This window comes from Streptomyces sp. NPDC045956, assembly GCF_056430705.1.
In genome coordinates this window covers 789-57,469 of record NZ_JBWKKZ010000008.1, presented here as the reverse complement: position 1 = coordinate 57,469, position 56,681 = coordinate 789, and the positions used below count along the sequence as shown (strand labels likewise).

At 73.0% G+C, this 56,681-nt stretch carries 54 protein-coding genes (1 of these 54 only partly in view); 14 read left to right on the top strand and 40 right to left on the bottom strand.

Annotated elements, in window-relative coordinates; genetic code table 11:
- On the top strand, positions 1-423 hold the 3' portion of the coding sequence (locus AC07FV_RS21690; RefSeq protein WP_479088989.1) for an ABC-2 transporter permease. 636 nt of this gene lie to the left of the window's left edge; only the last 423 of its 1,059 coding nucleotides appear in the window; its start codon lies beyond the left edge, outside the window; the stop codon is at positions 421-423.
- A 139-nt stretch (positions 424-562) separates the two neighbouring features.
- Here AC07FV_RS21690 and AC07FV_RS21685 read toward each other — a convergent pair whose 3' ends face one another.
- The 4 genes from AC07FV_RS21685 to AC07FV_RS21670 form a co-directional block, all read right to left on the bottom strand.
- The gene (locus AC07FV_RS21685; protein ID WP_479088988.1) at positions 563-1,645 is read right to left on the bottom strand and encodes a S1 family peptidase; all 1,083 of its coding nucleotides are present in this window, start codon (positions 1,643-1,645) and stop codon (positions 563-565) included.
- A gap of 443 nt (positions 1,646-2,088) precedes the next feature.
- Positions 2,089-2,988, bottom strand: a complete 900-nt coding sequence (locus AC07FV_RS21680) for a S1 family peptidase (protein ID WP_479088987.1) — start codon at positions 2,986-2,988, stop codon at positions 2,089-2,091.
- Between the two features lie 213 nt (positions 2,989-3,201).
- The gene (locus tag AC07FV_RS21675; protein WP_479088986.1) at positions 3,202-3,984 is read right to left on the bottom strand and encodes a DUF1684 domain-containing protein; all 783 of its coding nucleotides are present in this window, start codon (positions 3,982-3,984) and stop codon (positions 3,202-3,204) included.
- Positions 3,985-4,011: 27 nt separating this feature from the next.
- A complete protein-coding gene (locus tag AC07FV_RS21670; RefSeq protein WP_479088985.1) occupies positions 4,012-5,184 on the bottom strand; it encodes a DUF5685 family protein in 1,173 nt (390 codons plus the stop codon).
- 289 nt (positions 5,185-5,473) lie between these two features.
- On the opposite strand from AC07FV_RS21670, the gene AC07FV_RS21665 reads away from it, so the two are divergent.
- Positions 5,474-5,911 carry a cell division protein SepF gene (locus AC07FV_RS21665; protein ID WP_356606114.1) on the top strand — a complete coding sequence of 146 codons (438 nt, stop codon included), beginning with the start codon at positions 5,474-5,476 and terminating at the stop codon, positions 5,909-5,911.
- A 40-nt stretch (positions 5,912-5,951) separates the two neighbouring features.
- Here AC07FV_RS21665 and AC07FV_RS21660 read toward each other — a convergent pair whose 3' ends face one another.
- A complete protein-coding gene (locus tag AC07FV_RS21660) occupies positions 5,952-7,142 on the bottom strand; it encodes an acyl-CoA dehydrogenase family protein (RefSeq protein WP_479088984.1) in 1,191 nt (396 codons plus the stop codon).
- A 101-nt stretch (positions 7,143-7,243) separates the two neighbouring features.
- Positions 7,244-8,848 carry an MFS transporter gene (locus AC07FV_RS21655; protein ID WP_479088983.1) on the bottom strand — a complete coding sequence of 535 codons (1,605 nt, stop codon included), beginning with the start codon at positions 8,846-8,848 and terminating at the stop codon, positions 7,244-7,246.
- Positions 8,849-9,109: 261 nt separating this feature from the next.
- On the opposite strand from AC07FV_RS21655, the gene AC07FV_RS21650 reads away from it, so the two are divergent.
- Together AC07FV_RS21650 and AC07FV_RS21645 are read left to right on the top strand one after the other, a co-directional pair.
- Complete coding sequence (locus AC07FV_RS21650) at positions 9,110-10,276, top strand: glycosyltransferase family 39 protein (RefSeq protein WP_479088982.1); 1,167 nt, start codon at positions 9,110-9,112, stop codon at positions 10,274-10,276.
- Positions 10,277-10,514: 238 nt separating this feature from the next.
- Entirely contained in the window at positions 10,515-11,525 is a 1,011-nt protein-coding gene (locus tag AC07FV_RS21645) for a phosphatase PAP2 family protein (RefSeq protein ID WP_479088981.1), read from the top strand.
- 18 nt (positions 11,526-11,543) lie between these two features.
- On the opposite strand, the gene AC07FV_RS21640 is transcribed toward AC07FV_RS21645, so the two are convergent.
- The 3 genes from AC07FV_RS21640 to AC07FV_RS21630 form a co-directional block, all read right to left on the bottom strand.
- Positions 11,544-11,759 carry an I78 family peptidase inhibitor gene (locus AC07FV_RS21640; RefSeq protein WP_479088980.1) on the bottom strand — a complete coding sequence of 72 codons (216 nt, stop codon included), beginning with the start codon at positions 11,757-11,759 and terminating at the stop codon, positions 11,544-11,546.
- Between the two features lie 355 nt (positions 11,760-12,114).
- Positions 12,115-13,110 carry a helix-turn-helix transcriptional regulator gene (locus AC07FV_RS21635; RefSeq protein WP_479088979.1) on the bottom strand — a complete coding sequence of 332 codons (996 nt, stop codon included), beginning with the start codon at positions 13,108-13,110 and terminating at the stop codon, positions 12,115-12,117.
- Between the two features lie 46 nt (positions 13,111-13,156).
- Positions 13,157-13,984, bottom strand: coding sequence for a hypothetical protein (locus AC07FV_RS21630; RefSeq protein WP_479089248.1), 828 nt, complete (start codon positions 13,982-13,984; stop codon positions 13,157-13,159).
- Between the two features lie 389 nt (positions 13,985-14,373).
- Here AC07FV_RS21630 and AC07FV_RS21625 point away from each other — a divergent pair, with 389 nt between their 5' ends.
- On the top strand, positions 14,374-15,186 hold the full coding sequence (locus AC07FV_RS21625) for a hypothetical protein (protein WP_479088978.1): 813 nt from the start codon (positions 14,374-14,376) through the stop codon (positions 15,184-15,186).
- A 73-nt stretch (positions 15,187-15,259) separates the two neighbouring features.
- Positions 15,260-15,547, top strand: coding sequence for a hypothetical protein (locus AC07FV_RS21620; protein WP_479088977.1), 288 nt, complete (start codon positions 15,260-15,262; stop codon positions 15,545-15,547).
- Between the two features lie 69 nt (positions 15,548-15,616).
- Here AC07FV_RS21620 and der read toward each other — a convergent pair whose 3' ends face one another.
- The 5 genes from der to aroH form a co-directional block, all read right to left on the bottom strand.
- Positions 15,617-17,095 (bottom strand): ribosome biogenesis GTPase Der, encoded by a 1,479-nt coding sequence (gene der / locus AC07FV_RS21615; RefSeq protein WP_479088976.1) that lies wholly within the window; start codon positions 17,093-17,095, stop codon positions 15,617-15,619.
- A gap of 75 nt (positions 17,096-17,170) precedes the next feature.
- Positions 17,171-17,758 carry a lysophospholipid acyltransferase family protein gene (locus tag AC07FV_RS21610; RefSeq protein ID WP_383648649.1) on the bottom strand — a complete coding sequence of 196 codons (588 nt, stop codon included), beginning with the start codon at positions 17,756-17,758 and terminating at the stop codon, positions 17,171-17,173.
- 62 nt (positions 17,759-17,820) lie between these two features.
- Positions 17,821-18,516: a (d)CMP kinase gene (gene cmk / locus AC07FV_RS21605; protein ID WP_479088975.1), complete on the bottom strand. Its 696-nt coding sequence runs from the start codon at positions 18,514-18,516 to the stop codon at positions 17,821-17,823.
- 112 nt (positions 18,517-18,628) lie between these two features.
- Entirely contained in the window at positions 18,629-19,714 is a 1,086-nt protein-coding gene (locus AC07FV_RS21600) for a prephenate dehydrogenase (protein WP_479088974.1), read from the bottom strand.
- On the bottom strand, positions 19,711-20,073 hold the full coding sequence (aroH, locus tag AC07FV_RS21595) for a chorismate mutase (protein WP_479088973.1): 363 nt from the start codon (positions 20,071-20,073) through the stop codon (positions 19,711-19,713). The genes AC07FV_RS21600 and aroH overlap by 4 nt, the downstream gene beginning before the upstream one ends.
- 152 nt (positions 20,074-20,225) lie before the next feature.
- Between aroH and AC07FV_RS21590 the strand changes: the two genes are divergently transcribed.
- Both AC07FV_RS21590 and AC07FV_RS21585 read left to right on the top strand, forming a co-directional pair.
- On the top strand, positions 20,226-20,618 hold the full coding sequence (locus AC07FV_RS21590; RefSeq protein ID WP_479088972.1) for a Rieske (2Fe-2S) protein: 393 nt from the start codon (positions 20,226-20,228) through the stop codon (positions 20,616-20,618).
- Between the two features lie 23 nt (positions 20,619-20,641).
- The gene (locus AC07FV_RS21585; protein WP_479088971.1) at positions 20,642-21,385 is read left to right on the top strand and encodes a nucleotidyltransferase domain-containing protein; all 744 of its coding nucleotides are present in this window, start codon (positions 20,642-20,644) and stop codon (positions 21,383-21,385) included.
- Here the strand turns inward: AC07FV_RS21585 and AC07FV_RS21580 are convergent.
- The 12 genes from AC07FV_RS21580 to AC07FV_RS21525 form a co-directional block, all read right to left on the bottom strand.
- Complete coding sequence (locus AC07FV_RS21580) at positions 21,311-22,063, bottom strand: nucleotidyltransferase domain-containing protein (protein ID WP_479088970.1); 753 nt, start codon at positions 22,061-22,063, stop codon at positions 21,311-21,313. The genes AC07FV_RS21585 and AC07FV_RS21580 overlap by 75 nt on opposite strands.
- A 4-nt stretch (positions 22,064-22,067) precedes the next feature.
- The gene (locus AC07FV_RS21575; protein WP_479088969.1) at positions 22,068-23,090 is read right to left on the bottom strand and encodes an ADP-ribosylglycohydrolase family protein; all 1,023 of its coding nucleotides are present in this window, start codon (positions 23,088-23,090) and stop codon (positions 22,068-22,070) included.
- Positions 23,087-23,806 carry an NUDIX hydrolase gene (locus AC07FV_RS21570; RefSeq protein WP_479088968.1) on the bottom strand — a complete coding sequence of 240 codons (720 nt, stop codon included), beginning with the start codon at positions 23,804-23,806 and terminating at the stop codon, positions 23,087-23,089. Before AC07FV_RS21570 ends, AC07FV_RS21575 begins: the two co-directional genes overlap by 4 nt.
- Positions 23,807-23,867: 61 nt before the next feature.
- Complete coding sequence (locus tag AC07FV_RS21565) at positions 23,868-24,983, bottom strand: pseudouridine synthase (protein WP_479088967.1); 1,116 nt, start codon at positions 24,981-24,983, stop codon at positions 23,868-23,870.
- Positions 24,983-25,636, bottom strand: a complete 654-nt coding sequence (scpB, locus tag AC07FV_RS21560; protein WP_479088966.1) for an SMC-Scp complex subunit ScpB — start codon at positions 25,634-25,636, stop codon at positions 24,983-24,985. Before scpB ends, AC07FV_RS21565 begins: the two co-directional genes overlap by 1 nt.
- Positions 25,633-26,820, bottom strand: coding sequence for a segregation and condensation protein A (locus AC07FV_RS21555; protein WP_479088965.1), 1,188 nt, complete (start codon positions 26,818-26,820; stop codon positions 25,633-25,635). Before AC07FV_RS21555 ends, scpB begins: the two co-directional genes overlap by 4 nt.
- An 18-nt stretch (positions 26,821-26,838) precedes the next feature.
- The gene (locus AC07FV_RS21550; protein ID WP_383648516.1) at positions 26,839-27,405 is read right to left on the bottom strand and encodes a hypothetical protein; all 567 of its coding nucleotides are present in this window, start codon (positions 27,403-27,405) and stop codon (positions 26,839-26,841) included.
- On the bottom strand, positions 27,390-28,517 hold the full coding sequence (locus AC07FV_RS21545) for a ParA family protein (protein WP_479088964.1): 1,128 nt from the start codon (positions 28,515-28,517) through the stop codon (positions 27,390-27,392). Before AC07FV_RS21545 ends, AC07FV_RS21550 begins: the two co-directional genes overlap by 16 nt.
- A gap of 424 nt (positions 28,518-28,941) precedes the next feature.
- Complete coding sequence (gene ald / locus AC07FV_RS21540) at positions 28,942-30,066, bottom strand: alanine dehydrogenase (RefSeq protein ID WP_479088963.1); 1,125 nt, start codon at positions 30,064-30,066, stop codon at positions 28,942-28,944.
- A 132-nt stretch (positions 30,067-30,198) separates the two neighbouring features.
- On the bottom strand, positions 30,199-32,226 hold the full coding sequence (locus tag AC07FV_RS21535) for a tetratricopeptide repeat protein (RefSeq protein WP_479088962.1): 2,028 nt from the start codon (positions 32,224-32,226) through the stop codon (positions 30,199-30,201).
- Positions 32,227-32,523: 297 nt separating this feature from the next.
- Positions 32,524-33,159: an NUDIX domain-containing protein gene (locus tag AC07FV_RS21530; RefSeq protein ID WP_479088961.1), complete on the bottom strand. Its 636-nt coding sequence runs from the start codon at positions 33,157-33,159 to the stop codon at positions 32,524-32,526.
- 86 nt (positions 33,160-33,245) lie between these two features.
- Positions 33,246-34,895 carry a CTP synthase gene (locus tag AC07FV_RS21525; RefSeq protein ID WP_458417435.1) on the bottom strand — a complete coding sequence of 550 codons (1,650 nt, stop codon included), beginning with the start codon at positions 34,893-34,895 and terminating at the stop codon, positions 33,246-33,248.
- Between the two features lie 543 nt (positions 34,896-35,438).
- Here AC07FV_RS21525 and AC07FV_RS21520 point away from each other — a divergent pair.
- Both AC07FV_RS21520 and AC07FV_RS21515 read left to right on the top strand, forming a co-directional pair.
- On the top strand, positions 35,439-37,241 hold the full coding sequence (locus AC07FV_RS21520; RefSeq protein ID WP_356606227.1) for a glycoside hydrolase family 15 protein: 1,803 nt from the start codon (positions 35,439-35,441) through the stop codon (positions 37,239-37,241).
- A 172-nt stretch (positions 37,242-37,413) separates the two neighbouring features.
- Entirely contained in the window at positions 37,414-39,048 is a 1,635-nt protein-coding gene (locus AC07FV_RS21515; RefSeq protein ID WP_479088960.1) for a PucR family transcriptional regulator, read from the top strand.
- Positions 39,049-39,076: 28 nt separating this feature from the next.
- Here the strand turns inward: AC07FV_RS21515 and AC07FV_RS21510 are convergent, their stop codons facing one another.
- The 4 genes from AC07FV_RS21510 to AC07FV_RS21495 form a co-directional block, all read right to left on the bottom strand.
- Positions 39,077-40,222, bottom strand: coding sequence for a glycosyltransferase family 4 protein (locus AC07FV_RS21510; protein ID WP_479088959.1), 1,146 nt, complete (start codon positions 40,220-40,222; stop codon positions 39,077-39,079).
- A gap of 245 nt (positions 40,223-40,467) precedes the next feature.
- Positions 40,468-40,893 (bottom strand): STAS domain-containing protein, encoded by a 426-nt coding sequence (locus AC07FV_RS21505; RefSeq protein WP_479088958.1) that lies wholly within the window; start codon positions 40,891-40,893, stop codon positions 40,468-40,470.
- Entirely contained in the window at positions 40,890-42,128 is a 1,239-nt protein-coding gene (locus tag AC07FV_RS21500; protein ID WP_479088957.1) for a cobalamin B12-binding domain-containing protein, read from the bottom strand. Before AC07FV_RS21500 ends, AC07FV_RS21505 begins: the two co-directional genes overlap by 4 nt.
- The gene (locus tag AC07FV_RS21495; protein ID WP_479088956.1) at positions 42,125-43,786 is read right to left on the bottom strand and encodes a SpoIIE family protein phosphatase; all 1,662 of its coding nucleotides are present in this window, start codon (positions 43,784-43,786) and stop codon (positions 42,125-42,127) included. The genes AC07FV_RS21500 and AC07FV_RS21495 overlap by 4 nt, the downstream gene beginning before the upstream one ends.
- A 169-nt stretch (positions 43,787-43,955) precedes the next feature.
- Between AC07FV_RS21495 and AC07FV_RS21490 the strand changes: the two genes are divergently transcribed.
- Together AC07FV_RS21490 and AC07FV_RS21485 are read left to right on the top strand one after the other, a co-directional pair.
- Positions 43,956-44,330 carry an STAS domain-containing protein gene (locus AC07FV_RS21490; RefSeq protein WP_479088955.1) on the top strand — a complete coding sequence of 125 codons (375 nt, stop codon included), beginning with the start codon at positions 43,956-43,958 and terminating at the stop codon, positions 44,328-44,330.
- Between the two features lie 46 nt (positions 44,331-44,376).
- Positions 44,377-44,805, top strand: a complete 429-nt coding sequence (locus AC07FV_RS21485; protein WP_479088954.1) for an ATP-binding protein — start codon at positions 44,377-44,379, stop codon at positions 44,803-44,805.
- Positions 44,806-44,943: 138 nt separating this feature from the next.
- Here AC07FV_RS21485 and recN read toward each other — a convergent pair whose 3' ends face one another.
- The 4 genes from recN to AC07FV_RS21465 form a co-directional block, all read right to left on the bottom strand.
- Positions 44,944-46,662, bottom strand: coding sequence for a DNA repair protein RecN (gene recN, locus AC07FV_RS21480; protein ID WP_479089247.1), 1,719 nt, complete (start codon positions 46,660-46,662; stop codon positions 44,944-44,946).
- A gap of 222 nt (positions 46,663-46,884) precedes the next feature.
- A complete protein-coding gene (locus tag AC07FV_RS21475; RefSeq protein ID WP_383648493.1) occupies positions 46,885-47,790 on the bottom strand; it encodes an NAD kinase in 906 nt (301 codons plus the stop codon).
- Positions 47,787-48,602, bottom strand: a complete 816-nt coding sequence (locus AC07FV_RS21470) for a hemolysin (protein WP_479088953.1) — start codon at positions 48,600-48,602, stop codon at positions 47,787-47,789. The genes AC07FV_RS21475 and AC07FV_RS21470 overlap by 4 nt, the downstream gene beginning before the upstream one ends.
- Before the next feature lie 7 nt (positions 48,603-48,609).
- A complete protein-coding gene (locus AC07FV_RS21465; protein WP_479088952.1) occupies positions 48,610-48,960 on the bottom strand; it encodes a hypothetical protein in 351 nt (116 codons plus the stop codon).
- Positions 48,961-49,002: 42 nt separating this feature from the next.
- Between AC07FV_RS21465 and AC07FV_RS21460 the strand changes: the two genes are divergently transcribed.
- Positions 49,003-49,350 carry a sterol-binding protein gene (locus tag AC07FV_RS21460; RefSeq protein ID WP_356606183.1) on the top strand — a complete coding sequence of 116 codons (348 nt, stop codon included), beginning with the start codon at positions 49,003-49,005 and terminating at the stop codon, positions 49,348-49,350.
- 96 nt (positions 49,351-49,446) lie between these two features.
- Here AC07FV_RS21460 and AC07FV_RS21455 read toward each other — a convergent pair whose 3' ends face one another.
- From AC07FV_RS21455 to AC07FV_RS21440, 4 genes are all read right to left on the bottom strand, one after another.
- A complete protein-coding gene (locus AC07FV_RS21455; RefSeq protein ID WP_479088951.1) occupies positions 49,447-50,334 on the bottom strand; it encodes an ABC transporter ATP-binding protein in 888 nt (295 codons plus the stop codon).
- Positions 50,331-51,368, bottom strand: coding sequence for a FecCD family ABC transporter permease (locus AC07FV_RS21450; protein ID WP_479089246.1), 1,038 nt, complete (start codon positions 51,366-51,368; stop codon positions 50,331-50,333). The genes AC07FV_RS21455 and AC07FV_RS21450 overlap by 4 nt, the downstream gene beginning before the upstream one ends.
- 5 nt (positions 51,369-51,373) lie before the next feature.
- Entirely contained in the window at positions 51,374-52,420 is a 1,047-nt protein-coding gene (locus tag AC07FV_RS21445; RefSeq protein WP_356606187.1) for a FecCD family ABC transporter permease, read from the bottom strand.
- Between the two features lie 102 nt (positions 52,421-52,522).
- A complete protein-coding gene (locus AC07FV_RS21440; protein WP_479088950.1) occupies positions 52,523-53,560 on the bottom strand; it encodes an HAD-IIA family hydrolase in 1,038 nt (345 codons plus the stop codon).
- Positions 53,561-53,631: 71 nt separating this feature from the next.
- Between AC07FV_RS21440 and AC07FV_RS21435 the strand changes: the two genes are divergently transcribed.
- On the top strand, positions 53,632-54,924 hold the full coding sequence (locus AC07FV_RS21435) for a DUF1015 domain-containing protein (protein WP_479088949.1): 1,293 nt from the start codon (positions 53,632-53,634) through the stop codon (positions 54,922-54,924).
- A 64-nt stretch (positions 54,925-54,988) separates the two neighbouring features.
- On the opposite strand, the gene AC07FV_RS21430 is transcribed toward AC07FV_RS21435, so the two are convergent.
- A complete protein-coding gene (locus tag AC07FV_RS21430; protein ID WP_479089245.1) occupies positions 54,989-55,768 on the bottom strand; it encodes a tetratricopeptide repeat protein in 780 nt (259 codons plus the stop codon).
- On the bottom strand, positions 55,660-56,681 hold a 1,022-nt coding region (locus AC07FV_RS21425; protein ID WP_479089244.1), incomplete at its 5' end, for a hypothetical protein. The genes AC07FV_RS21430 and AC07FV_RS21425, both read right to left, overlap by 109 nt.

Below are 56,681 nucleotides of genomic sequence, written 5' to 3'. Positions count from 1 at the left end.
GGCGGCGCGGTGATCGTCGGCCCGGTCCTGGGCGCGCTGCCCGGCAGCGTGGTGGACCTGTGGGGGCTGGGCGCGCTGGTCATCTTCGCCGTGGGCGCCGCCACGCTCGCCCTCCAGGGCGTCTTCGGGATCGTCGGCATCGGGCTGGCGATCCTGCTGGTGGTGATCGCGGGCAACCCGAGCGCGGGCGGCGCCTTCCCGCTGCCGATGCTGCCGCCGTTCTGGAGGGAGATCGGCCCGTGGCTCCCGCCGGGCGCCGGCACCTGGACGGCCCGCTCGATCGCCTACTTCAAGGGCAACGACACGACCGTCTCCCTGCTGGTGCTGTGGGTGTGGGCGGTCGCGGGGACGGTGCTCACGGTGCTGGCGGCCGTGCTGCGCCGCACGCGCCGGGAGGCGGAGTTGCCCACCCAGGCGGGCTGACACCGCCGCGGACACGCAGGCGCGGGCCGACACGCAGGCGCGGGCCGGCACTCGCCGCGGACACGCCGAAGTCCCGCCCCTCGCGCGCGGGACGGGACTTCAGCGGCACCTCAGAGGTGCCTCACCGTGCGGGTGCCGCTCAGCCGATCTGCGTACCGGTGGCCGACAGGGCCTCCGTCACCGGCTGGAAGAAGGTCTCGCCGCCCGAGGTGCAGTCGCCGCTGCCGCCGGAGGTGAGGCCGACGGCCCGGTCGCCCGAGAAGAGCGAACCGCCGCTGTCGCCGGGCTCGGCGCAGACGTCGGTCTGGATCAGGCCGTTGACGATGTCGCCGTTGCCGTAGTTGACGGTGGCGTCCAGGCCGGTGACCTTGCCGGAGTGCACCTGGGTGGTGGAGCCGCTGCGGGTCACCTCCATGCCGACGGTGGCCTCGGCGGCACCCGAGATGGCCTGCGAGGAGCCGTTGTAGAGGTTGACCTCGCTCGGGTGGTCCACCTCGCCGGAGTACTTGACCAGGCCGTAGTCGTTGTCCGGGAAGCTGGACGTCACGTTGTCGCCGAGCTGGTTGCCGGAGGAGTCCTGCCAGCTGGTGATGCCCTCGGTGCAGTGACCGGCGGTGAGGAAGTGCGGCTCCCCGCCCTTGGTCACGTTGAAGCCGAGCGAGCAGCGGCCGCTGCCGTCGGTGATGGCGTCGCCACCCGCGATGAAGGGCCGGTACTCCCCCTTGGTCCGCTGGAGCTCCGCCTTGGCGCCGAGCCCTTCGACCACCTTGGTCAGCTTGGCCCATTCGGCCTCGGAGACCGTGCGGTCGGCGGTGACGACGACCTTGTTGGTGGTCGGGTCGGTCGCCCAGGCGGTGCCCGGGACGGCCGCGTCCGCGGCGAGGGTGGTGCGCGCGCTCTTCAGCTCGGCGAGCGAGTTCTCGACGACTCTGGCCTCGGCGCCGGCCTCCTCGACGGTCCGCGCGGCGTTCTCGTCGAGCACGTTGACGACGAGGCTCTTCGCCTCCGCGTCGTAGTACGTGCCCGCCGCGTCGGTACCGAGGTCGCCCAGCAGCGTCGAGGCGAGCTTTCCGGCCGCCGTGACCGACAGGGTCTCGGGGGCGGAGGCCTTCGGGGCCTCGCTGGCGTTCGCACTCTGGAAGGTGACTCCGGCGGCGACCAGTGCGGTGATGCCCGCACCTACGACGGCGGCCCGTCGCCTGGGTATGCGTCGGTGCTTCAACTCATGTCCTCCTGTGGGGGGTCGGCCCGGGAGGTTGTGGGGACCTCGCGAACCGGAAGGCTGGTTGACGAGCGCTCACTCTTCCGAACACACAGGGGGCACACAAGGTCGACTTCAGGACGTGCGCACGACAACACCGGTGCGGGCACAGGACCTTCACCTTTCATGTCCCTTCCAGCAGGATTCGTGCGGCGAACGCACCAGCAAACGCTACGGGCGAGTAACAGAGGTCCGGCCGACCGGATCTTGCCCTGTCCGGAATTCGCCCCTTGCACATCCGGCCACGCGTGTGCGTCTACACGCGGTGGCGAACCCCGGGACCGTCCACGCACTCCCGGGACCGGACAAGGACACCCGGCACCGGACCCGGGCAACGGAGAGCCCCCGCACACCTGTCGGTGTGCGGGGGCTCGTGTACCGCCGGCTGCGATCCGGGGACCGGCCTAGTAGACGCTGACGCCGTAGGCGCTCAGGGCCTCCGTGACCGGCTGGAAGAACGTCGTACCGCCGGAGGAGCAGTTGCCGCTGCCGCCGGAGGTCAGACCGTACGCGGTGCCGTTGCTGCCGTAGAGCGCGCCGCCGGAGTCACCGGGCTCGGCGCAGACCGTGGTCTGGATCAGCCCGCCGACGACGTCGCCGCCGCCGTAGTTGACGGTGGCGTTCAGAGCGGTGACCCGGCCGCTGTGGGTGCCGGTGGTGGAACCGTCGCGGATGACCGTGGTGCCCACGCTCGGGGTGGCCGCACGGGTGATGTCCACGCCGTTCGCGGTGCCGGGCCGGCTGACGGACCCGGAGTACCGGACGAGACCGTAGTCGTTGCCCGGGAAGCTGGAGCCGGCCGTGGAGCCGATGACCGAGGTGCGGCCGGAGTTCGAGTACCAGGTGCCCGCGCCGTCGGTGCAGTGACCGGCGGTCAGGAAGTACTCGGTCCCGTTGCTGGCCCGGACGTTGAAGCCGAGGGAGCACCGCCAGCTGCTCGCGTAGATGGCGTCACCGCCCTGGATGAGCTTGTTGAACGTGCCGGGGGTGCGCTTGATCGTGAGCGCGTCGGCCTTGTCGCCGGCCTGCTCCTTGATCTTCGCGATCTCGGCCTGGGAGACCGTGCTGTCGACCGTGAGAAGCACCCGGTTGCCGTCGACGGCCCAGGCGGTGCCGGGGACGTCGGCCTTGAGCACCGCGCTGCTGGCGCTGTTGAGCTCGGCGGCGCTGAAGGTGGCCGGGGTCGGTGCTGCGGTCGCGCTGGGGATCGCGATCGCGGCCGCGGCCACGAGGCCGGAGGAGACGGCGATCAGCCGAGTCCGTCTCGTGAAACCGCTGCGGGGGGTGGTGCGCTTGTTCCTCACTTTTCGTTCCTCCACGGGGGAAGTCGGGGGCCCCTCCTGTGGGGTTGGGGGCCCGTGAGGCGCAGCCAGGGGCAAGGACGTCCGGGTTCCGGACGCGTCGTGCTCCTGACAAGCGCTGAGGTTGGAGTATTCGGCCGAACGACCGGTCGGCGCAAGAGTGCCTTTCGGCCGTCGCCCTTTGAACCACCCGCCTCCGCCCCCCGGGGGCGGCGTTCAGCGCGGTTCGCGCTCCCCCGCCTCGACGCGGACCTCCAGGGTGTTCCCGGGTGGGGGGAAGGGACAGACGAAGTGGTCGGCGAAGGCACACGGCGGCAGCAGCGCGCGATTGAAGTCGACCGTGGTACGGCCTTCGGCGTCCGGCGCGGCCGGCCGCAGGAACCGGAAGCGGTAACTGGTGCTCCCGCTGGTGGCGTCGGCGAAGACGGCCCACAGCGAGCCGTCCTCCTCGACGCTCACCTGGAGCGTGAGGTCCCGCCCCTCCAGCGCGAAGGCCAGCTCCCCGCCGAGGCCGAGCCCGCGCTCCCGCCCGTCCGCGTTCGGCACCCGCACGCTGCGCCGCCCGGTGCCGTACGGCGTGAAGCGCCCCGGCACCGACCAGCGCGGATCGTGGGGCGTGGCCGCGATGCCGCGGAAGGCCCGCCGCGCCCCGGTGGCCGGGTCGAAGTCACGCACACCCCAGGAGCCCTCGCGCACCAGGACGACCAGGTGCCGCTCGCCGTGGGCCACCCGGGAGTTCGCCGGACCGGGGTCGGCCGTGAGCCGCACCTCCCCGTCGAGGGGCCGGCCGTCCACGGTGAGCCCGTCCGTCCCGGCGGCCCGCAGCAGTACCGCGTCGCCGTCCGCCGTCCACCTCCCGGGAACGCCCGGCAGTCGCCCCTCCGGGTGGTCCTCCAGCCAGTACGTACCGGTCAGCGCGAGCGGCCCGTAGGGCGCCGACACCGCCGCGACGCGCTGCGCGTGCCACTGCTTCCACTGGTCGGATGCGTCCGTCGTCATGCGGACCACCCTCCCACGGCGGGCAGGTCAGCAGCTGCAACCGCAGTCGCAGCCGTCGCACCCGCACCCGTCGTCGCCGCAGCAGTTGCCGCAGCAGTCGCAGCACTCACAGCAGTTGCCGCAGTCGCTGCTGGAACAGGGCGACTGCTTCTCCTCCCCGCTCCACGGGTCATGGTACGTGCCGCAGCACATCTGGCACGAACACGCCAGCCCCAGCCACACCGCGCACCCCGCGAGCAGCCCTCGGCGGTCCCGGCGCGGCGGCTCCGGAGGCGGCGGCGCACCGGGACCACCGGGGGCACCCGGAGGGGCGTACGGATGGCTGCCGTGGGCGCACGCGACGGTGCCGAATGCGCGGTCGACCGAATTGCCGAGCTCGTGCACGAGCAGCCGGTGCACCAGCCGCCCGTCGTCGAACTCCGCCTCGCGCAGCGCGAGCCGCACCCCGTGCACGGCGTCGTCCGCCAGCCGCCGGGCCTCCGTGAGCGGGGTCCCGGTGGCGGTGAGCGGGTTCCAGGCACCCGACGCGGCGTCAGCTTCCCTGTCCTCCACGGCGTCGAGCAGGTGGGCGAGCCGGCCGAAGAGCCGCCCGGCCTCGGCGAGGGGCTCGGCGTTGCGCGGCCGGCCGGCCAGGTGGGCGGTGTGCGCGAAGGCGGCGGCGGTCGCGGTCTCGGTCGGTTCCGTGACGGTGAGCAGCGGTGTGCCGGGCCCGGCGAGCGCCTCGATGCCGCCCTGCCGGTCGACGGCGTCGACCAGTACGGCGGTGTCGAAACCGACGGCACCGCCCCCTCGGGCACCGGCGGCGTCCCAGCCCGCGGCGACCCGGCGGGCGGCCCGGGCCAGCGGACGGCGGGCCAGCATGCCGTCCCCGTCGGCGACATGGTCGCGCACCTTGGCCGAGGCCAGCACCAGGGAGACGGCCGCGGCGAGCCGGGCCCCCTCACCGTGGGCGACGGATGCCGTGCGCATCCCGCGCAACGGACAGGGCCCGGCGGTACGCCGTCCGGCGCCTGCCCCCTTTTCCCCCGACTGAGCCTCCGTCAAAACCGATATGAGCAATCCGTCATAGTTCGTCACGATGCGCGCGAACTGCCCGTGGTCCTTGCGCAGAGCGAGGCACAACCCGCACAAATGCGCCATCCACTGACTCGTGAGGCTCTCCCCGAGCCGGTGCCTGCACGGCCTGACTATTCCGAACACGACGTTCCCCCGTGGTTCGTACGACGCTGAGCTGCGGCATCGTACCCACCGACGGGTTCACCCGTACGCACCCGCCCTCACCCGTCCGCCGCGAAGAATCATATTTCACTCACAGTCAGCATCCGTTTGGGAAACGGCCCTTGGGACACAAGGACTCTCGACGGATTCGCTGTGCACCAGTACCGTCACAAACCCCCCGCGCGGCGTCTATCCACTTGGCGCGACGTCCGCATCATGGATGACCATAGGGATGCGGAAGCACGAAAGACCGCTGTGAGAGGAGGCGTCCATGGGATCGGTACGCAAGGCGAGTGCGTGGCTCGGCCTCGTCGACGACAACGATGACGAGCGCTACTACGACGACGACTACACCGAGGGCACCGAGCCCGGGGACGCCTGGGTCACGGACCCGCGGGTGAAGGTGGCCTCGGACGTGGCCGAGGAGAAGGGCCGCCGTATCGCGACCGTCACCCCGGACAGCTTCCGGGACGCACGGTCCATCGGCGAACTGTTCCGGGACGGGGTCCCGGTCATCATGAACCTGACGGCCATGGAGGCCACCGACGCCAAGCGGGTGGTCGACTTCGCGGCCGGCCTGATCTTCGGCCTGCGCGGCTCCATCGAGCGGGTGTCCACCCGCGTCTTCCTGCTGAGCCCGGCCGACACGCAGGTCATCAGCGGCGAGCCCGCCGCGCACCGTTCCGACGGATTCTTCAACCAGAGCTGAGGCGGGGCCACGCACCACGGCCCCGCCCCCCGCCGGACGCCTACCGGAAGGCGTCGAGTCCGGTGAGCGCCTTGCCCAGCACCAGTTGGTGCATCTCGACGGTGCCCTCGTAGGTGAGCACCGATTCCAGGTTCGTCGCGTGCCGCATCACGGGGTATTCGAGGGAGATCCCGTTGGCGCCGAGGATCGTGCGGGCCGTACGGCAGATGTCGATGGCCTCGCGGACGTTGTTGAGCTTGCCGAAGCTGACCTGCTCGGGACGGAGGCGGCCGGCGTCCATGCGCCGCCCCAGGTGGTGGGCGAGCAGGATCCCCTTGTGCAGTTCGACCGCCATGTCGGCGAGCTTGGCCTGGGTCAGCTGGAAGCCGCCGATCGGCCGCCCGAACTGCTCCCGCGACTTCGCGTACTCCACCGCCGCCTCGAAGGAGCTGCGGGCCGCGCCCATCGAACCCCAGACGATGCCGTAACGGGCGTGCGTGAGGCAGCTGAGCGGCCCGCGCAGACCGGTGACCTCGGGCAGCACGGCGTCGGCGGGCAGCCGTACGCCGTCCAGGACCAGCTCACTGGTGACGCTGGCCCGCAGCGACCACTTGTGCTTGATCTCGGGCGCGGAGAAACCGGGGCTGTCGGTGGGGACCACGAACCCGCGGATGCCGTCCTCCGTCTGCGCCCAGACCACGGCGACGCCGGCCACCGAACCGTTGGTGATCCACATCTTGCGTCCGTCGAGCACCCAGTCGCCGCCGTCCCGCTTGGCACGGGTGCGCATGTGCGCGGGGTCGGAGCCGTGGTCGGGCTCGGTCAGCCCGAAGCAGCCGATGACCTCGCCGGCCGCCATCCGCGGCAGCCACGTCCGCTTCTGCTCCTCGCTGCCGAAGCGGTGGATCGCGTACATGGCCAGGGAGCCCTGCACGGAGACCAGGGAGCGGATGCCGGAGTCGGCCGCCTCCAGCTCAAGACAGGCCAGCCCGTACTGCACGGCGCTCGCGCCGGCGCAGCCGTACCCCTTCAACGACATGCCCAGGGCGCCGATGCCGCCCAGCTCGCGGGCCAGCTCCCGGATGCCGGGCAGCTCGCCCTTCTCGTACCAGTCCGCGACGTACGGCAGCACCCGGTCCTCGGCCCACTCCCGCACGGTGTCGCGGATCGCCACGTCCTCCGGCTCCAGGAGGTCGTCGACGCCGAGCGGGTCGGCGGGGTCGAACGCGGGCGGCTTGGGGGACGCGGCCATGGAACACCCTCCGGGACAGGAAAACTAGCGCTGCTAGTCGCGGTTCTCCTGCCCGACGTTACGGTGCGGCGTCCCGCACGTCCACCATGCTCGCCCGGGGCTCACACGGAGACCCGGGACTCCACCGCGTCCCGGGGCGCCGGCACGGAGACCGCCTCCTCCTCGCAGCTCATCACCCGCGGCAACCGCAACGCCATCGCGGCCCCCAGCAACAGCAGCCCCGCGCTCACCACCAGCGTCACGTGCAGCCCGTGCACGAACGCGTCGGCGGCGGCCCGGCGCAGGACGGCCCCCGTGGGCCCGCCGAGCTGCGCCGCGACCTCGTAGGCCTCCCCCAGCGAATGCCCCGCCGCCGCCGAGGCCGACGCCGGCACCCCGGGCACGCCCCCGGTCACTCCCGGGGCGTACGCCACGTTCATCACGGTGCCCAGCAGCGCGATCCCGATCCCGGCGCCCAGCTGGTACGACGTCTCCCCGATCGCCGCCGCCCCACCGGCCTGGGCCTGCGGAGCCTCGCTCAGCATCGACTCGTACGCCCCGAACAGCGTCGTCTCCAGTCCGAAGCCGAGCAGCACGAAGCCCGTCAGCATCAGCGCGCAGTTGTCGGTGCGGCCCATCGCCGTCAGCAGCACCACCGCGAAGGCCGTCAGGCAGAAGCCCGCGCACACCATCCGCCGCGGCCCGAACCGCCGCAGCATCCGGGCGCCCGCCAGCCCCGCCGCCATCGCCGCGAACGTCAGGGGCACCAGGCGCAGCCCGGTCTGCAATGGGGACAGTCCGAGCACGAGCTGCAGGTACTGCGCGGCGATCAGCTCCAGACCCACCAGCGCCAGCATCGCCAGCACGATGCAGCCCACCGACGTGCTGAACGCCGGCCGGCGGAACAGGGTGAGGTCCACCAGCGGATGCGTGCGCCGTCGCTGCCGCCGGACGAACGCGGTCAGCAGGGCCGCGCCCACCACCAGCGGCACCACGGTGAGCAGGCTCGCCACCGGCTCCCCACCGCCGAGCCGCTTCACGCCCAGGACGGCCCCGAACAGGCCACCCGCCGCCATCAGCGCGCCGACCACGTCCCAGGGACCGCGGCCGTCGCCCTTCGACTCGGGCAGCAGCAACCGCCCCACCGGCAGGCTGACCAGCATCAGCGGGATGTTGACGAGGAAGACCGAGCCCCACCAGAAGTGCTCCAGCAGGAACCCGCCGAGCAGTGGCCCGACCGCCGCGCCGACCGCGGCCACCGCGCTCCAGACGCCGATGGCCAGCGCCCGCTCCCGCCGGTCGGGGAAGACCTGCCGCAGGATCGACAGCGTCGCCGGCATGATCATGGCCCCGCCGACACCGAGCAGCGCCCGGGCGAGGATCAGGACCTGGGCGTTGTCGGCGAGCGCCGCGAGCGCGGAGGCCACGCCGAAGAGCGCGTACCCCAGAAGGAGGATGCGTCTGCGGCCCACCCGGTCACCCAGCGTGCCGAAGAGGATCAGCAGCGCGGCGCAGACGAGGGGGTAGACGTCGACGATCCAGAGCAGTTCGATCGCGCCGGGCCGCAGGTCCTCGGTGACGGCGGGGACCGCCACGTGCAGCACGGTCGCGTCCACCGCGACCAGCAGCAGGCTGACGCAGAGGACGACCAGGACGACCCAGCGGTTGGCACCGGCCCCGGTCGTCCGACGGCGCAGCGCGGTGGCAGCCGTGGTCGTCCCGGACATGCACGTACCTCCAAGATGTTCCCTCGCGTCCGGCGGGCATCGCGGGGGTGGGGACTCCCCTGCGGCTCGGCCGGAGCGGAGCGGGGCCTCCGGGCCGTGCAACGGAACGCGAGTGACTGGCCAGAGTACGCGAGACCGTCCACCGCGCACGTGGCGGGCCTCACACCTGCCGCGTCACACGTGTGGCGTCCGCCACTGCGCCCGCCTCCCCGCCCGCCCCGGCGGAAGGGCCGTTCCCGCACCCGGCCGATAATCGGGTCCGTGACCGATCTTGAAACGCCTGCGGCGAGCCGTGGGGCCCTGCGTCGGGCCGCCCCGGCGCTCCTCGGCTACGCGGCGGTACGCGCCCTGGGCCTGCTCGCCCTCGCCCTGTGGAGCGCCGCACGCGACAAGAGCGCGTACACCCTGCTGACCGCCCGCTGGGACTCCCTCTGGTACACCAGGGTCGCCGAGCTGGGATACGGCTACGAGGTGCGGCTGCCGAGCGGCGACGTGCACTCCAACCTGGCCTTCTTCCCGCTGCTGCCCTGGCTGGAGCGGCTGGGCGCGGCGGTCTCGCCGCTGTCGTACGCGGACGCGGGCTTCGCCGTGAGCCTCCTCGCGTCGCTCGCCGCGGCCTGGGGGATCTTCGCCGTGGCGGAGTGGCTGTACGGCCGCCGCGCGGGGGTGTGCGCGGTGCTGCTGTGGGCCGTGCTGCCGGTCGGCGTCGTGCAGTCGATGGCGTACAGCGAGTCCCTCTTCACCGCGCTGGCCGCCTGGTCGCTGTACGCGGTGCTGACCGGACGGTGGGTGACGGCGGGCCTGCTGGCCTCGCTGGCCGGGCTGACCCGCCCGGTGGGGCTCGCGGTGGCGGCCGCGGTGTGGGTGGCCGCGATCGCCGCACACGTACGCGGCCGGGAAGGCGCCGCCCCGGAGCCCGCCCGCGGTGACGGCGTACGGCGCGTCCTGGGGATGCTGCTGGCGCCCCTGGGCGCCGCCGGTTACGTGCTGTGGGTGGGCCACCGCACCGGTGGGGGCCCGCTCGGCTATCTCGACGTCCAGGCCGGCTGGCGCAACGGCTTCGACGGGGGCGCGGCCTTCGCCCGCTTCGTCGCCGGGAAGTTCACGTCGTTCCCGTCGGCCCTGGCGGGCGTCGGCCTCGTCGTCGGGGTCGCTCTGCTCCTGCGGCTGTACGTCGCGTGCGTACGGCAGCGCCAGCCGCTCGCCCTGCTGGTGTACGCGGGGACCGTGATCGCCCTCGCCCTGTGCGCGTCGAGCTACTTCGGCTCCAAACCGCGGCTGCTGCTGCCCGCCTTCCCGCTGCTGCTGCCCCTCGCCCTGGCCCTGGCCCGGTGGCGAACCTCCAGGTCGGCGCTGGTGGTGGGGGGTGTCGCGGTGGCGTCGGCGGTGTACGCGGCGTTCTGGCTGAACGGCTCCGGCCCGCCCTGACCGGTCCGGGACACCCGATGACCGCCGGGAGAATTCCGTACCAGCATTCGGTTAACGAATTCATAAGCACGATAAAACCGCCGACCGGACCGATCAAAAGAATTGAAGTCCGCCGTACACCCGGATTGCGGATTCCTCGAAAATAAACCGCCCGCTGAGAGCAATCCCACATCACATCGTCATCACAAAGCCGTTGATTCGGCCGGGATCACTCCTCACTCGCTGTAACGTCGATTGGGTGCGTACCGAACGGAAGCTCACCCGTCTGGACCGGGTGTTCGCGAGACTGGACCGGGAGCCGGAACGACCGGCGCTCCTGGACGTGCCGGAGATGAGCCGGCACAGGTTCGCGCTGTTCGCCGGAACCCTCGCGTTCTACGTCGCGATCGTGTGGGCCGTACTGATCACCTCGTGGCTGGTCCGCCTCGACTGGCAGGTCATGTTCTTCCGGCCCTACCAGCAGTGGCCCGGCATCCACGCGTTCGTCGACTACTACGTGGTGCTGGGCCAGCGCGGCCCCACCGCGGTGATGGTCGCGGCCTGGCTGGGCTGGCGGTCCTGGCGGCAGCACACCCTGCGCCCGCTGATCGCGCTCGGCGTCTCCCTGCTCCTGCTGAACGTCACGGTCGGAGCCGCCAAGTACGGCATGGGGCGGCTGGGGCCGCACTACGCGACCACGATCGGTTCGAACGAGATGTGGCTCGGCGGCGATATATTTCCGAGCGGTCACACCGCGAACGCCGTCGTGACCTGGGGCATCCTGGCCTACATGGCCTCGACGCCCAGGGCGCGGCGCTGGCTGTCGGCCCTGTCGGCGGTCACCTCGCTCGGGGTCGGCATGTCCACCGTCTACCTCGGAACGCACTGGCTCAGCGACGTCCTCCTCGGCTGGGCCGCGGGACTGCTGATCCTGCTGGCGCTGCCGTGGTTCGAGCCGCTGATCACCCGTACCGAGGCCTGGGTCCTCGGTCTGCGCGACCGCTGGTACGCCCGCCGTCCGGGAGGCGCGGGGCGGCCGGTCGGCCCGCCCGTGGTCGTCACCCCGCCCGCCTCCGTCCAGGAGAAGGCCCCGGCCCGCGAGCCGGTGGCCGCGCCCCGCACCCGGGCCCCGGCGTATCTGGCCCCGGGCCCGCACACGACCCGCTCGGACCGCACGCCGGTGACCCCGGCGGGCAGCCGCCGGCCGCCGCACGCCGACCGGCATCCGCGCAACACGGCCCCCGCCGCACGCCCGGTCTCGGGCGGCTGACCCGTCCGGACCCGCGCCTCAGCCCTTCCAGGAGCGGGTCACGCGGCCGGCCTCCACCTCGAAGTTGAGGCGGCCCACGCGGTACTCCATGGTGATGATCGTCCCCGGTGCCAGTGACCGCACCGTCGACCAGCCCCGCTCCCGGGCGAGCCGCTCGGCCGCGTCGGACGCGAGGCCGACATACGTGTCCGGACTGTCCTGGGGTTCGGCCGGTGGTGTCGGAATCGGTGCCATGCCGCCACGCTAAGCCCTGCCCCCCGGGCGGGGAAGCCCAGGCCGGTAAGAGGATCGCGGATGCCCCTCCGGTCACACTTCTGTCACAGGATCACGGACCGCGTTTTGACGGGACCGCGCCACTCGGAAGGATGGTTCCGGGATGGTTCCGCACTCCTTCCGTGCGCCTTCCGCGCTCCTTCCGCGGTCGTGAAAGGTGAATTACCGCGCGTCGCGGCACTCCGTCGAATAAACGCACGGAAAAGACCCGCAGCGCGCCCCGGGGCTCCGCCTCGGTCACGGCGCATTCCGGGTCCGAACGCCCCTGAACCCGCATGCGGACAGGGGTCACCGGCACAGCGAACACATCCGCTTCTCACAGGTTCTCCACACCCGCTCCGGGCCGCTCGGCCCGGGACAGGGCACGGGTGAGCCGGTCGCGTGCCGCCTCGATCGCCTCCGTCAGCCCGTCCGGCTCCAGCACCTCGAACTCGAAGCCCAGCAGCATCAGGTGCACCACCATGACGTCCAGGCTGCCCGCGCCGGTGCGCAGCAGGCAGCCGGTGGGCCCCTCCGGCTCCAGGACCCCGGCGGTGGGCGAGATCCGCTCGGCGGCCTCCTCCAGCGGGACCAGCAGCCGTACGAGCGCGTGCGTGGCGTACGCGCGCGTGGAGACGCCCTCGGAGACGTAGGCCGCCAGGTCCTCGGCCGGCGGCTCGCGCGGGACGAAGCGGGGGCCGTGCGGCGGCCTGGGCCTGACGCGGTCCACCCGGAAGGTGCGCCAGTCGGCCCGGTCGAGGTCGAAGGCGACCAGGTACCAGCGGCGCTCGGAGCACACCAGCCGGTACGGCTCCACGGTGCGGCGGCTGTCGGTTCCGTCGTGGCCCCGGTAGGCGAAGCGCAGCCGCTCCCCGTCACGGCACAGGTGGGCCAGCTCGGTCAGCACCGCCGGGTCGACGGGGGACGGCCCGGGCTCGCGCAGCATCGGCACGGTGTAGGCGTTGAGGGCGCCCACCCTGCGCCGCAGCCGGCTCGGCAGCACCTGCTCCAGCTTGGCGAGGGCGCGCACGGAGGTCTCCCCGATGCCCTCGACGCCCTGTCCGGCCGCCGTGCGCAGTCCGACGGCCACGGCGACCGCCTCGTCGTCGTCCAGCAGCAGCGGGGGCAGCTCGGCTCCGGCGCCCAGCTGGTAGCCGCCCCCGGTGCCGGGGCTGGCGTTGACGGGGTAGCCCAGCTCGCGCAGCCGGTCGACGTCCCGGCGCACCGTGCGCGCGGAGACGCCGAGCCGGTCGGCCAGGTCGGGGCCGGACCACTCGCGGTGGGCCTGGAGAAGGGAGAGCAGGCGCAGCAGTCGTGCCGAGGTCTCGAGCATGGCACCGAGTCTGCCTTCCGTCGCGGACAGGATCGGTCCGCGATCCTCAGCGGATCGAGTCGGGCAGGGCGGTGACGGACACCGACAGGTCGTTGTCCCGGGTGTGGAACGGCCCCGCCTCCACGGCCCCGTGCGGCGTCCGCACGCGCGTGGGCGGACAGGCGGGGACCGGATGCTTGTCGGCGACGTCGTCCAGCAGCCTCGCGAGGCGCACGACCGGGCCGGACTCACCGGCGGGCCGCAGCCACAGGTCCCACACGCCGGGCGCCAGCGCCTCGTAGGGCAGGGTGAAGCCGAAGTCCGCCCGGTCGCCCGCGACGTCCACCCGCAGGACGTCGCCCCCTCCGGTGCCGGGTCGGGGCCGCAGCTCGGCGTGGGCGCCGGGGGCGAGCCGCGTGCCGTACACCCGCCCGCGCACGCGCAGCCCGTCCTCCGTGGGGTGCAGCTCCCCCGCCTCCGCGTGCGGGGCGCGCAGCCAGGAGCGGACGGTGAGGTTGCCCTGCCGGTCGGCGTACGGGATGCGGACGGCGACGTGGCCGAGCAGTCCGCCGGGAGTGCGGTCGGCGAGCGGGCGCAGGTCGGTGACGCCGGGCACCAGGCGCCGCGGCGCACCGTCGGACACGCGCGCGTAGGCGTCCCAGCGCCCCTCGGGCAGGGACACGCTGCTGGGCAGCGCGGCGCGCAGCCGGCCCTCCGCGGCCGGCGCGAGCGGCAGCCCGACCTCGTCGGCGGCGCCTCGCGCGCCGCGGCGGCGCAGGACGAGGAGGGCCGCCCGGGGGTCCCCCAGCGCGGCGACGTCGAAGGTGAGGCCACCCGCGGAGTCACCGACGCAGTCGGCACGGAGCGGAGCGGCCGGCGGGGCCGGGGGCGTCATGCGGTGCGGTTCCTCCCTGGACTTCTCGTCGTCCGGTGAGACCCGGAACCCGGCCATTTGGTTGTCCGTGTCCGATTGCGATGTGGTCACGGCCACAGCACTTCCGGTCACCCGGTTCATTCACTGATTTCCTGATATGTCGACTGTGGAACGCCGTCACCGACCTCACTCCCACCAGCCCAACACCCCTCCATGACATGCCACTTGGCCGTGTCGGAGCGCTCCGTGCCGTGCGGTGGCCGCCCGTGTCCCGCGGCTCGATTCCCTTGGCCATGGGCGTGACTCCGGCCACGGATCGCCCGTTGTCTCTGCATGAGCCGGGGACCGCCCGGACCACGGCCCGGGAGCCACCCGGTCCGGCCATGCACCGCATCCCGAGGGAGCCACCCGTGCCGCGCATGCTCGACGTCAGCGACGACGTACGCGCCGAGATCGGCGACGAAGAAGCCGACCGCCTGCTCGCCGGGGAATCCGCCCCCGGCAGCTACGACTGCACGTCCTGTCGCACCCCGGGCGACTGCGAGCAGGAGCGCACCAGCACCGTCCTCTTCATCGGCGAGGAGACGGCCGTGCTCGCCTTCGCGCATGCCGGCTGCCTGCCCTCGCAGGTCGTCAAGGTGACCGAGGAGCAGCTCCAGGGGGCGGTGCGCTCAATCAACGCCGACCACGCCCGCCCCGAGCCCCAGCGGGCCGCACCTGAGCGGGCCGCACCCGAGCAGGCGGCGCCCGAGCAGGCCGTGCTCGGGGTCACCAGCGGACTGATCCTGATCGCCGGGGAGCTGCACCCGGCCCTGGTGGTGGAGCCGACCGCCCCCATCGCACGGCCCGGCACGACGGGAGCCGGCGACGACTTCCTGCCGCTCCTCATCGAGCAGGGCTTCATGCCGGTCATCGAGCTGACCACCGCGCCGGGCGTGCTGCACGGCTGGTCGGTCCTGCTCGCGATGGGCCAGCTGCACGCGGTGCTCCAGCCGGGGACGAACGGCGGCCGGCCGGTGGCCTGGTGGCAGGCGCACCAGCCCCTCCAGGTCACCGAGGGCTGGCGCACCGCGGCCAACAAGCACCAGCAGGTGCTGATGTTCGCGGCGCCCGTGGGATCGATCGGACGGCAGCCGCGCGAGGACCTGCTGCGGGACGCGCTGGACAAGGCGGCGGCGAACGGGCAGCTGGTGGCGGCCGCGCTGCCGCTGGCCGGGACCTGACCCCGGCCCCCCGGGCGCCGGACGGGCACCGTCCGGGCCGCATCCCTTCCCGCGCGGTGTCGTTTGGACATACGTGTACGCATACGACGCCTTCCACCGCCAGGGCCCTTCGGCCACACCGATCTACGACGCGCTCTACGCCGAGTACGTCCGGTCCTTCCGATCGCTGCCGGGCGATCGCAGCGGCGAGGAGGAGCTGGGGTTCACGTCGTTCAGGAGCATTCCGCGCAGCAGGGGCACGTACAGCGCCTACAGCGCGGGGGCCCACAGCGCCCGTGTCGGCCAGCAGTCGGTGTGGCAGCGCGTCGGCACGCACCACGTACCGGCCGCGCTGCCGCCGGCGCCCCGCAGAGGCGCCTGACAGCAGCCTGAGTGACGAGAGAGGGCGCCCCCGGTCGGGGGCGCCCTCTCTCGTACGTGCTTCTGACCGCTACTTCTTCTTCGCGCCGCGCTTCTCGCGCACCCGCACCGAGATGTGGATCGGCGTGCCCTCGAAGCCGAACTCCTCACGCAGCCGGCGCTCGATGAAGCGCCGGTAGCCCGCCTCGATGAAGCCGGAGGCGAAGAGCACGAACCGCGGGGGCTTGGTGCCCGCCTGGGTGCCGAACAGGATGCGGGGCTGCTTGCCGCCCCGGACCGGGTGCGGGTGGGCGGCGACCAGCTCGCCGAGGAAGGCGTTCAGCCGGCCCGTCGGGACGCGGGTCTCCCAGCCGGCCAGGGCCGCCTCGATCGCGGGGACCAGCTTCTCCATGTGGCGGCCGGTCTGCGCCGAGACGTTGACCCGGGGCGCCCACGCCACCTGGCCGAGCTCCGTCTCGATCTCCCGCTCCAGGTAGTAGCGGCGCTCCTCGTCGAGGGTGTCCCACTTGTTGTAGGCGACGACGACCGCGCGCCCCGCCTCCACGGCCATGGTGACGATCCGCTGGTCCTGGACCGAGATCGACTCCGAGGCGTCGATGAGGATGACGGCGACCTCCGCCTTCTCCACGGCGGCGGCCGTGCGCAGCGAGGCGTAGTAGTCGGCGCCCTGCTGGAGGTGGACGCGCTTGCGGATGCCCGCCGTGTCGACGAACTTCCAGGTCACGCCGCCCAGCTCGATCAGCTCGTCGACGGGGTCGCGGGTGGTGCCGGCCAGCTCGTTGACGACGACGCGCTCCTCGCCGGCCACTTTGTTCAGCAGGGAGGACTTGCCGACGTTCGGACGGCCGATCAGCGCGATGCGGCGCGGGCCGCCGACGGCGGTGCCGAAGGTCTGCGCCGGGGCCTCGGGGAGGGCCTCCAGGACCTTGTCCAGCATGTCGCCGGTGCCGCGGCCGTGCAGCGCGGAGACCGGGTGGGGCTCTCCGAGGCCCAGCGACCACAGGTAGGAGGCGTCGGCCTCGCCGCTCTGGCCGTCCACCTTGTTGGCGCACAGCACCACGGGCTTGCCGGCCTTGCGCAGCAGCCGGACGACCGCCTCGTCGGTGTCGGTGGCGCCGACCTTGGCGTCCACGACGAAGACGACCGCGTCGGCGGCCTCGATCGCGTACTCGGCCTGCGCGGCCACGGAGGCGTCGATGCCGAGGACGTCCTGCTCCCAGCCGCCGGTGTCGACGACCTTGAAGCGGCGGCCGGCCCATTCGGCCTCGTAGGTGACGCGGTCGCGGGTGACGCCGGGCTTGTCCTCGACGACGGCCTCGCGGCGGCCGATGATCCGGTTCACCAGGGTCGACTTGCCGACATTGGGGCGGCCCACGACGGCGAGGACGGGGAGCGGGCCGTGCCCGGCCTCCTCGATCGCGCCCTCGACCTCGTCGACGTCGAAGCCCTCTTCCGCGGCGAGCTCCATGAACTGCGCGTACTCGGCGTCGCCGAGCGCCCCGTGGTCGTGCTCCCCGCCCGAGCCCTCGGAGTGGATGTGGTCGTTCATGAAGTCCGTACCTCGTTCATCGTGGTGATCGGTGGAAAACCCCCAGTTCCGGGTGATCCACTACTCAAGTGTCGCCTAGCGCCCGGTGAGGCGCCTGGCGTTTTCCAGGTGCGCGGTGAGCTGCTTCTGGATGCGTTCGGTCGCCTCGTCCAGTGCCTTGCGGGTGCGCCGCCCGCTGCCGTCGCCCGCGTCGAAGGGGTCGCCGAAGACGACGTCGATGCGCGAGCGCAGCGGAGGCAGCGCCTTTATCAGCCGTCCGGGGCGGTCGGAGCTGCCCAGCACCGCGACCGGGACGATCGGCGCGCCGCTGCGGACCGCGAAGTACGCGAGCCCGGCACGCAGCGCGGCGAAGTCGCCCTCGCCCCGGGTGCCCTCCGGGAAGATGCCGAGCACACCGCCGTTCTCCAGGACGCCCAGCGCCTGGGTGATGGCGGTGCGGTCGGCGGTCGAGCGGTCCACCTTCAGCTGACCGATGCCGAGCAGGAAGGGGTCCAGCGGACCGATGAACGCTTCCTTCTTGATCAGGAAGTGCGTCGGCCGGGGCGCCACGCCCATGACCATCGGGCCGTCGACGTTGTGCGAGTGGTTGACGGCGTAGATCACCGGGCCGGAGGCGGGCACCCGCCAGGCGCCGAGCACCCGCGGCCGGAAGAGCCCGTACATCAGGCCGACGCCGATGCGTCGCCCGACCTCGGCGCCCTTCTCGGACGGGACGGAGACTGCGGTCACTTCCCCGCCCGCTTCTCCTCGACGAGGGTGACGACGCACTCGATGACCTGCGCGAGGGTGAGGTCGGTGGTGTCGACCTCGACCGCGTCGCCGGCCTTCGCCAGCGGCGAGGTCTTGCGGCTGGAGTCGGCCGCGTCCCGCTTGATCAGGGCCTCGCGGGTGACGTTGACGTCGGCGCCCTTGAGTTCGCCGCTGCGGCGGGCGGCGCGGGCCTCCGCGGAGGCGGTGAGGAAGATCTTCAGGTCGGCGTCCGGCAGCACGGTCGTGCCGATGTCGCGGCCCTCGACGACGATGCCGAGCGGGGCGGCGGCGGCGATGGTGCGCTGCAGCTCGGTGATCCGGGTCCGCACCTCGGGGACGGCGCTGACCGCGCTGACCTTGGAGGTGACCTCCTGGGTGCGGATCGGGCCGGCCACGTCCGTGCCGTCGACCGTGATGGTCGGGGCGGCGGGGTCGGTGCCGGAGAGGATCTCGGGCTTGCCGGCCGCGGCGGCGATCGCGTGCGGGTCGTCGGTGTCGATGCCGTTGGTCACCATCCACCACGTGATCGCCCGGTACTGGGCGCCGGTGTCCAGGTAGCTCAGGCCGAGCTGGGCGGCGACGGCCTTCGACGTGCTCGACTTGCCCGTGCCGGAGGGGCCGTCGATGGCGACAATCACGGCCGGGACGGTCGGGGCGGCGCCGTTTTCCACGAGGGGACACCTTCCTGGTGCGGTGCGGTGAGTGGTGTGCGGGACACGAATGCGCCCCGCACCAGGTTACTGGCTCCCCGGGACCCCTCCGACAGGCGCCCGATCCCCGGGATCACTGCCGGATCGCCCAGCCCCGCTCCCTCAGGGCCGCCGTCAGCGCCGGGGCGGTCTTCGGCTCGACCATCAGCTGGACCAGACCCGCCTGCTGCCCGGTCGCGTGCTCGATGCGGACGTCCTCGATGTTGACCCCGGCCCGTCCCGCGTCCGCGAAGATGCGGGCCAGCTGGCCCGGCTGGTCGTCGATGAGGACGGCCACCGTCTCGTAGAGCCGGGGGGCGCTGCCGTGCTTGCCCGGGACCCGCACCTGCCCGGCGTTGCCGCGCCGCAGCACCTCGGCGATGCCGGTGCCGCCCTCGCGGCGCTTGTCGTCGTCCGAGGACTGCAGGGCGCGCAGGGCCCGCACCGTCTCCTCCAGGTCGGCGGCGACGTCCGTGAGCAGGTCCGCGACCGGCCCGGGGTTGGCGGAGAGGATGTCGATCCACATCCGGGGGTCGGAGGCGGCGATGCGGGTCACGTCGCGGATGCCCTGCCCGCACAGCCGTACGGCGGCCTCCTCGGCGTGCTCCAGGCGGGCGGCGACCATGCTGGACACCAGGTGCGGCATGTGGGAGACGAGGGCCACGGCGCGGTCGTGGGCGTCCGCGTCCATCACCACGGGCACCGCACGGCAGTGCGAGACCAGCTCCAGGGCGAGGTTCAGCACCTCGGTGTCGGTGTCCCGGGTCGGGGTCAGCACCCAGGGGCGGCCCTCGAAGAGGTCGGCGGTGGCGGCCAGCGGGCCGGACTTCTCCCGGCCGGACATGGGGTGCGTACCGATGTAGGCGGAGAGGTCCAGGCCACGGGCCTCCAGCTCGCGCCGGGGGCCGCCCTTGACACTGGCCACGTCGATGTAACCGCGGGCGACGCCGCGGGCCATGGCGTCGGCGAGCACGTCGGCCACCAGGGCGGGCGGGGCGGCGACGATCGCGAGGTCCACGGGTCCGCTCGGCGCCGCGTCCGTGCCGGCGCCCAGGGAGGCGGCCGTCCGGGCCTGCTCGGGGTCGTGGTCGGTGAGGTGCACCGTGACGCCCCGCTGGGAGAGGGCGAGGGCGGCGGAGGTGCCGATGAGGCCGGTGCCGATGACGAGTGCGGTTCTCACTGGGCGATGTCCTTGCGCAGGGCCGCGGCGGCGCCGAGGTAGACGTGGGTGATCTCGGCACGGGGCCGGTCCGACTCGATGTGCGCGAGGATCCGGACGACCCGGGGCATGGCGCCCTCGATGTCCAGCTCCTGGGCGCAGATCAGCGGGACGTCGGTGATGCCGAGCTTGCGGGCGGCGGCGGCCGGGAAGTCGCTGTGCAGGTCGGGGGTGGCCGTGAACCAGATGCTGATCAGGTCGTCGCCGGTCAGGTCGTTGCGCTCCATGACCGCGGTCAGCAGGGCCGCGACCTGCTCGTCCATGTGTCCGGCTTCGTCCCGCTCCAGTTGGACGGCGCCCCGGACCGCTCGTACCGCCACGGCGATGCTCCTTGCTGACGTGCGTATCGGTTTGTGGTCCGTCCAGCGTAGTCAGCCCGCCGCGTACCGGCCCGGGCGCCCGTGTCCTGAGACGCTGGGCCCGGCCCGGCACCCCTCTTCTTCTCTCTCCCCGCGATCCCCGGAGCGACGACATGCCCCACAGCCCCACCCGCCGTACGGTCCTCCTCTGCTCGTGCGCGGTCCTCGCCGTCGGCTGCGGCGGCGAGGACGAAGACGGCTCCTCGACCGTGTCGCCGGGGCAGGAACTGGCGGCGACGAGTGACATCCCGGTCGGCGGCGGCAAGGTCCTCACCGCCGCGAAGATCGTGGTGACCCAGCCGCGGCAGGGCGAGTTCCGGGCCTTCTCGGCGGTCTGCACGCACCAGAACTGCCTGGTGTCGGAGGTCCGGGACGGCACCATCGACTGCCCCTGCCACGGCAGCAGGTTCAGCGTCACCGACGGGGCGGTGGAGCAGGGCCCGGCGACCGAACCGCTGCCCGCGAAGGAGATCACGGTGGAGGGGCATTCGGTGCGCCTGGCGTGAGGCCGCCGCGTACGCTCCCCCGCATGCGCCCCGAGACCCTGGTACGCGACCACACGATCTACGCCTGTGTCATGGGCTCGCGCGCCTTCGGCCTGGCGACGGAGGAGAGCGACACCGACCGCCGGGGCGTGTACCTCACGCCCACTCCCCTGTTCTGGCGCTTCGACAAGCCGCCGGCGCACGTGGAGGGACCGGCCGAGGAGCAGTTCAGCTGGGAGCTGGAGCGCTTCTGCGAGCTGGCGCTGCGCGCGAACCCCAACATCCTGGAGTGCCTGCACTCCCCGCTCGTGGAGCACGTCGACGACACCGGCCGCGAACTGCTCGCCCTGCGCGACGCGTTCCTCTCCCGCCGGGTCCACGAGACGTTCACCCGCTACGCCCACGGCCAGCGCCGCAAGCTGGACGCCGACGTGCGCACCCACGGCGCCCCGCGCTGGAAGCACGCGATGCACCTGCTGCGGCTGCTGACGTCCGCCCGCGACCTGCTGCGCACCGGCACCCTGACGATCGACGTCGGCGACCACCGGGAGGCGCTGCTGGCGGTGAAGCGCGGCGAGGTGTCCTGGCCGGAGGTCGGGTCCCGGATGGCCCGGTTGACGCGGGAGGGCGAGGAGGCGGCCCGGTGCAGCCCGCTGCCCGAGGAGCCGGACCGGCGCCGCGTCGAGGACTTCCTCGTCCGCGTCCGCCGCGCCTCAGCCCTCCAGCCGGATCCGTACGACGACGTCGTGCAGGGCGTCGTACGCGGTGGGGGCGTCGGGCAGGTCTGACGCCGCCTCGGTCTCGTCCAGGACGCCGTGCAGCCTCTCCACGTCGGCCCGCACGCGCGCGTGGGCGACACCGGCTTCCCCGTGCTCGCGTTCGGCCTTGGCGGCGATCAGTTCGGGCAGGTAGCCCGGCGCCGCGTCGACCTCCCCGAGGAGCGTGGGAAGGTGCGGCTGCACCTCGCCGGCGCGCATCAGGTGGATGCCCGTGAGCAGCACCCGGAAGGTGTAGAGCAGCGGCTTCAGCTCACCGGTCTTCTCGAACAGCCGCCACTGGGTGCCGGCGAACCCCCGGTAGTGGTGGGCGTGGTGGCTGGTGAGGACGCCCGGCGCGAGCGCGGCCAGCTCCCGGTGGGCGTCGGTGGTGTGCACGACCAGCGGGGAGAGCAGCTGCTCCAGCACGTAGCCGTTGCGCCGCAGCATCAGCCGCGCGAACTTGCGCAGGTCGTGTGTGACCAGGTCCATCTCGACGCCGTCCCGGTACCACATCCGCGACCGTGTCTCCTCGGGCTCGCGCAGGCCGACCAGGTCGGCGGCGGGCAGCAGGTGGACGCCACGCAGGTCGACGTCCGAGTCGCGGGAGGGGAAGCCGTAGAGGTGGGCGCCGGAGACGGTGGCGAACAGCAGCGGGAAGGGCTGTTCGGCCACCACGGGAGCCAGGTCGATGTCGAGGGCGTCGATCATGCGTTCAAGCGTCCCAGAGCGCTCCGAGCGCCAGCAGGCCGGTCCGGTACTCGATGCGGTCGGCCCACTCGGCGGGCCAGGCGTCCGCGCCCAGGTACGCGCCCGCGAAGGCGCCCGCGAGGCAGGCGATGGAGTCGGAGTCGCCCGAGGTGCAGGCGGCGCGGCGCAGGGCGGTCAGCGGCTCGTCGACGAAGAGCAGGAAGCAGAGCAGCCCGGCCGCCATGGCCTCCTCGGCGATCCAGCCCTCTCCGACGGCGAGGCACGGGTCGGTCTCCGGCGAGACGGTGCGCACGGCCCGTTGCAGCCGGTCGAGTATCGCCAGGCACTCGTCCCAGCCGCGGGCGATGAAGTGCTCCGGCGTGGGGTCCTGGGCGCGGGTCCACAGGTCGCCGAGCCAGCGCTCGTGGTAGCGGGTGCGGTTGTCGTAGGCGTACGACCGCAGCAGGCCGACCAGCCCGGTCGGCTCGGCGCCCTCGGCGAGCAGCCGCACGGCGTGCGCGGTGAGGTCGGAGGCGGCGAGCGCGGTGGGGTGCCCGTGGGTGAGCGCGGACTGCAACTGGGCGGCGCCTGCCCGCTGTTCGTCGCTCAGGCCGGGGACGAGTCCGACGGGCGCTACGCGCATGTTGGCGCCGCAGCCCTTGGAGTGGATCTGGGAAGCGTCCTGCCAGGGGCGGTCCCCTCGTTCCAGGAGCTCGCAGGCCCGGAGGCAGGTGTTGCCCGGAGCGCGGTTGTTCTCCGGTGAGCGGTTCCAGGCGATGAACTCCTGTCGTACGGGATCCGCCATCCCTTCGGGCGCGAGGACACCCCGTTTCATGGCCGTCCGCAACCCCTGCCCCAGCGCCAGCGTCATCTGTGTGTCGTCGGTGACGATCGCCGGCCGGGGCAGCGCCATCTCCCGCCAGGGGCCGCACTTGGCGAGGATCGACGGGACGTCGTTGAACTCGGTGGGGAAGCCCAGCGCGTCCCCGAGGGCGAGCCCGGTGAGCGCCCCGGTGGCGGCGCGCTTGGTGACGGTGGTCGTGGTCATGCGGGGCGTCCTTCCCGAGGGGTGCGGAGCAGCGGCGGGTGCAGGGCGGTGGCCGGACCGGCGCGGTAGACGGCGGCGGGCTTGCCGCGGCCTCCGGTGAGACGGGCGGCGCCCGGGACGGGCTCGACGAAGCCCGGGGTGGCGAGGACCTTGCGGCGGAAGTTCGGCCGGTCCAGGGGATTGCCCCACACCGTCTCGTAGACCCGCTGGAGCTCGCCGAGCGTGAATTCGGGCGGGCAGAAGGCGGTGGCCAGGCAGGTGTACTCCAGCTTGGCGCCGACCCGGTCCCGGGCGTCGGCGAGGATCCGGCCGTGGTCGAAGGCGAGGTCCACGGCCGCGTCGTACGGCACCCAGCGGGCCTCGGCCGCGTCACCGCCGCCCTGCGGTTCGGGAGGGTCCGGCAGCAGCGCGGCGAAGGCCACGGACACGACCCGCATGCGCGGGTCGCGGTCCGGCTCGCTGTAGGTGCGCAGCTGTTCCAGGTGCAGTCCGGTGACGTCCGCCAGCCCGGTCTCCTCGGCCAGCTCCCGCCGGGCCGCCGCCTCCGCCGACTCCTCGGGCAGCAGGAAGCCGCCGGGCAGGGCCCAGCGGCCGGCGTACGGCTCCTGCCCCCGCTCGACCAGCAGCACGTGCAGCGCGCCCGCGCGGAGCGTGAGGACGGCCAGATCGACGGTGACGGCGAAGGGCTCGAAGGCGTACTTGTCGTAGCCGTGCACGAACACCCACCCCCTTAATAGTCAGTACGACTATAAAGAGAGCGGGTGTCCGGAACAACCCCTAGAGCTCGACCTCCTGCATCAGCATCCCGACCTCCGTGTTGGAGAGCCGGCGCAGCCAGCCCGACTTCTGGTCGCCCAGCGTGATCGGACCGAAGGCGGTGCGCACCAGCTTGTCGACGGGGAAGCCCGCCTCCGCCAGCATCCGGCGGACGATGTGCTTGCGGCCCTCGTGGAGGGTGACCTCGACCAGGTAGTTCTTGCCGGTCTGCTCCACGACCCGGAAGTGGTCCGCGCGCGCGTACCCGTCCTCCAGCTGGATGCCGTCCTTCAGCTGCTTGCCGAGGTCGCGCGGGATCGGGCCCACGATGTGCGCGAGGTAGGTCTTCTTCACGCCGTACCGCGGGTGGGTCAGGCGGTGCGCCAGCTCACCGTGGTTGGTGAGCAGGATGACGCCCTCGGTCTCGGTGTCGAGCCGCCCGACGTGGAAGAGCCGGGTCTCGCGGTTGGTGACGTAGTCACCGAGGCACTGCCGGCCGTCCGGGTCCTCCATGGTGGAGACGACACCGGCGGGCTTGTTGAGCGAGAAGAACTGGTACGACTGCGTGGCGACGGTCAGGCCGTCGACCTTGACCTCGTCGTTCTCCGGGTCGACCCGCTTGCCCTGCTCGAGGACGATCTCGCCGTTGACCTCGACGCGCGCCTGTTCGATCAGCTCCTCGCAGGAGCGCCGGGAACCGTAGCCCGCGCGGGCGAGGACCTTCTGGAGCCGCTCGCCCTCCTGCTCGGCGCCCGGGAAGGTCTTGGGGAGCTTGACGTCCTTCTTGCCCGCGTACCGCTCCCGGTTGCGCTCCTCGGCCCGCGCCTCGTACTCGCGGGACGTGGCCGGGACCCAGCGTCCCCGCTGGAGAGGCTTCTTCGGCCCGCCCTTGGCGCCACCGCGGGCCGAGGGGCCGCGGCCCGACTTCGGGCCGTCCTGGGTGGCGCCGGGGCCCACGTCGTAGCGCCGCTCCTCCGGGCGCGGCTTCTTCGGACGGCCGCCCTGCTTGTCGTCACGGTTGCCGCCGGCACCGCGGGGGTTCCCGCGGCCACCGCCGCTCCCGCCGCGGCCGCCGCTGTTGCCACCACGGCTCCCGCCGTTGTTTCCGCTGCTGTTCCTGCCGCTGCTGCTTCGCATCAAAGTTCCGTCTTGTCGTCTGCGTCCTCGGAATCCGGGGCGTCCGGATCGAACGACGGGACCCCTTCCAGTGTCTCCGCCTCGATCGCCGCGGCCTCCGGGAGGAACGGCGCGAGCTCCGGGAGCTCGTCCAGGCCGCGCAGGCCCATCCGCTCCAGGAAGTAGTTCGTCGTCACGTACAGGATCGCACCTGTTTCGGGTTCCGTGCCCGCCTCCCCGACCAGACCCCTCTGGAGGAGGGTGCGCATCACACCGTCGCAGTTCACGCCGCGCACGGCGGAGACACGGCTGCGGCTGACCGGCTGGCGGTAGGCGACCACGGCCAGGGTCTCCAGGGCGGCCTGGGTGAGGCGGGCGTGCTGGCCGTCCAGGACGAAGCCCTCGACGGCCGCGGCGTACGCGGGGCGGCTGTAGAAGCGCCAGCCGCCCGCGACGACCCTCAGCTCGAAGCCGCGGCCCTGGACGGTGTACTCGTCGGCCAGCTCGCGGAGCGCGTCCGCGATCTGCCGCCGCGGCCGCCGGAGTATCCGGGCGAGGTGCTCCTCGGTGGCGGGCTCGTCCACGACCATGAGGACGGCTTCCAGGGCGGGCTTGAGTGCGAGGCCGGCGACGGCCTCCGGCCCGCCCGGGGCCTCGGTGGTCTCGTCGCTCACGCCTTCCGCTCCTCCTCGGCCTCCGGCGGCCGGTCGAACTCGTCGGTCACCACCGGCTCGGCGTCCCCGTCCCCGCCGGTCCAGCGGACCAGCAGGTCGCCCAGCGCGGTCTCCTGGTCCAGGGCGACGGCCTTCTCCCGGTACAGCTCCAGCAGGGCCAGGAAGCGGGCCACGACCGTCAGCGTGTCGTCGGTGTCCTCGACCAGCACCCGGAAGCTGGTCTCGCCCAGCTCCCGCAGCCGGGCGACGACGATCCCGGCCTGCTCCTGCACGCTGACCAGGGGCGCGTGGATGTGCTCGACGTACACCTGCGGCCTGGGCCTGGGCTGCATCGCCTTCACGGCGAGCTTGGCGAAGCCCTCCGGCCCGATGCTGATGACGACCTCGGGCAGCAGCTCGGCGTGATGGGGCTCCAGGCCGACGGTACGGGGGTAGCGGCGGGCCTCGGCCTCGAGCCGCTCGTTGAAGATCTCCGCGATCTGCTTGTACGCGCGGTACTGGAGCAGCCTCGCGAAGAGCAGGTCACGGGCTTCCAGGAGCGCCAGGTCGGCCTCGTCCTCGACCTCGGCGGCGGGCAGCAGCCGGGCCGCCTTGAGGTCGAGCAGAGTGGCCGCGACCACCAGGAACTCGGTCGTCTCGTCGAGGTCCCAGTCGGGTCCCCGCGCGCGGATGTGCGCCATGAACTCGTCGGTCACCTTGGAGAGCGCGACCTCGGTGACGTCCATCTTGTGCTTGGAGATCAACTGGAGGAGCAGGTCGAAGGGGCCCTCGAAGTTGGCGAGCCGCACCTTGAAGACACCGTCGCCTCCGTCCGGCTCGCCCTCCGCGGGGGCGGGGGGCGCCTCGGCCGGTCCGGCGAGGCTCTCGGGGCTCTCGGGGCTCTCGGGGCCGTACCGCGGCCCGACGGCCTCCGAGTGGGTGCCGGCCGGCTCCGAGGGGGCCGCCGGTCCGCGGGCCGCCCGGGCGGGGTCCTCGGGAGGCCTGCTCGCCAGCCGGTCCTCCGCCGCCGGAACGGCTTCCTCCGCCCCGGCGGGGACGGGGCTCACGGAGCCCGGCGGCGCCTCGTCGGGCACCACGGGGGGCGGCGGGGCCGACGTGGTCCTCCGGGGCGCTCCCGGGCCCGTCCCCAGCGCACGCCGACGGCCGGCGCGGGCACCGGGGCGGGGGGCGTCGTTCGAGGTCATGGCCCCCGCAGGCTACCGCTACCGCCCGCGCAGCCGTCGTACGAGGATGCTGGCGTCCCCGCGGGTCTCCAGGTCGGCGAGGACCACGGCGACCGCCTCGCGGACGATGCGGCCGCGGTCGACGGCCAGTCCGTGCTCGCCCCGGAGCACCAGCCGGGCGTGCTCCAGGTCCATCAGCTCCTCGGCGGAGACGTACACGGTGATCTTCTCGTCGTGGCGCTCACGGCCGCTGGGACGGCGTGCGGCGGCCCGGCCGCGCTTGCGGGACTGGGCGGCAGAACCTTCCTGCGCGCCCGCGTCGGGGCCGGAGCCCCGTGGGGAGCGCTCGGCGCCCCGGCTGCGCGACTCGCCCGCCGAGCCCGGTTCCGCGTCCGCCGCGGCGTGCTCGGCGCCCTCGCCGTCACCGCCCCGCGCGGGCACCGCGTGCGGTGTGTCCTCGGCGGCGGCCTGGTCGCTCTCCCCCGCCGGCGCCGGCACCCGGGCTTCCCCGTTGGCCGGTCGCCGCGGGGAGGACGCCTGGAGCGCCGTTCCCCCTGTCGTGCGGAAGAGTTCGTCGGCCCCCGGCAGACTCACTCGGCGTGACACCGGGCGAGCACCTCCCTGGCGAGCTGGCGGTAGGCGGCGGCACCGACGGAGTTCGAGGCGTACGTGGTGATCGGCTCACCGGCGACCGTGGTCTCCGGGAAGCGGACCGTGCGTCCGATGACCGTGTGGTAGACGTGATCGTCGAAGGCCTCCACCACACGCGCGAGCACCTCACGGCTGTGCACCGTGCGCGAGTCGTACATCGTGGCGAGGATGCCGTCGAGCTCCAGGTCGGGGTTGAGCCGCTCCTGGACCTTCTCGATCGTCTCGGTCAGCAGTGCCACTCCACGCAGCGCGAAGAACTCGCACTCCAGGGGCACGATCACCTTGTGCGCGGCGGTCAGCGCGTTGACCGTGAGCAGGCCGAGCGAGGGCTGGCAGTCGATCACGATGTAGTCGTAGTCGTCCATCAGCGGCTTCAGCGCGCGCTGGAGCGTGGACTCGCGCGCGACCTCGCTCACCAGCTGCACCTCGGCCGCCGACAGGTCGATGTTGCTGGGCAGCAGGTCCATGTTGGGGACCGCCGTCTTCAGCAGCACCTCGTCGGCCGCCATGCCCCGCTCCATGAGCAGGTTGTAGACGGTGAGGTCGAGCTCCATCGGGTTGACGCCGAGACCGACCGACAGCGCGCCCTGCGGGTCGAAGTCGACGAGCAGCACCCGGCGCCCGTACTCGGCGAGCGCGGCACCCAGGTTGATGGTCGACGTGGTCTTGCCGACGCCGCCCTTCTGGTTGCACATCGCGATGATCTTCGCGGGGCCGTGATCGGTCAGCGGGCCCGGGATCGGGAAGTACGGCAGCGGGCGTCCGGTCGGACCGACGCGCTCACGGCGCTGGCGCGCCGCGTCGGGCGCGAGCGTGGCCGCGTACTCGGGATCGGGCTCGTACTCCGCGTCCGGATCGTAGAAGTGCCCCTCGGGCAGTTCGTCGTAGTCGGCGAAGTGGTTGCGGGGCGCGCCACTTCCGTCGCCGGCCATGGCGTTCACGTGTTGGCCATCCATACTCATGTGTGCTGTCTGAGTTGCCTGCGGACTCTGGTGGGCTGCGAAGGTGCGTACAGCGACGGAGCCGACAGCCTCGAGACGCCCGGGGCTCTCGGCCCGTACAGACATTCCTGGTTGACCACCCCCGGGAGTAAATGTCGACTCATTCACAAGTCGTCTTACCTCCTTGGTGACCAGGAAACTTCTAGACAGGTCAGCGTGGCACCATGCCGACGTTCGGCGACTCTATGGCGTGTCGGGCGTCCGCAGCAACACAATCCGCCGGACCCGGCCCGATGTGTCGGCAATGAAACAACCCTCTGTCAAGGGCGTACGGCCGTCGCACAGCAGGTTTCACCGGTGCGCGAATCGGTTGAAGCGTTACGTTCGAGGCGAGTTGGCCAGGAATCGCAAAGTGACCATACACACACCCGGCCGGACCTTGTCGGGCAAGGTCCGGCCGGGTGTGTGGGGTTGACGGCGACTGTTGACGTATCGCCTTTGCCGGTCACCGACTTGGCCGATTTACCGGCCTGGCCGTCGGCGGGCGGCCTCAGGCGAGGAGGGTCGCCAGCTCGACGTGCTCCAGCCCGTGCGCCTCGGCGACCTCCTTGTACACGACCTTGCCGTCATGGGTGTTGAGGCCCTTGGCCAGCGCGGGGTCGCGGCGCAGCGCCTCGGCCCAGCCGCGGTTCGCCAGCTCGACGATGTACGGCAGCGTGGCGTTGGTCAGCGCGTAGGTGGAGGTGTTCGGCACCGCGCCGGGCATGTTGGCGACGCAGTAGAAGACCGAGTTGTGGACCGGGAAGGTCGGCTCGGCGTGCGTGGTCGGGTGGGAGTCCTCGAAGCAGCCGCCCTGGTCGATCGCGATGTCGACAAGGACACTCCCGGGCTTCATCCGGGAGACCAGCTCGTTGGTGACCAGCTTCGGGGCCTTGGCGCCGGGGATCAGCACCGCACCGATCACGAGGTCGGCCTCCAGGCAGGCCTTCTCCAGCTCGAAGGCGTTGGAGACGACGGTCTGGATCTTCGTACCGAAGATCTTGTCGGCTTCCTTGAGCTTGTTGATGTCCTTGTCGAGCAGGGTCACGTGGAAGCCCATGCCGATGGCGATCTGCGCCGCGTTCCAGCCGGAGACACCGCCGCCGATGACGACGGCCTTGCCGGCCAGCACGCCGGGGACACCGCCGGGCAGCACACCGCGCCCGCCGTTGGCGGCCATCAGGTGGTAGGCGCCCACCTGGGGGGCCAGCCGGCCCGCGACCTCGGACATCGGGGCGAGCAGCGGCAGCGCGCGGTTCGGCGTCTCGACGGTCTCGTAGGCGATCGCGGTGGTGCCGGACCCGATGAGCGCGTCCGTGCACTCCTTGGAGGCGGCCAGGTGCAGGTAGGTGAAGAGCGTCTGGTCCTTGCGGAGGCGGTGGTACTCCTCCGCGATGGGCTCCTTGACCTTGAGCAGCAGGTCGGCGGTTGCCCAGACCTCGTCGGCGGTGTCGAGTATCCGCGCGCCGGCGGCGACGTACTCCTCGTTGGGGATCGAGGAACCGACACCGGCGTCGCGCTCGACGACGACCTGGTGACCGTGGCGCACCAGCTCGTGGACGCCGGCGGGGGTGATGGCCACCCGGAACTCGTTGTTCTTGACCTCGCGGGGGATACCGACCTTCACGTCGATCACGGTCCTTGGCTCAGAGGATGGGTCTATTACTACACATACCCGCGCACACGGGAGCACAACGGGAGGGACCGCAAGAACGTGCGGCAGAGCCAGTCTAATGAAGGTGTTCCCGCTGTCTAGCCTTTCAAAGCATCAATCTTCAGTCGAAGCGCTGCGGATTTCGCAGGCCTCGGCGGGATCTTCCCTCAACATGCGATCGGCAGCGCTCCGCTCCAGGCCCGCCGCCGTGGGGTCGCCGAGCCGGTCGAGGGTGTCGGCCAGCCGCAGGTGCAGCGCGGCCTGGAGCCGGTCGTCCTCGGCCCGGCGGGCCCAGTCGACGGCTTCCCGGCAGGTGCGCAGCGACTCCTCGGGGCGCCCCGCGTACTCCTGGACGCGGGCCAGTTCGCTCAACGCCCGCGCGTGCGCGGCCACATCACCGGACCTGCGGTACCCGGCGGCCGCCGCGCGCCAGCCCCGCAGCGCCTCGCCGTAGCGGCCGGCGTAGGTGTGGGCGGTGGCGAGGCGGCCGTAGACGCGGGCGGCGTCGGCGCGCTCGTCCCGGGCGAGCCGCTGGGCGAGGGCCCGGCCGAACCAGTCGGCGGCCCGGTCGTAGTCGCCCAGCTCCAGGTGGGCTCCGCCCACGGATTCCATCGCGCGGGCGGTCGCGTACGGGTCCTCCGCCTCCCGTCCGGCGTCCAGCGCGGCCCGGTAGCGCGCCAGGGCCTCGGCGGTACGGCCGGTGCGGGCGTCCAGGTCGGCCAGGTTGAGCAGGGCCGCCGCCTTCTCACGGGGCAGCTCGCGCCGCTCGGCCACGTCGAGGACGAGGCGGTGGATGCCGTACAGGTCGGGGGCGGCCGCCTGGGTGCCGAAGTGGGCCACCATGGCACGCACCAGCTGGGACATCAGCCGCCGGGCCAGGGTGTCCAGCTCCCCGTCGGCGACCGCGAGGCGGGCCGCGGCCAGCAGCGCGGGCCGCCGGACGCCCAGCCATTCGGCGGCGGCCCTCGGGGTGGGGAAGCGCAGGGCGGGGGGCAGGGTCAGCAGCTTCTCGCGGGCCTGGGGGCTGTCGGTCTCGGTGACCGCCCGGCAGGACTGGAGCAGGCGTACCGTCCGCTCCAGCATGCGGGCGCGGGCGAGCTGGAGCTCGGCGGGCCGGTCGTGGGTGGTGGCGAGTCTGCGCAGGAAGGCGTGCAGGCAGCCGGGGACCACGTACTCGGGCAGCGGGGAGTCGACCGCGCGCAGCACGCCGAGGGCGACGAAGTCGTCCAGGGTGGTCCGCGCGCCGTGCACCGAGCAGCCGGCCAGCGCGGACGCGGTGTGCGGGTCGACCAGGCCGGCCGGGGCGAGGGAGAGCAGCCGCAGCATCCGGGCGGCGGTGCTGGGCAGGGACGCGTAGACCAGGCGGAAGACGCGGCCGAGCGGTGTCCCCTCGTCGCCCTCGGCGTGCACGTGCTTGGCGAGGTCGGCGACGGCCGCCTGGGGGCGGGCGGCGAGCCAGCCGCCGGCCAGGGTCAGCGCGGCGGGCTGCGCCTGGCAGACCTCGACCAGCTGCTCGGCGGCCCGGGGGTCGACGGTGATGCGGACCGAGCCGGTGTGCCGGGACAGCAGCTCCATGGCCGACTTGGTGTCCATCCCGCCCAGCGTGCACGGCCGGACGTCCGCGATGCCGGTCAGCGGGCCTTCGGCGACGGTGACGGCCAGGCAGTGCGGGCTGTCCGGCAGCAGGGCGTCGACCTGCTCCGCGTCGGCCGCGTCGTCGAGCAGGAGCAGCACCCTGCGGTCGGCGAGGGCGGCGCGCAGGGCCTCGGTGAGGTCGTCCTCGTCGGCGCCGGGCGGGGCCGGCCGGTCCAGCTCGGTGAGCAGTTCCCCGGCGAGCCGCGCGACGGGCACGCGCGTGCCGTCCGGCTCGCTCAGGCGGGCGCGCAGCACACCGTCGGGGTAGGCGTCCGCGACCCGGGCGACCAGTTGCTCGGCGAGCGAGGTGCGGCCCGAGCCGGGACGGCCGGCGATGAGCAGCACGCGCGCGCGGGGGGCCTTGCGGCCGGAGAGGGTGTCCAGGCCCGCGCGCTCGATGTCGGCGCGCAGCGCCTTCAGCTCGCGGTCGCGGCCCAGGAACCGATTCTCCTCGGCCACGTCCTCCGACAGCCGTACACCGTCCGTGTCCACCGCCTGATCCGTCACGGGCCACACTCCCGATCCCACCGCACGTCGGCGCCCGCCGGAACCCCGGTTCGGGCGTTTCCCGAGCCTAGTTCACGCTCTGCTACGTTCCCGGCGGAGCGCGGCGGGCACGTCCCCCGATCGGATCAACCGATGGTCACATTACGGAGGGCGCCTCGGCTGCGGCTCCGGGCATCCGGCGGGTGGGTCCGGGCCTCCGGCGGGTGGGTCCGGGCCTCCGGCGGGTGGGTCCGGGCCTTCGGCGGGTGGGTCCGGGCCCCGGGGCCGGGGAGGGCCGACCCCGGGAGCGGCTGGGTGTCAGGCCTCGAACGGCCGCGCCGGCCACGGCGCCTCCGCCGGGCGCAGGGCGTCCAGCCCGTCCCCCCGCTCGGCCGCGACCAGCGACAGCACGCCCACGACCAGGCAGTTGTTGTGCAGCTCGCCCGCGAGCACCCCACGGACCAGGTCCGCGACGGGCACCCGCGCCAGCTCCATGTCGGCCTCTTCGTCCTCGACCTCGAAGCGCGCGCCCTCGGCCTCGGACAGGTTCCGGGCGAGGAAGATCCGCACGGCCTCGTCGCAGCCGCCGGGGGTGGTGTAGACGTCGGTCAGCACCCGCCAGTCCTCGGCCTTGACGTGGGCCTCTTCGTACAGCTCGCGCTGGGCGGCGTGCAGCGGGTTCTCGCCGGGGACGTCGAGCAGGCCCGCCGGGATCTCCCACAGCTTCTCGCGCACCGGGTGGCGGTACTGCCGCAGGACCAGCACCCGTCCCTCGTCGTCCAGGGCGAGGACGGCCACGGAGCCGGGGTGGACCTGGTAGTCGCGGGTCGCCACGGAGCCGTCGGGCATGACCACGTCGTCCTGGCGGACGGCGGTCTTGTTGCCCTGGAACGGGGTCCGTGTGCCCCGGACCTCCCACTCCTCGGGGATGTCCTTGATGCTGCTGCCCGTCATGCCTGACCTGCCCTTCCAGACGTACGCGAAAAGCCGGGGCACGCGCCGCTGAATGCGCGTGCCCCGGCCACCGTACAACTGGTGTGTTACTTCGACGTCTTCCGCTCGACCGCGGCCTTGACCAGCCCGGCGAAGAGCGGGTGCGGGCGGGTCGGGCGCGAGCGCAGCTCCGGGTGCGCCTGCGTGGCGACCAGGTAGGGGTGGACCTCGCGCGGGTACTCGACGTACTCGACGAGCTTGCCGTCCGGGGAGGTGCCGGAGAAGACGATGCCCGCCTTCTTCTCCAGCTCCGCGCGGTAGGCGTTGTTCACCTCGTAGCGGTGGCGGTGCCGCTCCTCGACGTACTCCTTGCCGTCGTAGACCTCGCGGACGATGGAGCCCTCGGCCAGCTTGGCCGGGTACATGCCGAGCCGCATCGTGCCGCCCATGTCGCCCTCGCCGGCCACGATGTCCAGCTGCTCGGCCATGGTCGAGACGACCGGGTGGGCGGTGGCCGGGTCGAACTCGGTGGAGTTGGCGTCCGCGACACCGGCCAGGTTGCGCGCGGCCTCGACCACGATGCACTGCAGCCCGAGGCACAGGCCCAGCAGAGGGATGCCGTTCTCGCGGGCGTACCTGATCGCGCCGACCTTGCCCGTGACACCGCGCTCGCCGAAGCCGCCCGGGATGCAGATCGCGTCGACGTCGCCGAGCTGCGCCTGGGCGCCGGCCGGGGTCTTGCAGTCGTCGGAGGTGACCCACTTGATCTTCACGCGGGCCTTGTTGGCGAAACCGCCCGCGCGCAGCGCCTCGGTGACCGACAGGTAGGCGTCGGGCAGGTCGATGTACTTGCCGACCAGCGCCATGACGATCTCGTGGTCGGGGTTGTGGACGCGGTCGAGCAGGTCGTCCCAGGTCGTCCAGTCCACGTCGCGGAACGGCAGGTCCAGCTTGCGGACGACGTAGGCGTCCAGGCCCTCGCCGTGCACCGTCTTGGGGATGTCGTAGATCGAGCGGGCGTCGGGGCATGCCACCACCGCGGCCTCGTCGACGTCGCACATCAGGGAGATCTTGCGCTTGATCGCGGTCGGCACCTCGCGGTCGCAGCGCAGCACGATCGCGTCCGGCTGGATACCGATGTTGCGCAGCGCCGCCACGGAGTGCTGGGTCGGCTTGGTCTTCAGCTCGCCCGAGGGGCCGATGTAGGGCAGGAGCGAGATGTGGACCACGAAGACGTTGTCGCGGCCGACCTCGTGGCGGACCTGACGGACGGTCTCCAGGAACGGCAGCGACTCGATGTCGCCGACCGTGCCGCCGACCTCGGTGATCACGACGTCCACCTCGTCCGTCGCCATGCGGCGGATGCGGTGCTTGATCTCGTTGGTGATGTGCGGGATGACCTGGACCGTGTCGCCCAGGTACTCGCCGCGCCGCTCCTTGGCGATCACCGTGTTGTACACCTGACCGGTGGTGACGTTGGCGGAGCCGTCGAGGTCGCGGTCGAGGAAACGCTCGTAGTGGCCGATGTCCAGGTCGGTCTCGGCGCCGTCGTTGGTGACGAACACCTCACCGTGCTGGAAGGGGTTCATCGTGCCAGGGTCGACATTGAGGTACGGGTCGAGCTTCTGCATCACGACGCGCAGACCCCGTGCCTTGAGCAGCATGCCGAGGCTGGAGGCGGTCAGCCCCTTGCCGAGCGAGGAGGCGACACCCCCGGTGACGAAGATGTGCTTGGTCGTCGATGATTTGGGCGGCATGGCCAAGAGGGGGCTCCCGTGGTCGCGGTCTGGGGTGCGGTGCGTTCGTCGTCCGACCCGGTCGTACCGGGGTGTCGTCGGCGGCGCCGTCGCTGCGGTTCCGGGGTTTTTCTCCCACCGGTCCACGGGCTACCAGCGTAACAGCGCCTCGGGGCGATGGCTTCCGGCCACGCTCCGCGCACGACCGGACACGCAGGCGCGCGGCTCACCGTTTCCTCACCCGGCGGTCACCCCTTCGGCGGACCCGGGTTGCCCGGAGCGGCACACAGATCATCTACGTGCGTCGTATCCTGCTCGGACGTTCGCTGCCGAGACCGCCCCGGTGACACGGCACCACCCCCCGCCCGACAGCACCGGAACAACGAGAGCTCGTCAGTCCGTTGAGAAACGGTTGACGTCTGCGGCACAGCGTTTGGCTTCCCGGCCGAACGGCTGCTTTGCTTCATGGCTCAACGACGATGACACAGACCCCTGACCCCACCCTTGACCGCACTAGCGACCGCCCCCACGCGGGGTGACGTGGCCGTTCGACTGGAGTTGCACGTGGCCGGGCGCATCGAAGACTACGCACTCATCGGAGACATGCAGACCGCTGCCCTGGTCTGCCGGGACGGCACAGTCGACTGGCTGTGCCTGCCCCGCTTCGACTCGCATGCCATCTTCGCCGGTCTGCTGGGTACCGGAGAACACGGGTTCTGGCGGATGGGCCCCGCCTACGCCCCCGGCGCCGAGCCGCCCACCGCGGCCCGGCGGACCTACCGCGGCGACTCGCTGGTGCTGGAGTCCGAGTGGGACACGCCGCGCGGCACCGTCAGGGTGATCGATTTCATGCCGCCGCGCGACGGCGCGCCCCAGCTGATCCGGATCGTGGAGGGCGTCTCCGGCCGGGTGCCGATGCGCTCGGAGCTGCGGATGCGGTTCAGCTACGGCCGCGTGGTCCCCTGGGTGCACAAGCACGAGGGCCGCACGGTGGCCGTCGCGGGCCCCGACTCCGTGTGGTTCGACACGGAGGTCGAGACCTACGGCAAGGCGCTGACGACCTACGCGGACTTCACGGTCGCGCCGGGTGACCGGATCGCCTTCACGATCTCGTGGGAGCCCTCGCACAAGGAGCCGCCGGCGCTGCCCGAGCCGGAGCAGTCCCTGGAGGCGACGGAGGAGTTCTGGCGCGACTGGGTCGAGCACTGTACGTACCACGGTCCCTACCGGGAGGCCGTGGTCCGCTCCCTGATCACGCTGAAGGCCCTGACGTACGCCCCCACGGGCGGCATCGTGGCCGCGCCCACCACCTCCCTGCCGGAGGACATCGGCGGCGTCCGCAACTGGGACTACCGCTACACCTGGCTGCGCGACGCGGCCATCACCCTGTCCTCGCTGCTGCGCACCGGCTACCGCGAGGAGGCCCGCGCCTGGCGCGAGTGGCTGCTGCGCGCGGTCGCCGGTGATCCGGAGAACCTCCAGATCATGTACGGCATCGCCGGTGAGCGCGAGCTGGGCGAGGCGGAGCTGGACTGGCTGCCCGGTTACGAGGGCTCCACCCCGGTGCGGGTCGGCAACGGCGCGGCCCACCAGCTCCAGCTGGACGTCTACGGCGAGGTCACCGAGGCGCTGCACCTGGCCCACATGACGGGCCTGTCGCGCAACGACTACGCCTCGGTGCTCCAGCTCAAGCTGATCCGCTACCTGGAGGACCACTGGCAGGAGCCGGACGAGGGCATCTGGGAGGTGCGCGGCCCGCGCCGCCACTTCGTGCACTCCAAGGTGATGGCCTGGGTCGCCGTCGACCGCACCATCAAGCTGATCGAGTCCGGGGACGCCGACGGCCCGCTGGAGCGCTGGAAGCAGCTGCGCGACGACATCCACCGGGACGTGTGCGAGAAGGGCTACGACAAGGAACGCAACACGTTCACGCAGTCCTACGGCTCCCAGGAGCTGGATGCCTCGCTGCTGCTGATCCCGCAGATGGGCTTCCTGCCGCCGGACGACAAGCGGGTCATCGGCACCATCGAGGCCATCCAGCGGGAGCTGTCCACCTCGGACGGCTTCATCCTGCGCTACCCGACGGAGGGCGGCGACGAGGGCGTGGACGGCCTGCCCGGCGACGAGGGGGCCTTCCTGGCCTGCTCGTTCTGGATGGCCGACGACCTGGCGATGATCGGCCGGGTGGACGAGGCGCGCAAGCTCTTCGAGAAGCTCCTGGCCCTGCGCAACGACCTCGGTCTGCTGGCCGAGGAGTGGGACCCCCGCCTCCAGCGCCAGGTGGGCAACTTCCCGCAGGCCTTCAGTCACGTCCCCCTGATCGACACCGCCCTGCGGCTCACGGCGAGCGGGGCGTACGGGGGCTGACGGACGCCGCCGCGGACGGTCGTGCCTCCCCGCGGGGCCTGAACGGCCCGGGGGTGCCCCCAGGGGCGGCACGGGCGGGCGCGGCGGCATCCCCCGGGGCCCACGGGCTCCCTCGGCCGTCGCCGGACGCCCGAGATGTACCCGCAGGCCACCCCCGGGTACCGTCCGCTGCATGAACAGCCCCAGCGCACCCCCGCCGTCGGGGATCACCGTGCAGCGCGCCCTGGAACTCCCCGGTCTGCGCAGCGGCCTGCCGGAGATCCTCGCCGGTGCCGACCGCCTGCACCGCACCGTGCGCTGGGTCCACGCCGGGGAGGTGCCCAACATCGCCTCCCTGCTCAAGGGCGGGGAACTCCTGCTGACCACCGGTTACGGCCTCGGCACCCGCCCGGCCGAGCAGCGCGCCTTCGTCCGCACGCTCGCCGAGCGCGGTATCGCGGCCCTCGTCGTGGAGCTGGGCCCGCGTTTCACCCGGCTGCCCGCGACCCTCGTGGACACCGCCCGCACGGCCGGGCTGCCCCTGGTGCAGCTCCACCGCGAGGTGCCCTTCGTGACGGTCACGGAGGAGGTCCACACCGAGATCGTCAACGGTCACTACGCGCTGCTCCAGCGGGCCGAGGAGGTGCACCGCCGCTGCACGGAGGCCCTGCTGGGCGGTGGCGGGGTGCCCCAGGTGCTCGGCATCCTGGCCGGCTTCGGGGACAACCCGGTCTTCCTGGAGACCACCGACGGCCGCCTGCTGTACGCCGCCGGCTCCGGCCCCGAGGGCGCCGACCCGCTCCAGGTGTGGGAGGGGCTGCGCGGCCCGCACAAGGACGCCCCTCCCCCGGCGGGCTCGGTCCTGGTGGACGTGCCCGGCGGCGGCCCGGGCGCCGGTTCGGTGCGCGCCCGGCTCGTCCTGCTGCCCGTACGGTCCCCGCTGGCGCCGGTGCACCGGATGGCGGCGGAGCGGGCGGCCGGCATCCTCGCCGTGGTGCTGATGCAGGCGCGGCAGGAGGAGGAGCTGGCGGCGCGCGGGCGCGGCGACTTCCTCACCGACCTCGCCGAGGGGCGGATCACCGCGGCGGATGCCCCGGCGCAGGCACGCGTCCTGGGCTTCAAACCCGGCGACGGTCCCCTGCTCCCGGTGGTGATGCGGCTCGGCGACGCGCTGTCCCCCTCCGGCGGCGGCTGGGCGGTGCTGGCGCGTGCGGTGGCCGAGGAGCTGGCGTCCGTCGGGGTGCCGGTCCTGCTGGGCGTACGTCCGGTCGAGGGCCGGGTCCCGCTCCTGGTGGGCCTGCGCTCGGAGTCGGAGCGGACGTCGGTCGCGGACCGGGTCGCGGCGGCACTGCGGGCAGGCGTGGAACGGGCCGGGATGCGCCGGCCGGGGGCACAGCCGCCCGTCGTGGTCGTCGGGGTGGCCGGCGGCTGGACGGCGGCGTCGGCGGGCCTGCGGCACGCGGCGGAGACGGCGACCGCGGCCCAGGGGCTCACCGACCGGCCCTGGTACGACGCCCGGCGCCTCGACATCGACCTGCTGCTGTGGCGGCTGCGTGACCATCCGGACCTCGCGGCCTTCGTGGACCGGGCGATCGGCCCCCTCCGGGACCACGACGAGCGGTCGAGGCCGCCCCTGCTGCCCACGCTCCAGACGTATCTGGCGCACGCCGGGCGCAAGGCGGAGACGGCACGCGAACTCCACCTCAACCGGCAGACGCTCTACAACCGGCTGGCGCGTATCGGGGAGTTGCTGGGCACGGACCTCGACGACCCGCAGACCGTGCTGGCGTTGAGCCTGGCCCTGCGCGCCCGCCGGCACCTCCCGTGAGCGGGTCCGGGTCCTGGGCCGGGCCCGTTCAGAGCATCGGCGTGGGCTGCGTCAACTCGTCGTAGACGCTGAGGACCTGGGCGACGGTCTCGTCCTCGGTCGGCCAGGTGGCGGCCTGCCGCACACCCCTGTCCCTCAGCTCCTCGCACCGCCGGGGGTCGTCCAGCAGCCGGACGACTGCGCGGGCGAACGCGTCCGCGTCCCCGGCCGGGACGATCTCGGCGGCGTCGCCCACGAGTTCGGGGGTCCCGCCCGCGTCGCTCGCCACGAGCGGCAGCCGCGCGGGGAGCGCCTCCTGGGCGAGGACGGAACGCGCCTCCCGGCGGCTCGGCAGCAGCGCGAGGTCGGCCGCGGCCAGCAGGTCGCCGACGTCGTCACGGCTGCCGATGAGGACCACCGGCAGCCCTTCGTCCTCGATCCGCCGCTGCAACCGCGGGCGCGCGGGACCCTCACCCGCGACGACGACCAGCGGCACCGGGTCGAGACGGCGCCACGCGCGCGCCGCGTCGAGCAGGACGTCGTACCCCCGGTGCTCCTCCAGGGAACCGACGGCGATGAGCAACGGGCGGCCGGTCGCACCGAGTTCGGCCCGGGTCTTGGCACGGCGCCGGTCCGGGTCGTCGGGCTCGGCCGGCCCGCAGGGGCGGGCGGGCAGCGCGACGGGTCCGAGCCGGGCGTCCCGCGCACCGGCCCCCCGTGCCGCGTCGACCAGCTCCGAGGTGGCGCCGAGCACCACGGCGGCGGCCTTCATCACCCGGCGTTCCAGGACGCGCAGCAGATGGGCGCGCGCACCCTCGGCGTGGGCCCGGTCGTGCCAGGTGACGACCAGCGGGGTGCGGACGCGGCGCCCGCCGAGGGCCAGCGCGGCACGGAAGGAGGCGTGCAGCCCGTGCGCGTGCACCAGGTCGGCGTCCGCGCAGACCGCCCGCAGCGCGGCCACGGAGACGGGATCGCTGCTGCGCGGTACGTGCACATGGTCCGCTCCGGCGCCTGTGAAGTCGTAGATGCGTTCCGCATCGGTGGGGGCGCACACCGTCACTTTCACGCCCCGTGCGACGAGCCCCGCGGCCAGGGAGCGCACATGCGCGCTGCTGCCGGCGTTGCCGCCGCCCAGCACCTGCACGGTGCGCAGCGGCGACTGGCCGTGCGGGGCGTGGCTGCTCACGGGGGTCACGTGGCCGGGGCTCCTGGTTCGGCGGGGGGCGGTCACGAAGAACGTACAGAACGATGGTGCGGGGAGGGCGTGCAGCGCGGTCTCCCGTGCGGCACACCGTCAAGGATGCCAGGCCGTACGGGTGTTCCGGGAACGACGACCGTCGCGCGCGGGCGGCCGGCGGGGCAACGAGACAGGGCCAATTCACTCACACGAGTGAACGAGCCGCCTCGCTGTGTTTCGCCGGTGGACCTCGGCCCGTCGGGTCACGATCCCTGGTCGGAGCGCGCCTGGCCGTCGGGCTGCCGAGCGCGGCGGACACCCTCCGCCTCCGTGGAGGCAGGGGACTCGGCGGACGGTGCGGGCGCGAAGTACTCCAGGGTGCCGGTGACTTCCAGCAGGCGGCCGAGGAAGTGGGGGCGGCCGTCCATCCGGAGCGCGGCTCCGATGTCCCCGGCGAGCCGCTCGATCATCAGGAGCGTGGCCAGGCCCATCGAGTCGCAGGTGGTGAGCCGCGCGCAGTCCAGCCGCACCACGCGGGGCACCGGTTCATGCGCGAGCCGGTCGCGGGCGGCGGCCAGCAGCTCGTCGGCGCTGTCGTAGTCGAGGTCGCCGCTGAGCCGCAGCAGTACCTCCCCGGATTCCAGGGGGGTGACGGTGACGTGGAAGTCGTTCTGGGGGCGTGTCGTCATGCGGTCATTCCGGGTCCGGGGATGGTGTGACGGGGGTGGCGTGCGTCGAGCACCGCTCGGCCTCGCTCGAGGAGGCGCAGCGCCCGTGGGAAGTCCTTCACCTCGTCCGCCAGGACGACGAGCGTGGGGCGCAGCACGGTGGCCGGTACCCCGCGGGCCTCCAGGATGTCGGCGGTCCAGTCCAGGAAGCCGGTGAACAGCCGGACGTCGTCGGTGTAGAGGGCGGCGGAGAGGAAGTCGACGACGTGGGCGACGTCCTCGGCGGTGCGCTCGCGCTGGGCGTCGGTGTAGGCGCGCATCGCGGGCAGACGTGCGTCGAGGCCGGCCAGGGTGTTCCTGACCAGCTGTGCCTTGCTCCGGACGACGAGGGTGTATTCCTGGTCGGTCAGGTGCGGCAGGTCGTCGACCGTCAGGTGGGCCGCGCCGGCACGTGGCCGGGGGACGCCGCGGCCGAGGAGGTCGGCGGCGGCGCGCGCGTTTGGTGCCCAGGCGTCCGCTCCCAGCAGGCGGGCGTGGCGGCCGTCCTCGCCGAAGGCGGCGCCCCCGGCCAGGACGGGGATGCCGAGGGCCTGGACGGCGGTGATGGCCGTGTGCGCCGCGGGGAGCCGGGTGGGCAGCGACGAGGACAGGGCCAGGACGTCCGGGGCGGTGCGGTGCATGTGGGCCACCAGGTGCGGGGTGGGGACCTGGGCGCCGAGGAAGTCGACCTCGTAGCCGCGGCCCCGCAGTACCTCCGCGAGGATCCGCGCCGGCAGCGCGTGCCACTCCCCGTCCACACAGGCGACGGTCACCGTGCCCGCCGTGCGCGGTGCGGCGTCGGCACCGGCGGTGCTCCGGTGCGCCATGGCGGCGATGATCCGGTCGTGTATCGCGGTGGCCGCGTGTTCCTGCGCGACACTGATCCGCCCCGCGGCCCACTCCGAGCCGACCCGCACCTGGACGGGGACGATGACGTCCAGGAGCACCTCCTCCGCGGAGAAGCCGCTGTCCAGCGCGCCGAAGACGACCTGCCCGGCCGCCCGCTCGTCGCGTTCCGTGACCGCCCGCCACAGCGCGGTGCGCAACTCCGGCACGGGCCGGGGTCTGCCGCCTCTCGGTTCGGCTCCCGTCGCGTCGGAATCGGAGTCGGTCCCGGTGCCGGGATCCTTCCCGGTCTCGGAATCGGTCCCAGCCTCGCTCTCGGTACCAGCCTCGGTCTCGGTCTCGGTCTCGGTCTCGGTCTCGGTGTGGATCATGCCGTGTACCTGCCCGGTGTGTGACCGTCCACCGCTGTCAGGTGCGCCAGCTGCGGCGCGGTGATCGCCACCAGGGCCATGTCGTCGTGCCGCTGGTCGACGATCCAGTCGGAGGCGAGCAGCTGGACGCGTTCGACCACGGCTTCCGCCGGCATCCCGGCGCAGTCGGCGACGGCCGCCCGCAGCCGTGCCTCCCCGAACATGGTGTCCCCCAGCGGCCCGCCCCTGGCCTCCGTGATGCCGTCGGTGTACATCAGGCACGTCTCCCCCGGAGCCAGGTCGACGTGCGCGGTGCGCGCACGGATCCGGGGCAGCGCGCCGATGAGCGTCCCGGACGTCTCGGCTTCCTCCACGGCCCCGCTGTGGCGCACGATCAGGGGCGGCGGGTGACCCGCGCTGGTCAGCCGCAGGCGGACCTGCCCGCCACGCCGGACGACCGAGGCCAGGACGAGCGTCGCGAACCGGGTGTGACTGCCGTTCAGGAGCGCGCCGTTGAGGAGGCGCAGCATGTTCTCGTGGTCGTCCGCCATGGGCAGCAGCGCCTGGAGCGTGTTGCGGATCTTGCCGGTGAGGACGGCGGCGTCCAGTCCCTTCCCGCACACGTCGCCGAGGACGGCGAGCGTCTCCTCCCCCGGTCCCGCTCCGGGATGCACGTCGTAGAAGTCGCCGCCGACCCGCTCGGTGTCGCGGGACGCTCGGTAGCCGCCCGCGAACTCGACACCGTGCACCTGCCGCAGCGAGGGCGGCAGCAGGTCGGCCATGAGGGTCGCGGTGATGCTCGTCTGCTCCGAGTACAGCCGGGCGGCCGAGAGGGCGGACCCGGCGCGCGCGGCGAACAGCCGGGCGACGGCCTCCTCGCTCTCGTCGAACGCCGCGTGCTCGCTGTGCCGCAGCAGGATCAGCGCCCCGGCAGGCACACCGTGCCCGGGCAGCGGGCAGACGACGACGGAGCCCACCTCGCCCGCGAAGCCCTCGGGCAGTGCCCAGTCCGGCAGGGCCGCGGGGTCGATCCACCGCGACGGCACCGGCGGGAACCCCTGGAGCGCCTCGCCGAGGCCGGGCACGGACGCCGGGTCGATCCGGGCGGTGGTGTGCCTGGCCGGGGCACCCCGCACGCTGCCGGCGAGCGGGTGCTGCCGCCCGTTGGCGGGGGCCACGAGGAGCGCGGCGTCGGCCAGGTTCTCGGCCGCCAGCTGGACCGTGACGTCCATGCAGCGCCGTACGTTCAGCGACGCGAGCAACTGGGTGGAGGTCTCGGCGAGGAAGGCGGTGCGCTGCTGCTCGCTGCGGAGCGCGCTCTCGGCCTGCAACCGGTCGGTGTCGTCGACCAGCCACCACACCACGTCACCGTCGGCCCCCGGAGTGGGGTGCGCCTCCAGTGTCAGGTTCCGGTGCGGTCCCCGGACCGACCGCGCCGGGACGGCGAGGTCGCGTCCGGCGGTGTGCCGGTGGGCGTCGGCGAGCCAGGGGGGCGCCACGTCGTCCAGGGCCACCCCGGGGGCGGCGCCGGGGAACAGGGCGGTGGCGGCGGCGTTCGTCCGCGCGATCCGGCCGTCCGCGTCCGCGACGACGACCGGGTAGGGCGCGCTCATCCACGCGGCCCCGATACTCGGAGGGGAACCGTGCGGCTGCGCCGGAGCGTCCTCAAAAATCGTCATCTTCGCGAGACCGCACGCTAGGGGCCCCATCACCTTCCCTGAAAGACACGTTCCGTCCCACCATGTCCCAACGCCTCCGCGTCTTCAACCCGTCTTCCCCGTCCCGGGCTTCTCGTGCCTGCCCGGGCCGGTCTGTCACAGGTCGGCCCGGGGCTGCCACAATGCCGTGATGAGCGAAGATCAGGAAGTGCGGACGACCCTGGAGGGCGGCGTACGCATCGTGAGTGTCAGCGGGGAGTTCGACCTCGAGACGATCGACACCCTCGCTCATGCTCTCACCCACGTCCCCGAGGGCAGCACCGGCACCGTACTGGACCTCGCCGGGGTCGTGTTCGCCGACTCGGCGTTCCTGCACCTGCTCCTACGGGCCAGGCGGCACCACGGTACGGTCGGCACCCCCCTCGTCCTCGCCCGGCCGAGCACGACCGTCTCCCGGCTGCTGCACGTCACGGACACCGCGGACGCCTTCACCGTCGCCCCCTCCGTACCGGTCGCCACCGCGGGCGTCCGTGCCGCGGAGACCGGCGGGAACGTGATCCGGTGACCGGCCTCACAGGCGAGGCTCCGGCGCCGGGATGGGGGACGAACGGATGACCGGGGGAAGGACGACGGTCTCCGGCACGGCCGACGACCGGTCCTCGCTGCCGACGACGGCCGCGGAGGCACGCGCGCGGGTGCAGGACGTACTGGACACCCACCCGGAGACACTGTCCCCGACGGTGGTCAACGACATCCTGCTGGTCACCTCCGAGCTGGTGACCAACGCGCTGAGGCACGGCGGGGGCCTCACGGCCTTCCACGTCGCCCTCACACCCGAAGGGCTGCGCGTCGCGGTCAGCGACCGGTCCGACGACCGTCCCCGCACCGCGGCGTCGACTTCGTCACAGGACCCCGCGGGCCGGCTGGGCGGCTTCGGCTGGCCGCTGATCCAGCGGCTGAGCCGGTCCGTCACCATCACCCCGGCTCCACCGGGGAAGACGGTCGAGGCCGTTCTGGCCTACGAGGCCCCGGCCCTCTGAACCACCCGGCACGGGCCGAGACCGCCCCCCACCCGGGGAGCGGCCCCCGCCCGACGCCCGCGATGCCCGGGTCCGAGCCGCCCGCGGGACAGCCTCGGCGCGCGGGTCCGGGCGTCACCGCGGGGACGGGCGGCCCGGCTACGCGTCTGCCCTGGCCGTCGCGAGCAGTTCCTCGGCGTGCGCCCGGGCCGTCTCCGAGTCCTCCTGGCCGGCCAGCATCCGGGACAGCTCCCGGACGCGCTCCTCGCCCTCCAGCACCTTGACGCCCGAGCGGGTCACCGAGCCGTCGTTCGTCTTCTCCACCAGCAGCTGCCGGTCGGCGAACGCGGCCACCTGCGGGAGGTGGGTGACGACCACGACCTGCGCGCTCTTCGCCAGCCTCGCCAGGCGCCGCCCGATCTCGACGGCCGCCTTGCCGCCGACACCGGCGTCGACCTCGTCGAAGAGGTACGTCGGCACCGGGTCCGTACCGGCGAAGACGACCTCCACGGCGAGCATCACGCGTGACAGTTCACCACCGGAGGCCCCCTTGGCGATCGGCCGCGGCGGGGCGCCCGGGTGCGGGGCGAGCAGCAGCTCGACCTCGTCGGCGCCCGACGGCCCGTAGGCGACCGTGCGGCCGCCCACCTCCACGCCCTCGGGGTCCTCGGTCTGCCGGATCTCGAAGGACACCCGCGCGTGGGGCATGGCCAGCGAGGCCAGCTCGGCGGTCACCGCGGCGGCGAACCGCTCGGCGGCCTCCGTCCGCGCGTCCGTGAGCGCCTGTGCCAGCCCGCCCAGTTCGGCCCGGAGCGCGTCCCGTTCGGCGGTCAGCTCGCCGATCCGCTCGTCGTCGCCGTCCAGCTCGGTCAGCCGCGCGGCGCCCTGCTCGGCCCAGGTCAGCACGGCGGCGACGTCCTCGCCGTACTTGCGGGTCAGCGCGGTGAGCGCGGCCCGCCGCTCCTCGACCGCCGCCAGCCGCAGCGGGTCGGCGTCCAGGTCGTCGGCGTACCCGGCGAGTTCGCCGGCCACGTCCCGCAGCAGGATGCCGACCTCACCGATCCGCTCGGCGAGCGCGGCCAGCGCCGGGTCGTGCGACCGTACGGCGTCCAGGGCCCGCTGCGCGCCCGCCACCAGCGTCGACGCGTCGACACCCTCGGGGTCCTCCGGGTTGCCCGCCAGCGCGGCGTGCGCGACCGTGGCGGCCGACGCGAGGGCCTCGGCGTGGCCCAGGCGCTCCGCCTCCTCGGCCAGCTCGGCGTCCTCACCGGCGAGCGGCTCCACGGCGGCGATCTCGTCGAGGCCGTAGCGGAGCAGATCGGCCTCCTGGGCGCGTTCGCGCGCGCGGGTGGTGATCTCCTCCAGCTCGCGGGCGACGGCCCGCAGCCGCCGGTAGGCCTCGGCGTACTTGGCGAGCCGCCCGGTGACCGCGTCCCCGGCGTACCGGTCCAGTGCCTGCCGCTGGCGGGTCAGTTTGAGCAGCCCCTGCTGATCGGTCTGCCCGTGCACGGCCACCAGTTCGTCGGCCAGCTCGGCGAGCACGCCCACGGGCACGGACCGCCCGCCCAGGTGCGCCCGCGAGCGCCCCTCGGCCGACACGGTGCGGCTGATCAGCAGCGCCCCGTCGTCCAGCTCGGCCCCGGCCTCCTCGGCCCGGACGGCGACCGCCGCGTCGCCGGGTACGGCGATCCGCCCCTCGACCACGGCGTGCTTCGCGCCGATCCGTACGAGGGCGGCGTCCGCGCGCCCGCCCAGCAGCAGCCCCAGGCTGGTGACCACCATGGTCTTGCCGGCACCCGTCTCACCGGTGACAGCGGTGAACCCGGGCGACAACTCGACCACGGCGTCGTCGATGACCCCGAGCGACCGTATCCGCATCTCCTCAAGCACGGACCGACCATACGAGGTTTCGCCCGCGGTGTGCGACGCCACCCCACCCGACCGGGGCAGTCGCAGGCCGTCACCTGCGGACGGGTCGCTCGTTGCACGGGTACTGCTCCCCGCTGCCGCGGGGATGGTCCGGTCGTGTCCGTGCTCGACGAGCTCCGGATACGGTGCTCCCCGCGAACGCGGGGATCGGGGCGCCACGCCGGGTCAGTCCTAGTGCGGCGCCCCGCGCCACCCGGACACCGGCAGCGCGAACTTCGCGACCAGGCGGTCGGTGAAGGAGGCGTGGTGCAGCCGGGCCAGCCGTACCGGCACCGCCCCCCGCCGCACCTCGACCCGCGCGCCCGGCGGCAGCTCCACCGTCCGCCGCCCGTCGCACCACAGCACTCCCGGCGGGATGTGCGGCAGCACCTCCACCGCGAGCACCGAGTCCGGCGAGGTCACCAGCGGCTTCGCGAACAGCGCGTGCGCGCTGATCGGTACCATGAGCAGCGCCTCGACCTCGGGCCACACCACCGGCCCCCCGGCCGAGAAGGCGTACGCCGTCGATCCGGTCGGCGTGGACAGCACGATGCCGTCGCAGCCGAAGCCCGTCACCGGCCGCCCGTCGATCTCCAGCACGACTTCCAGCAGCTTCTCGGCGCCGGCCTTCTGCACGGCGGCCTCGTTCAGCGCCCAGTCGGTGTGCACGATGTCCCCGTTGCGGTGCACGACGACGTCGACGGTCATCCGCTCCTCGACCTCGTACGCCCGGCTCACCACCCGGTCGACGACCTTGTCCAGGTCGTCGCGCTCGGCCTCGGCGAGGAAGCCGACCCGGCCCAGGTTGACGCCGAGCATGGGCACCCCGGAGGCGCGGGCGAACTCGGCGCCGCGGAGCAGCGTCCCGTCACCGCCCAGCACGATCAGCAGCTCGCACCCGTCGAGGCACTGCGGGGTGGCCTCTCCGACCAGCTCCACCTCGCTGGGCAGCGGCAGGTCACAGGCCTCCGCCTCCAGGACACGCACCCCGATGCCGGCGTGCAGCAGGCCCTTGACCACGAGCTCCGCGCTGCGGATGGCCGCCGGCCGCCCGGTGTGGGCGAGCAGGAAAACAGTACGAGCTCGGTTCTGTGTCAACGCGGCCCCTCCGCCACTGCACGGTCAACGTCGGCCGGGTCCAGTTCACCGGCCCCGGCCCGCAGCCACAGAAAGTACTCGACGTTGCCGGAGGGTCCGGGCAGCGGACTGGCCGTGACCCCCCTCACACCGAGCCCCAGTTCCCAGGCCCTGCGGGCGACACCCCGCACGGCCTCGGCCCGCAGCTGCGCACTGCGTACCACTCCCCCGCTGCCCAGCCGCTCCTTGCCCACCTCGAACTGCGGCTTCACCATCATCACCAGGTCGGCGTCCGGTCGCGTGCACCGCACCAGCGCGGGCAGTACCAGTCCGAGCGGGATGAAGGACAGGTCCCCCACCACCAGGTCCACCAGCTCCCCGTCGATCGCTTCCGGCGTCAACTCCCGTACGTTCGTACGGTCCTTGACGGTGACGCGTTCATCCTGCCGCAGACTCCAGGCGAGTTGCCCGTATCCGACGTCCACGGCGACGACGTGCGCCGCGCCGGCCCGCAGCAGTACGTCGGTGAAGCCACCGGTGGACGCGCCGGCGTCCAGCGCCCGCCGCCCCTCGACGACGAGCCCCTGCGGCAGGAACGCCGACAGGGCGCCGGCCAGCTTGTGGCCGCCGCGCGAGACGTAGTCGGGGTCGCCGTCGTCGGCGGTCACCACGATCGCGGCGGCGGTCTCCACCTGCGTGGCGGGCTTGGTCGCGACGGTCTTGCCGACGGTGACCCGCCCGGCGGCGATCAGCTGGCTCGCGTGCTCGCGCGAGCGCGCCAGGTTGCGGCGGACCAGCTCCGCGTCGAGACGGCGGCGTGCGACTCCTGCCACGTTCGGTTCAGCTCCTGTGTTCGTGCGGCCGGTCGGACCCGTGGTCCGAAGGGCCTCGTTGAGGGGTGGTGGTCGGGTGACGGGTGGGAACCGGAGGTCCCGGGCGGGCGTCGAGCGCGGTGAGCGCGTCGCGCAGCCCCCGGTGTACATCCTCGTACACCTGGACGTGTCCGTCGGTGGCCAGGTGGTCGACGTCGGCCAGCCGGGCCAGCCCGGCGTCCACCTCGGCGTTTCCGGTGAGTGGGCGGGGCACGTCGAGAGGGGCTGGGGCCACGGGATCACGACCCGGCAGGTCCCGGGCCCCGGTCCCGTCCGCCTCGCTGTCGTCGGCCACGGGCACCGGCACTGCGTCGCTCATGCCCCGACGCTACCGCGTGCCGCTGCGGTACGGTCGGTGCCGATGGCGACGATCGAGGAGTGCCGCGCCGCACTCGAGAAGCTTGCGGACAGCATGGGGAACGCCGAGGGCGACGTGCGCTCGGCCGCCGAGCTGGACCGCTCGGTGAGCTGCCACATCACCGACCTGGACGTCACGTTCGCGGGCCGCATGGCGGACGGGCGGATCGACGTGCGCGAGACCCTCGAGGGGCCGCCGCGCGAGAAGGCCGAGATCAGGCTGGCGATGACCGGGGACGACCTGGTGGCCCTGGTCGAGGGCGAGCTGCACTTCGCCAAGGCCTGGGGCTCGGGCCGGGTGAGGCTGGAGGCGGGGCTGCGGGACCTGTTCCGTCTCAGGAAGCTCCTGTAGCCCGGGAGACTCCTGCAGCTCAGGAAGCTCCTGCGACCGAGCCGCTTCGCCGCCTCCGCGAGTCGCCGACGACCCGGCGAAGCCCTTGCCGCCGTCTCAGGAAGCCTTGGAGACCACCGCCTTCTCGGGCCGCCCCGGCGCCGTCACCCGTGCCTTGCGCGCGGCCGGCACCACCAGCGGGGTGCCCGTCTCCGGGTCGTCGATGACCTGGCAGCGCAGTCCGAAGACCCGCTCGACGAGTTCCGCGGTGACGATGTCCTTCGGCGCGCCCTCCGCGATGATCTCCCCGCCGCGCAGGGCGATGAGGTGCGTGGCGTAGCGGGCGGCGTGATTGAGGTCGTGCAGGACGGCCACGAGGGTGCGGCCCTGCTCCTCGTGGAGTTCGGCGCACAGGTCGAGGACGTCGATCTGGTGCTGGATGTCCAGGTAGGTGGTCGGCTCGTCGAGGAGCAGCAGCGGGGTCTGCTGGGCGAGCGCCATGGCGATCCACACCCGCTGGCGCTGGCCGCCGGAGAGTTCGTCGACGTAGCGTTCGGCCAGCTCCGAGATCCCGGTCTGGGCCATCGACTCCTGGACGACCCGCTCGTCCTCCGTGGACCACTGGCGCAGGATGCCCTGGTGCGGGTAGCGGCCCCGGCCGACGAGGTCGCCGACGGTGATGCCGTCGGGCGCGATGGACGACTGCGGGAGCAGGCCGAGGGTCCGGGCGACCTGCTTGGCCGGCATCGACTGGATGACGTTGCCGTCCAGCAGCACCCGGCCCTCACTGGGCTTGAGCATCCGCGACAGGGCCCGCAGCAGGGTGGACTTGCCGCACGCGTTCGGACCGACGATCACGGTGAAGGAGTTGTCGGGTATCTCCACCGACAGCTTCTCCGCGATGACGCGCTGGTCGTAGGCGAGGGTGACGTTCTCGGCTGACAGGCGGTTCACGTTGCTCCTTTGGTTGTTCAGCCCGCTGCGGATACCGGCGCCGGTGCTCAAATCCGCCCCGCCTTGCGCTCGGTGACCAGCAGCCACAGCAGGTAGATACCGCCGAGGACGCCGGTGACCACGCCGACGGGCAGCTGTTCGGCGCCGAAGGCCCGCTGCGACACCCAGTCGGCGCCGACCAGCAGCGCGGCGCCCATGCACAGCGACGCCACCAGGTTGGGGCCCGGCGCACGGGTCAGGCGCCGGGCCAGCTGCGGCGCGGTGAGCGCCACGAAGCTGACCGGCCCCGCGGCGGCGGTCGCGGCGGCGGTGAGCAGCACGGCGGCCACCATCAGCAGCGCCCGCACGCGCTCGACGCGCACCCCGAGGGCGTACGAGACGTCGTCGCCCATCTCCATCATCCGCAGCGCCCGCCCGTTGGTGAGGACGAGCGGCACGAGGACGGCGCACAGGGCGAGCAGGGGCCAGACCTGGTCCCAGTCACGGCCGTCGAGGGAGCCGGTCATCCAGACGACCGCGCGGGACGCGTCGACGATGTCGGCCCGGGTGAGCAGATAGCCGTTGACCGCGGTGACGATCGCGGACATGCCGATACCGACCAGGACCAGCCGGTAACCGTGCACGCCCTGCTTCCAGGCGAGCAGGTAGATGGCGAGACCGGTCACCAGGCCGCCCACCAGCGCACCGCCGGTGACCTGGGCCGAGCCCCCGGAGAACAGGACGATCATCGTCAGGGCGCCGGCCGTCGCGCCCTGCCCGAGGCCGAGCACGTCCGGGCTGCCGAGCGGGTTGCGGGAGATGGCCTGGAACAGCGCGCCGCCCAGTCCGAGCGAGGCGCCGACCAGCAGGCCGACCAGGACCCGGGGCAGTCGCAGTTCGTTGACGATGAACTCCTGGCCCGGGTTGCCCTGCCCCACCAGGGTCCGCAGTACGTCGACGGCCGGGATCTCGAAGTCGCCGGTGCCGATCAGCAGGACGCTCGCGGCGAGGGCGACGACCAGCAGCAGGACGACGACGACGGCCGCCCGGACGTCCAGGCGGAACGACAGCCCGCCCGGGCTGCGCACCGCGCGGTTGGTCTTCACGGTCTTCACAGCTGGGCCGTCCTCCGCCGTCGTACGAGATAGATGAAGACCGGCCCGCCGAGCACGGCGGTGACGATCCCCACCTGGAGTTCCGAGGGCCGGGCCACGATCCGGCCGAGCACGTCCGCGCCCAGCAGCAGCACGGGCGACAGGATTGCGGCGTACGGCAGGATCCAGCGCATGTCGGGGCCGGTGAAGGAGCGCACGATGTGCGGGACCATCAGGCCGACGAAGACGATGGGCCCGCAGGCGGCGGTCGCGGCGCCGCAGAGCACGGTCGCGGCGAGCATGGACAGCGCGCGGGTGCGGTTCAGGTTGGCCCCGAGGGCCTTGGCGGTGTCGTCGCCCATCTCCATGGCGTTGAGCGGCCGGGAGAGCGCCAGGGCCAGGACCGTGCCGACCAGGAAGAAGGGCAGCACCTCCCTGATGGTGCCGTCGGTCGCCGAGGAGAGCGAACCGACCGTCCAGAAGCGCATCCTGCCCAGCGCCGCGTCGTCCATGATCATGACGGCCTGGAGGTAGCCGAAGAGCGCCGCGCTGATGGCGGTGCCGGCCAGGACGAGCCGCACGGGCGTGGCCCCCCGGCTGCCGCCCAGGAACCAGACCAGCGCGCCGACCCCGGCCGCACCGGCGAAGGCGAACCACACGTACCCGGTCAGGGAGGTGACGCCGAAGAAGGAGATGGCCGTGACCACCGCGGCGGAGGCCCCCGCGTTGATGCCGAGCAGGCCGGGGTCGGCCAGCGGGTTGCGGGTGAGTGCCTGGAGCACGGCTCCGGCGAGGCCGAGCGCGGCTCCGGCGAGCAGGCCGATCACGGTCCGCGACAGCCGCTCGCCCACCACGACGTCACCGTAGGTGCCGGAGTCGTGGAAGAGGCCGTGCCAGACCTGTGCCAGCGACAGGTCCTTCGCGCCGATCGCGATACTCGTCAACGCGACGAGGACCAGCACGGCCGCCGAGACGGGCAGACCGACCGCGCGCAGGACACGGCGCTTCGGGGGCGGCGCGGGGGCGGTCTCCGCGCGCTGTTCGGGGGGACTGTCGACCAACACCCGGTTAGGTTAGCCTACCCTGCCAATCGATCACGATCTCGGCAACCGGCAACCGGCAACCGGCAACCGGCAACCACAGTCTGCCTGCTCCCGTACGCCGCATCACAGCCCCAGTCGTGCCAACGCCTTCCCCGAGTCCAGTCCGCAGCCCGCGTCGCCACCCGCCGTCCAGGCCGCCGCGCACAGCGCGCGCAGCCCGTCCAGCGCCGCTCCGTCACCCTCCAGCTCCAGCCGCTCCGCGCCGACCGTGGCCGTCCACCCGCCGCAGCGGAAGCGGGCGTTCCCGTCGCCCTCCTCCACCACCTCCGGTTGCCCGGTCAGCAGTCCGCGCAGGTCGGCGTCGACGTACGTCGGCCGGTGCTGCGGCGGCGCCGCCAGCAGTTGCGCACCGTCGGTGACGCCCGTCAGGACGAGCAGCGAGTCCACCTCCCCGTTGAACGCGCCCTCGATGTCCGTGTCCAGCCGGTCCCCGACCACCAACGGCCGCTGCGCGCCGGTCCGCAGGATCGTCTCCCGGTGCATGGGGGGCAACGGCTTGCCCGCGACCTGCGGCTCGGCGCCGGTGGCGATCCGGACGACCTCCACCGCGGCGCCGTTGCCGGGTGCGATGCCCCGGGCGCCCGGGATCGTCAGGTCGGTGTTGGAGGCGTACCAGGGCACACCGCGTGCGACGGCGTAGCAGGCCTCCGCGAACCGCCCCCAGGGGAGATCGGGGCCGCCGAAGCCCTGCACGACGGCCGCCGGATCGTCCTCCGCCGACTCCACGGGTTCCAGCCCGCGCTCGCGCAGCGCCACCCGCAGCCCCTCGCCGCCGATCACCAGCACCCGGGCGCCCGACGGCACCTGGTCGGCGATCAGCCGGGCCACTGCCTGCGCCGAGGTGATGACGTCGTCGGCTCCTGTCGGTATCCCCAGCTCGGTCAGGTGCTCGGCGACCGCGTCCGGGGTCCGGAGCGCGTTGTTCGTGACGTACGCGAGGTGCATGCCGCCCGACCGTGCGGAGGCGAGCGACTCGACGGCGTGCGCGATCGCGTTCCCCCCGGCGTAGACCACGCCGTCCAGGTCGAGCAGTGCCGTGTCGTACGCCTCGCTCAGGTCCCGCCCACTGCCCTCGGGCCTCGTCCTGACGCTCCGGCTCATGTACATCGCTCCTCGTTCGACGCCTTTCCCCCGATCATCCCCCATGCCACCGACACACGTACGATGCCGGGATGAACACAGCAGGTCACCCGGAAGCAACGGCGCCCCGGGGCCTGGAACTCGTCCCGTTCCGAGGCCTCCGCTACGACCCCGACCGGGTCGGCAGCCTGGCCGCCGTGACGTCCCCGCCCTACGACGTCGTGGTCCGCCCGGACGGCCTGCTCCACCTCGAGTCCGCCGATCCGCACAACATCGTCCGCCTGATCCTGCCTCAGGCCGCCACGCCCGAGGCGCGCAACGAACAGGCGGCCCGCACCCTGCGACGCTGGATCTCCGAGGGCGTCCTGACCGCCGACCCCGAACCGGGCCTGTACGTCTACGAGCAGCGCGACGGCGAGGGCCTGCTGCAACGCGGCATCATCGGCGCGGTGCGCGTGTCGGACCCCTCCGAGCGGATCGTCCTGCCGCACGAGGACGTGATGCCGCACGTCGTCGCCGACCGCGCGGCCCTCATGCGCGCGACCTGCGCGAACCTCGAACCCCTGCTCCTCACCTACCGCGGCGGCGACGCCACCGCGGCCACCACCACCGTCGTGGAGCGCACCGCCGAGCGGCCTCCGCTGCTCTCGACGACCACGGAGGACGGTTTCTGCCACCGCCTGTGGTCGGTCACCGCACCGGACGACGTGGACCGCGTACGCGCCGAGCTGGCCGGCCACCAGGCCCTGATCGCCGACGGCCACCACCGCTGGGCGACCTATCGCACGCTCCGCGCGGAGCACCCCTCCCCCAGCCCCTGGGACCACGGCCTCGTCCTGCTGGTCGACACCGTCCGCTACCCGCTCCGCGTCCGCGCCATCCACCGCCTGCTGCACGGCCTTCCGGTCGCGGACGCCGTGGCCGCCCTGGCCGGCCGTTTCCGCGTCCGCCGGGTGAGCGCTCCCCTGCCGCGGGCCATGGACGCCCTGGCGGAGGCGGCCGAAGCGGGCAACGCCTTCCTGCTCGCCGGTGACGGTGCCTTCCACCTGGTCGACCGGCCGGACCCCGATCTGCTCGCCGACACGGTGCCCGCCGATCGCCCCGAGGCTTGGCGCACCCTGGACGCCACCGTCCTGCACGCCACGCTCCTGGCGCACGTCTGGCACGTCCCCGACGACTCGGCGGCGCACGTCTCGTACATCCACGACACGGCGGCCACGGTCGACAAGGCGGAACGCGACGGCGGTACGGCGGTGCTGATGCACCCGGTCCGCGAGGAGGTCGTCCGCGACCTGGCCCGCCAGGGTGTCACCATGCCCCGCAAGTCGACGTCCTTCGGCCCGAAGCCGGCCTCGGGCCTGGTCCTGCGTGCGCTTGATCTGTGACCCGGCATGACGAAGGGGCGGGACCGTGCGCCGGTCCCGCCCCTTCGTCATGCTGTCGTGGACGTCAGTCTTCCTCGCCGTCCTCGGCGGAGGGCTTCACCACGTCGTTCTCGCGCTCGTCCGCGCCTTCACGCTCGTGCCCGCCCTCGTGCTCATCCTCGTCCTCGTCGAGGGCGTCCGTGAACTCGACGCCCTCCAGCTCGGCGAGCCGGTCGGAGGCGTCGGTGCTGCCGTCGCGGTCGGACTCCACGGCCTTCGCGAACCACTCCCGCGCCTCCTGCTCCCGGCCGGCGGCCAGCAGCGCGTCGGCGTAGGCGTACCGCAGGCGCGCGGTCCAGGGCTGTACGGAGCTGGAGGCCAGCTCGGGGCTCTGCAGCGTCACGATGGCCGCGTCCAACTGCCCCATGTCCCGGCGGGCCCCGGCCGCGACGAGCCGCATCTCGACCTGACCGGCCTTGTCGAGCTTGTGCACCTCGGGCGCACCTGCCATGTCCAGCGCCTTCTCCGGGCGGCCGAGGCCGCGCTCGCAGTCGGCCATGACCGGCCACAGCTCGACCGACCCGGTCATCCGGCGGGCCGCGCGGAACTCGGCCAGGGCCTCGCTGTACTTCTGGTTGGCGTAGGCCGCGAAGCCACCGGCCTCCCGTACGGCGGCGACCCGGGATGCCAGACGCAGGGCGACCTTGGAGTAGGCGTAGGCCGTCTCCGGGTCCTCGTCGAGGAGCCGGGCGACCATCACCAGGTTCCGGGCGACGTCCTCGGCGAGCGTCTTGGGAAGACTCTGCAGCTCCTGCCGCACGTCCTGGTCGATCTCGTAACCCGTGACCTCCTCGGGGATCGGCAGGCGCTTGATCGGCTCCCGGTCACGGTCACGCTCGTCGCGGAAACGGCCACCGCCGCCCTCCCGGTCGTCGCGTCCACGGAATCCACCGGGCCGCCCACCGCGGTCGTCACGACGGGGCCCAGGCCCACGTCCACCGCGGTCGTCCCGACGGTCGTCACGGCCGCGGAACCCACCCCGGTCGCCACCCCGGTCGTCACGCCGACCGAAACCACCGCGGTCACCACGGTTGTCGTCACGCCGGAAGCCACCGCGGTCACCGCGGTCGCCGCGGTCGTCCCGCCGGAAACCGCCCCGGTCACCGCGGTCGTCGCGTCGGAAGGGGGGACGGTCACCGCCCCGGTCATCACGTCGGTCGTCACGACGGAACGGAGGACGCTCGCCGCCACGGTCCCCGCGGTCGTCACGACGGTAGGGGGGACGGTCACCGCCCCGGTCGCCACCACGGTCGTCGCGGCGGTCGTCCCGCCGGTCGTCACGGCGGAAGGCGGGGCGCGCACCCCGGTCGTCACGTCGGTCATCACGACGGAACGAAGGACGCTCGCCGCCACGGTCGTCACGGCGGTCATCACGTCGGTCGTCACGACGGAAGGGGGGACGGTCGCCACCACGGTCATCGCGACGCGGTCCACGGTCCCGATCGTCACGACGCCCGTAGCCTCCACCACGGTTGTCATCACGACGGTCGTCCCGGCGATCGTCGCGACGGAAACCGCCCCGCTGCCCGCCACGGTCGTCACCACGCCGCTCATCGCGCCGGCCGAAACCGCCCCGGTCGTCACGTCGGTCATCACGACGGAACGGAGGACGCTCGCCGCCACGGTCGTCGCGGCGGTCGTCCCGCCGGTCGTCACGGCGGAAGGCGGGGCGCGCACCCCGGTCGTCACGTCGGTCATCACGACGGAACGAAGGACGC

Bases quoted from the DNA above. Each gene is read 5' to 3' on its own strand.
- AC07FV_RS21665 (WP_356606114.1), top strand. From the start codon at position 5,474: ATGGGATCGGTACGCAAGGCGAGTGCGTGGCTCGGCCTCGTCGACGAC.
- AC07FV_RS21500 (WP_479088957.1), bottom strand. From the start codon at position 42,128: ATGATCCACACCGAGACCGAGACCGAGACCGAGACCGAGACCGAGGCT.
- AC07FV_RS21610 (WP_383648649.1), bottom strand. From the start codon at position 17,758: ATGTACGGGCTCTTCCGGCCGCGGGTGCTCGGCGCCTGGCGGGTGCCC.
- AC07FV_RS21640 (WP_479088980.1), bottom strand. From the start codon at position 11,759: ATGGCACCGATTCCGACACCACCGGCCGAACCCCAGGACAGTCCGGAC.
- AC07FV_RS21545 (WP_479088964.1), bottom strand. From the start codon at position 28,517: ATGTCTGTACGGGCCGAGAGCCCCGGGCGTCTCGAGGCTGTCGGCTCC.
- AC07FV_RS21525 (WP_458417435.1), bottom strand. From the start codon at position 34,895: ATGCCGCCCAAATCATCGACGACCAAGCACATCTTCGTCACCGGGGGT.
- AC07FV_RS21460 (WP_356606183.1), top strand. From the start codon at position 49,003: ATGGCGACGATCGAGGAGTGCCGCGCCGCACTCGAGAAGCTTGCGGAC.
- AC07FV_RS21440 (WP_479088950.1), bottom strand. From the start codon at position 53,560: ATGAGCCGGAGCGTCAGGACGAGGCCCGAGGGCAGTGGGCGGGACCTG.
- AC07FV_RS21530 (WP_479088961.1), bottom strand. From the start codon at position 33,159: ATGACGGGCAGCAGCATCAAGGACATCCCCGAGGAGTGGGAGGTCCGG.
- AC07FV_RS21630 (WP_479089248.1), bottom strand. From the start codon at position 13,984: ATGACGCCCCCGGCCCCGCCGGCCGCTCCGCTCCGTGCCGACTGCGTC.
- AC07FV_RS21465 (WP_479088952.1), bottom strand. From the start codon at position 48,960: ATGAGCGACGCAGTGCCGGTGCCCGTGGCCGACGACAGCGAGGCGGAC.
- AC07FV_RS21490 (WP_479088955.1), top strand. From the start codon at position 43,956: ATGAGCGAAGATCAGGAAGTGCGGACGACCCTGGAGGGCGGCGTACGC.
- recN (WP_479089247.1), bottom strand. From the start codon at position 46,662: ATGCGGATACGGTCGCTCGGGGTCATCGACGACGCCGTGGTCGAGTTG.
- der (WP_479088976.1), bottom strand. From the start codon at position 17,095: ATGAACGACCACATCCACTCCGAGGGCTCGGGCGGGGAGCACGACCAC.
- AC07FV_RS21515 (WP_479088960.1), top strand. From the start codon at position 37,414: ATGAACAGCCCCAGCGCACCCCCGCCGTCGGGGATCACCGTGCAGCGC.
- AC07FV_RS21635 (WP_479088979.1), bottom strand. From the start codon at position 13,110: ATGCTCGAGACCTCGGCACGACTGCTGCGCCTGCTCTCCCTTCTCCAG.
- AC07FV_RS21655 (WP_479088983.1), bottom strand. From the start codon at position 8,848: ATGTCCGGGACGACCACGGCTGCCACCGCGCTGCGCCGTCGGACGACC.
- AC07FV_RS21575 (WP_479088969.1), bottom strand. From the start codon at position 23,090: ATGACCACGACCACCGTCACCAAGCGCGCCGCCACCGGGGCGCTCACC.
- AC07FV_RS21485 (WP_479088954.1), top strand. From the start codon at position 44,377: ATGACCGGGGGAAGGACGACGGTCTCCGGCACGGCCGACGACCGGTCC.
- AC07FV_RS21505 (WP_479088958.1), bottom strand. From the start codon at position 40,893: ATGACGACACGCCCCCAGAACGACTTCCACGTCACCGTCACCCCCCTG.
- AC07FV_RS21435 (WP_479088949.1), top strand. From the start codon at position 53,632: ATGAACACAGCAGGTCACCCGGAAGCAACGGCGCCCCGGGGCCTGGAA.
- AC07FV_RS21660 (WP_479088984.1), bottom strand. From the start codon at position 7,142: ATGGCCGCGTCCCCCAAGCCGCCCGCGTTCGACCCCGCCGACCCGCTC.
- AC07FV_RS21495 (WP_479088956.1), bottom strand. From the start codon at position 43,786: ATGACGATTTTTGAGGACGCTCCGGCGCAGCCGCACGGTTCCCCTCCG.
- AC07FV_RS21585 (WP_479088971.1), top strand. From the start codon at position 20,642: ATGCGCCCCGAGACCCTGGTACGCGACCACACGATCTACGCCTGTGTC.
- AC07FV_RS21555 (WP_479088965.1), bottom strand. From the start codon at position 26,820: ATGACCTCGAACGACGCCCCCCGCCCCGGTGCCCGCGCCGGCCGTCGG.
- AC07FV_RS21675 (WP_479088986.1), bottom strand. From the start codon at position 3,984: ATGACGACGGACGCATCCGACCAGTGGAAGCAGTGGCACGCGCAGCGC.
- AC07FV_RS21565 (WP_479088967.1), bottom strand. From the start codon at position 24,983: ATGCGAAGCAGCAGCGGCAGGAACAGCAGCGGAAACAACGGCGGGAGC.
- AC07FV_RS21590 (WP_479088972.1), top strand. From the start codon at position 20,226: ATGCCCCACAGCCCCACCCGCCGTACGGTCCTCCTCTGCTCGTGCGCG.
- AC07FV_RS21580 (WP_479088970.1), bottom strand. From the start codon at position 22,063: ATGATCGACGCCCTCGACATCGACCTGGCTCCCGTGGTGGCCGAACAG.